Annotated in this window: 61 protein-coding genes (2 of these 61 only partly in view); 27 read left to right on the top strand and 34 right to left on the bottom strand. The window is 69.0% G+C overall.

The window, feature by feature from the left end:
- On the bottom strand, positions 1–185 hold the 5' portion of the coding sequence (locus M2317_RS14880) for a MerR family transcriptional regulator (protein WP_429461449.1). 220 nt of this gene lie to the left of the window's left edge; 185 of the gene's 405 nt are visible here — the first part of the coding sequence; the start codon lies at positions 183–185; its stop codon lies off the left edge, out of view.
- A gap of 52 nt (positions 186–237) precedes the next feature.
- On the opposite strand from M2317_RS14880, the gene M2317_RS14885 reads away from it, so the two are divergent.
- Positions 238–1,146, top strand: a complete 909-nt coding sequence (locus tag M2317_RS14885; RefSeq protein WP_429461451.1) for an NAD(P)/FAD-dependent oxidoreductase — start codon at positions 238–240, stop codon at positions 1,144–1,146.
- 31 nt (positions 1,147–1,177) lie between these two features.
- Here the strand turns inward: M2317_RS14885 and M2317_RS14890 are convergent, their stop codons facing one another.
- Genes M2317_RS14890 through M2317_RS14905 form a run of 4 tightly spaced genes read right to left on the bottom strand, consistent with a single transcriptional unit; the run spans position 1,178 to position 3,319 of the window.
- Positions 1,178–1,801: a histidine phosphatase family protein gene (locus M2317_RS14890; RefSeq protein WP_429461453.1), complete on the bottom strand. Its 624-nt coding sequence runs from the start codon at positions 1,799–1,801 to the stop codon at positions 1,178–1,180.
- Between the two features lie 3 nt (positions 1,802–1,804).
- On the bottom strand, positions 1,805–2,170 hold the full coding sequence (locus M2317_RS14895; RefSeq protein ID WP_429461455.1) for a DUF5684 domain-containing protein: 366 nt from the start codon (positions 2,168–2,170) through the stop codon (positions 1,805–1,807).
- 29 nt (positions 2,171–2,199) lie between these two features.
- The gene (locus M2317_RS14900) at positions 2,200–2,496 is read right to left on the bottom strand and encodes a transcriptional regulator (protein ID WP_429461457.1); all 297 of its coding nucleotides are present in this window, start codon (positions 2,494–2,496) and stop codon (positions 2,200–2,202) included.
- Positions 2,477–3,319, bottom strand: a complete 843-nt coding sequence (locus tag M2317_RS14905) for a hypothetical protein (RefSeq protein ID WP_429461459.1) — start codon at positions 3,317–3,319, stop codon at positions 2,477–2,479. Before M2317_RS14905 ends, M2317_RS14900 begins: the two co-directional genes overlap by 20 nt.
- A 110-nt stretch (positions 3,320–3,429) precedes the next feature.
- Here M2317_RS14905 and aspS point away from each other — a divergent pair, with 110 nt between their 5' ends.
- Complete coding sequence (gene aspS, locus M2317_RS14910) at positions 3,430–5,211, top strand: aspartate--tRNA ligase (protein ID WP_429461461.1); 1,782 nt, start codon at positions 3,430–3,432, stop codon at positions 5,209–5,211.
- A gap of 116 nt (positions 5,212–5,327) precedes the next feature.
- Here aspS and M2317_RS14915 read toward each other — a convergent pair whose 3' ends face one another.
- Positions 5,328–5,777 (bottom strand): hypothetical protein, encoded by a 450-nt coding sequence (locus M2317_RS14915; protein WP_429461463.1) that lies wholly within the window; start codon positions 5,775–5,777, stop codon positions 5,328–5,330.
- Positions 5,778–5,894: 117 nt separating this feature from the next.
- On the opposite strand from M2317_RS14915, the gene M2317_RS14920 reads away from it, so the two are divergent.
- From M2317_RS14920 to M2317_RS14930, 3 genes are all read left to right on the top strand, one after another.
- Positions 5,895–6,077: a YegP family protein gene (locus tag M2317_RS14920; RefSeq protein ID WP_429461464.1), complete on the top strand. Its 183-nt coding sequence runs from the start codon at positions 5,895–5,897 to the stop codon at positions 6,075–6,077.
- A gap of 169 nt (positions 6,078–6,246) precedes the next feature.
- A complete protein-coding gene (locus M2317_RS14925) occupies positions 6,247–8,262 on the top strand; it encodes an aldo/keto reductase (protein ID WP_429461465.1) in 2,016 nt (671 codons plus the stop codon).
- On the top strand, positions 8,241–9,266 hold the full coding sequence (locus M2317_RS14930; protein ID WP_429461467.1) for a LacI family DNA-binding transcriptional regulator: 1,026 nt from the start codon (positions 8,241–8,243) through the stop codon (positions 9,264–9,266). Before M2317_RS14925 ends, M2317_RS14930 begins: the two co-directional genes overlap by 22 nt.
- 13 nt (positions 9,267–9,279) lie before the next feature.
- Here the strand turns inward: M2317_RS14930 and M2317_RS14935 are convergent, their stop codons facing one another.
- The 9 genes from M2317_RS14935 to M2317_RS14975 all read right to left on the bottom strand — a co-directional run bounded on the left by M2317_RS14935 (position 9,280) and on the right by M2317_RS14975 (position 14,201).
- Entirely contained in the window at positions 9,280–10,035 is a 756-nt protein-coding gene (locus tag M2317_RS14935; RefSeq protein ID WP_429461469.1) for an amino acid ABC transporter ATP-binding protein, read from the bottom strand.
- Positions 10,032–10,823, bottom strand: coding sequence for an amino acid ABC transporter permease (locus tag M2317_RS14940; RefSeq protein ID WP_429461471.1), 792 nt, complete (start codon positions 10,821–10,823; stop codon positions 10,032–10,034). Before M2317_RS14940 ends, M2317_RS14935 begins: the two co-directional genes overlap by 4 nt.
- Before the next feature lie 31 nt (positions 10,824–10,854).
- Entirely contained in the window at positions 10,855–11,673 is an 819-nt protein-coding gene (locus tag M2317_RS14945; RefSeq protein ID WP_429461473.1) for a transporter substrate-binding domain-containing protein, read from the bottom strand.
- Positions 11,674–11,816: 143 nt separating this feature from the next.
- Entirely contained in the window at positions 11,817–12,119 is a 303-nt protein-coding gene (locus tag M2317_RS14950; RefSeq protein ID WP_429461475.1) for a Dabb family protein, read from the bottom strand.
- Positions 12,116–12,373 (bottom strand): glutaredoxin family protein, encoded by a 258-nt coding sequence (locus tag M2317_RS14955; protein ID WP_429461476.1) that lies wholly within the window; start codon positions 12,371–12,373, stop codon positions 12,116–12,118. The genes M2317_RS14950 and M2317_RS14955 overlap by 4 nt, the downstream gene beginning before the upstream one ends.
- Positions 12,370–12,672, bottom strand: coding sequence for a rhodanese-like domain-containing protein (locus tag M2317_RS14960; RefSeq protein ID WP_429461478.1), 303 nt, complete (start codon positions 12,670–12,672; stop codon positions 12,370–12,372). The genes M2317_RS14955 and M2317_RS14960 overlap by 4 nt, the downstream gene beginning before the upstream one ends.
- A 106-nt stretch (positions 12,673–12,778) precedes the next feature.
- Complete coding sequence (locus M2317_RS14965) at positions 12,779–12,877, bottom strand: 30S ribosomal protein bS22 (RefSeq protein WP_003792170.1); 99 nt, start codon at positions 12,875–12,877, stop codon at positions 12,779–12,781.
- A gap of 124 nt (positions 12,878–13,001) precedes the next feature.
- Positions 13,002–13,193: a helix-turn-helix domain-containing protein gene (locus M2317_RS14970; protein ID WP_429461479.1), complete on the bottom strand. Its 192-nt coding sequence runs from the start codon at positions 13,191–13,193 to the stop codon at positions 13,002–13,004.
- An 87-nt stretch (positions 13,194–13,280) separates the two neighbouring features.
- Complete coding sequence (locus tag M2317_RS14975) at positions 13,281–14,201, bottom strand: TetR/AcrR family transcriptional regulator (protein ID WP_429461481.1); 921 nt, start codon at positions 14,199–14,201, stop codon at positions 13,281–13,283.
- A gap of 104 nt (positions 14,202–14,305) precedes the next feature.
- On the opposite strand from M2317_RS14975, the gene M2317_RS14980 reads away from it, so the two are divergent.
- Both M2317_RS14980 and M2317_RS14985 read left to right on the top strand, forming a co-directional pair.
- Complete coding sequence (locus M2317_RS14980; protein ID WP_429461483.1) at positions 14,306–15,223, top strand: ATP-binding cassette domain-containing protein; 918 nt, start codon at positions 14,306–14,308, stop codon at positions 15,221–15,223.
- The gene (locus M2317_RS14985; RefSeq protein WP_429461485.1) at positions 15,220–16,035 is read left to right on the top strand and encodes an ABC transporter permease; all 816 of its coding nucleotides are present in this window, start codon (positions 15,220–15,222) and stop codon (positions 16,033–16,035) included. Before M2317_RS14980 ends, M2317_RS14985 begins: the two co-directional genes overlap by 4 nt.
- Positions 16,036–16,092: 57 nt before the next feature.
- Here M2317_RS14985 and M2317_RS14990 read toward each other — a convergent pair whose 3' ends face one another.
- Positions 16,093–16,500, bottom strand: coding sequence for an ArsR/SmtB family transcription factor (locus M2317_RS14990; protein ID WP_429461487.1), 408 nt, complete (start codon positions 16,498–16,500; stop codon positions 16,093–16,095).
- Positions 16,501–16,588: 88 nt separating this feature from the next.
- Between M2317_RS14990 and M2317_RS14995 the strand changes: the two genes are divergently transcribed.
- Together M2317_RS14995 and M2317_RS15000 are read left to right on the top strand one after the other, a co-directional pair.
- Entirely contained in the window at positions 16,589–18,019 is a 1,431-nt protein-coding gene (locus tag M2317_RS14995) for a TrkH family potassium uptake protein (RefSeq protein ID WP_429461489.1), read from the top strand.
- Positions 18,012–18,683, top strand: coding sequence for a potassium channel family protein (locus M2317_RS15000; protein ID WP_120227783.1), 672 nt, complete (start codon positions 18,012–18,014; stop codon positions 18,681–18,683). The genes M2317_RS14995 and M2317_RS15000 overlap by 8 nt, the downstream gene beginning before the upstream one ends.
- Positions 18,684–18,773: 90 nt before the next feature.
- On the opposite strand, the gene M2317_RS15005 is transcribed toward M2317_RS15000, so the two are convergent.
- Both M2317_RS15005 and proC read right to left on the bottom strand, forming a co-directional pair.
- Complete coding sequence (locus M2317_RS15005; protein ID WP_429461492.1) at positions 18,774–19,106, bottom strand: DUF1905 domain-containing protein; 333 nt, start codon at positions 19,104–19,106, stop codon at positions 18,774–18,776.
- The gene (proC, locus tag M2317_RS15010) at positions 19,063–19,902 is read right to left on the bottom strand and encodes a pyrroline-5-carboxylate reductase (RefSeq protein ID WP_429461493.1); all 840 of its coding nucleotides are present in this window, start codon (positions 19,900–19,902) and stop codon (positions 19,063–19,065) included. Before proC ends, M2317_RS15005 begins: the two co-directional genes overlap by 44 nt.
- Positions 19,903–19,980: 78 nt before the next feature.
- Between proC and M2317_RS15015 the strand changes: the two genes are divergently transcribed.
- Complete coding sequence (locus tag M2317_RS15015; protein ID WP_429461495.1) at positions 19,981–20,952, top strand: cation diffusion facilitator family transporter; 972 nt, start codon at positions 19,981–19,983, stop codon at positions 20,950–20,952.
- Between the two features lie 98 nt (positions 20,953–21,050).
- On the opposite strand, the gene tadA is transcribed toward M2317_RS15015, so the two are convergent.
- Positions 21,051–21,506, bottom strand: a complete 456-nt coding sequence (tadA, locus tag M2317_RS15020; protein ID WP_429461497.1) for a tRNA adenosine(34) deaminase TadA — start codon at positions 21,504–21,506, stop codon at positions 21,051–21,053.
- 44 nt (positions 21,507–21,550) lie between these two features.
- Between tadA and upp the strand changes: the two genes are divergently transcribed.
- Positions 21,551–22,183 carry a uracil phosphoribosyltransferase gene (gene upp, locus M2317_RS15025; RefSeq protein ID WP_429461499.1) on the top strand — a complete coding sequence of 211 codons (633 nt, stop codon included), beginning with the start codon at positions 21,551–21,553 and terminating at the stop codon, positions 22,181–22,183.
- A 42-nt stretch (positions 22,184–22,225) separates the two neighbouring features.
- Here the strand turns inward: upp and M2317_RS15030 are convergent, their stop codons facing one another.
- Positions 22,226–25,696 (bottom strand): TM0106 family RecB-like putative nuclease, encoded by a 3,471-nt coding sequence (locus tag M2317_RS15030; protein WP_429461501.1) that lies wholly within the window; start codon positions 25,694–25,696, stop codon positions 22,226–22,228.
- A gap of 43 nt (positions 25,697–25,739) precedes the next feature.
- A complete protein-coding gene (gene nadE, locus M2317_RS15035; RefSeq protein ID WP_429461502.1) occupies positions 25,740–26,570 on the bottom strand; it encodes an ammonia-dependent NAD(+) synthetase in 831 nt (276 codons plus the stop codon).
- A 121-nt stretch (positions 26,571–26,691) separates the two neighbouring features.
- Between nadE and M2317_RS15040 the strand changes: the two genes are divergently transcribed.
- Positions 26,692–27,642 carry an aldo/keto reductase gene (locus M2317_RS15040; RefSeq protein ID WP_429461504.1) on the top strand — a complete coding sequence of 317 codons (951 nt, stop codon included), beginning with the start codon at positions 26,692–26,694 and terminating at the stop codon, positions 27,640–27,642.
- A gap of 14 nt (positions 27,643–27,656) precedes the next feature.
- Here the strand turns inward: M2317_RS15040 and M2317_RS15045 are convergent, their stop codons facing one another.
- The 3 genes from M2317_RS15045 to M2317_RS15055 all read right to left on the bottom strand — a co-directional run bounded on the left by M2317_RS15045 (position 27,657) and on the right by M2317_RS15055 (position 32,280).
- Positions 27,657–30,683: an AAA family ATPase gene (locus M2317_RS15045; RefSeq protein WP_429461506.1), complete on the bottom strand. Its 3,027-nt coding sequence runs from the start codon at positions 30,681–30,683 to the stop codon at positions 27,657–27,659.
- Entirely contained in the window at positions 30,683–31,837 is a 1,155-nt protein-coding gene (locus M2317_RS15050; protein ID WP_429461508.1) for an exonuclease SbcCD subunit D, read from the bottom strand. The genes M2317_RS15045 and M2317_RS15050 overlap by 1 nt, the downstream gene beginning before the upstream one ends.
- 134 nt (positions 31,838–31,971) lie before the next feature.
- Positions 31,972–32,280: a GNAT family N-acetyltransferase gene (locus M2317_RS15055; protein WP_429461510.1), complete on the bottom strand. Its 309-nt coding sequence runs from the start codon at positions 32,278–32,280 to the stop codon at positions 31,972–31,974.
- A 326-nt stretch (positions 32,281–32,606) separates the two neighbouring features.
- Here M2317_RS15055 and M2317_RS15060 point away from each other — a divergent pair, with 326 nt between their 5' ends.
- The 3 genes from M2317_RS15060 to M2317_RS15070 are packed head-to-tail and all read left to right on the top strand — an operon-like array spanning position 32,607 to position 34,528.
- Positions 32,607–33,302, top strand: coding sequence for a winged helix-turn-helix domain-containing protein (locus M2317_RS15060; protein ID WP_429461512.1), 696 nt, complete (start codon positions 32,607–32,609; stop codon positions 33,300–33,302).
- A gap of 49 nt (positions 33,303–33,351) precedes the next feature.
- Positions 33,352–34,299, top strand: a complete 948-nt coding sequence (locus tag M2317_RS15065) for a DNA-3-methyladenine glycosylase family protein (protein WP_429461514.1) — start codon at positions 33,352–33,354, stop codon at positions 34,297–34,299.
- 16 nt (positions 34,300–34,315) lie between these two features.
- Positions 34,316–34,528 carry a hypothetical protein gene (locus tag M2317_RS15070; protein WP_429461516.1) on the top strand — a complete coding sequence of 71 codons (213 nt, stop codon included), beginning with the start codon at positions 34,316–34,318 and terminating at the stop codon, positions 34,526–34,528.
- A gap of 12 nt (positions 34,529–34,540) precedes the next feature.
- On the opposite strand, the gene M2317_RS15075 is transcribed toward M2317_RS15070, so the two are convergent.
- Genes M2317_RS15075 through M2317_RS15090 form a run of 4 tightly spaced genes read right to left on the bottom strand, consistent with a single transcriptional unit; the run spans position 34,541 to position 38,324 of the window.
- Complete coding sequence (locus M2317_RS15075; RefSeq protein ID WP_429461518.1) at positions 34,541–35,296, bottom strand: ABC transporter ATP-binding protein; 756 nt, start codon at positions 35,294–35,296, stop codon at positions 34,541–34,543.
- Entirely contained in the window at positions 35,293–36,285 is a 993-nt protein-coding gene (locus M2317_RS15080; protein WP_429461519.1) for an iron chelate uptake ABC transporter family permease subunit, read from the bottom strand. Before M2317_RS15080 ends, M2317_RS15075 begins: the two co-directional genes overlap by 4 nt.
- Positions 36,275–37,291, bottom strand: coding sequence for an ABC transporter permease (locus tag M2317_RS15085; RefSeq protein WP_429461521.1), 1,017 nt, complete (start codon positions 37,289–37,291; stop codon positions 36,275–36,277). The genes M2317_RS15080 and M2317_RS15085 overlap by 11 nt, the downstream gene beginning before the upstream one ends.
- Before the next feature lie 16 nt (positions 37,292–37,307).
- Positions 37,308–38,324, bottom strand: coding sequence for a siderophore ABC transporter substrate-binding protein (locus tag M2317_RS15090; protein WP_429461522.1), 1,017 nt, complete (start codon positions 38,322–38,324; stop codon positions 37,308–37,310).
- 84 nt (positions 38,325–38,408) lie between these two features.
- Here M2317_RS15090 and M2317_RS15095 point away from each other — a divergent pair, with 84 nt between their 5' ends.
- The 6 genes from M2317_RS15095 (at position 38,409) to M2317_RS15120 (ending at position 43,067) form a co-directional block, all read left to right on the top strand.
- On the top strand, positions 38,409–39,173 hold the full coding sequence (locus M2317_RS15095; RefSeq protein ID WP_429461524.1) for a siderophore-interacting protein: 765 nt from the start codon (positions 38,409–38,411) through the stop codon (positions 39,171–39,173).
- Between the two features lie 23 nt (positions 39,174–39,196).
- Positions 39,197–39,937 carry an SDR family oxidoreductase gene (locus tag M2317_RS15100; RefSeq protein WP_429461526.1) on the top strand — a complete coding sequence of 247 codons (741 nt, stop codon included), beginning with the start codon at positions 39,197–39,199 and terminating at the stop codon, positions 39,935–39,937.
- A gap of 4 nt (positions 39,938–39,941) precedes the next feature.
- The gene (locus tag M2317_RS15105) at positions 39,942–40,760 is read left to right on the top strand and encodes an acyl-CoA thioester hydrolase/BAAT C-terminal domain-containing protein (RefSeq protein WP_429461528.1); all 819 of its coding nucleotides are present in this window, start codon (positions 39,942–39,944) and stop codon (positions 40,758–40,760) included.
- 213 nt (positions 40,761–40,973) lie between these two features.
- Entirely contained in the window at positions 40,974–41,759 is a 786-nt protein-coding gene (gene erm, locus M2317_RS15110) for a 23S ribosomal RNA methyltransferase Erm (RefSeq protein ID WP_429461530.1), read from the top strand.
- A 4-nt stretch (positions 41,760–41,763) separates the two neighbouring features.
- Positions 41,764–42,762 carry an FUSC family protein gene (locus M2317_RS15115; RefSeq protein ID WP_429461532.1) on the top strand — a complete coding sequence of 333 codons (999 nt, stop codon included), beginning with the start codon at positions 41,764–41,766 and terminating at the stop codon, positions 42,760–42,762.
- A 38-nt stretch (positions 42,763–42,800) separates the two neighbouring features.
- The gene (locus M2317_RS15120; protein WP_429461533.1) at positions 42,801–43,067 is read left to right on the top strand and encodes a thioredoxin domain-containing protein; all 267 of its coding nucleotides are present in this window, start codon (positions 42,801–42,803) and stop codon (positions 43,065–43,067) included.
- Here M2317_RS15120 and M2317_RS15125 read toward each other — a convergent pair whose 3' ends face one another.
- Positions 43,068–43,997 (bottom strand): LysR family transcriptional regulator, encoded by a 930-nt coding sequence (locus tag M2317_RS15125; protein ID WP_429461535.1) that lies wholly within the window; start codon positions 43,995–43,997, stop codon positions 43,068–43,070.
- A gap of 71 nt (positions 43,998–44,068) precedes the next feature.
- Between M2317_RS15125 and M2317_RS15130 the strand changes: the two genes are divergently transcribed.
- The 3 genes from M2317_RS15130 (at position 44,069) to M2317_RS15140 (ending at position 47,141) form a co-directional block, all read left to right on the top strand.
- Positions 44,069–45,799 (top strand): L-aspartate oxidase, encoded by a 1,731-nt coding sequence (locus tag M2317_RS15130; RefSeq protein ID WP_429461537.1) that lies wholly within the window; start codon positions 44,069–44,071, stop codon positions 45,797–45,799.
- A gap of 80 nt (positions 45,800–45,879) precedes the next feature.
- Positions 45,880–46,311: a VOC family protein gene (locus M2317_RS15135; RefSeq protein WP_429461538.1), complete on the top strand. Its 432-nt coding sequence runs from the start codon at positions 45,880–45,882 to the stop codon at positions 46,309–46,311.
- A 146-nt stretch (positions 46,312–46,457) separates the two neighbouring features.
- Entirely contained in the window at positions 46,458–47,141 is a 684-nt protein-coding gene (locus M2317_RS15140; RefSeq protein ID WP_429461540.1) for an AroM family protein, read from the top strand.
- 26 nt (positions 47,142–47,167) lie between these two features.
- Here M2317_RS15140 and M2317_RS15145 read toward each other — a convergent pair whose 3' ends face one another.
- Entirely contained in the window at positions 47,168–47,938 is a 771-nt protein-coding gene (locus M2317_RS15145) for an IclR family transcriptional regulator (protein WP_429461542.1), read from the bottom strand.
- Positions 47,939–48,112: 174 nt separating this feature from the next.
- On the opposite strand from M2317_RS15145, the gene M2317_RS15150 reads away from it, so the two are divergent.
- Positions 48,113–49,753 (top strand): OPT/YSL family transporter, encoded by a 1,641-nt coding sequence (locus tag M2317_RS15150; protein WP_429461544.1) that lies wholly within the window; start codon positions 48,113–48,115, stop codon positions 49,751–49,753.
- A gap of 25 nt (positions 49,754–49,778) precedes the next feature.
- Positions 49,779–50,834 (top strand): DUF917 family protein, encoded by a 1,056-nt coding sequence (locus tag M2317_RS15155; RefSeq protein ID WP_429461546.1) that lies wholly within the window; start codon positions 49,779–49,781, stop codon positions 50,832–50,834.
- Positions 50,835–50,843: 9 nt separating this feature from the next.
- Here M2317_RS15155 and M2317_RS15160 read toward each other — a convergent pair whose 3' ends face one another.
- The 4 genes from M2317_RS15160 to M2317_RS15175 form a co-directional block, all read right to left on the bottom strand.
- Positions 50,844–51,227 carry a VOC family protein gene (locus tag M2317_RS15160; protein ID WP_429461548.1) on the bottom strand — a complete coding sequence of 128 codons (384 nt, stop codon included), beginning with the start codon at positions 51,225–51,227 and terminating at the stop codon, positions 50,844–50,846.
- A gap of 59 nt (positions 51,228–51,286) precedes the next feature.
- Complete coding sequence (gene thrC, locus M2317_RS15165) at positions 51,287–52,690, bottom strand: threonine synthase (protein WP_429461550.1); 1,404 nt, start codon at positions 52,688–52,690, stop codon at positions 51,287–51,289.
- A 71-nt stretch (positions 52,691–52,761) separates the two neighbouring features.
- Positions 52,762–53,256 carry a methylated-DNA--[protein]-cysteine S-methyltransferase gene (locus M2317_RS15170; RefSeq protein WP_429461552.1) on the bottom strand — a complete coding sequence of 165 codons (495 nt, stop codon included), beginning with the start codon at positions 53,254–53,256 and terminating at the stop codon, positions 52,762–52,764.
- Positions 53,257–53,290: 34 nt separating this feature from the next.
- Complete coding sequence (locus tag M2317_RS15175) at positions 53,291–54,130, bottom strand: helix-turn-helix transcriptional regulator (RefSeq protein WP_429461600.1); 840 nt, start codon at positions 54,128–54,130, stop codon at positions 53,291–53,293.
- Positions 54,131–54,220: 90 nt separating this feature from the next.
- Here M2317_RS15175 and M2317_RS15180 point away from each other — a divergent pair, with 90 nt between their 5' ends.
- Positions 54,221–54,514, top strand: the 5' end (the start) of a protein-coding gene (locus M2317_RS15180) for an SDR family oxidoreductase (protein ID WP_429461554.1). Its footprint extends 642 nt past the window's final position; the window shows 294 of its 936 coding nt (coding positions 1–294); it begins with the start codon at positions 54,221–54,223; the stop codon falls past the right edge of the window.

Genomic DNA, 54,514 nt, shown 5'->3' on the forward strand with positions numbered 1-54,514 from the left:
GCCTTGCTGCGCTGGATCACCGCGATCCGCACGATGTCGTCCTCGCCGTAACGACGACGGTCGGCATCATCCCGATCCGGCCGGAGGAGACCGACGCTCTCCCAGTGCCGGAGGACGTTCGTGGGCAGATCGAAGCGCTCCGCGACCTCGCCGACGGACCAGGGACGGGAAGGACTTGACTTCATGTTGACATGAAGTCACAGACTGATCCCGAACGCAAGATCGGGAGGAGAACTCATGTACGACGTGATCGTGATCGGTGCAGGCCCCGCGGGCCTGCAGACGGCTCTGACGCTGGGGCGGATGCATCGTTCGGTGCTGGTGCTGGACTCGGGCGAGTACCGCAACGGACCTGTGGCGCACATGCACAACGTCGTCGGGAACGACGGGACGCCGCCTGCGGAGTTCCGTGCGTCCGCCAGGGCGCAGTTGGCCGCCTACGGCGACGTCGAGATGAGGGATGCCGCGGCGACGCGGGTCACCGGCGAGCGCGACGACTTCACCGTGGAGCTCGCCGACGGCACGTCGGAGCGCGCACGCCGGATCGTCCTGGCGACCGGCGTCGCCGATGTGCTCCCCGCGGTCCCCGGGCTCGACGATCTGTGGGGCCGAGGCGCCTACAACTGCCCCTTCTGCGACGGGCACGAGTTCAGCGGTGCCCGCATCGGCATCCTCGGCGCGACCGAACGCAGCGCGCATCTGATCGGGATGCTGGGCCGGATCGCCGGTGAGATCGTCGTGTTCCCGCTCGACGGCACCACTGATCCCGATGTCGTGGCGCAGCTCACGCGGGCCGGAGCCACGGTGCACCGCGCCCCGGTCACGAGCGTCGGTGGAGCGGACGGCGACCTGACGGTACGCACCGCGGACGGCGATGCGGCGGTCGCCGGGCTGTTCGTGGCCGCCGGCTCGGTGCGTCAGCGAGCGCCGTTCGCCGAACAGCTCGGCCTCCGGATGCTGCCCTCTGGCGCGATCGAGGTCGACGATTTCGGCAGCACCTCACGGCCGGGCATCAGCGCAGCGGGGGACCTCGCGCACCGGGCCGCACTGCCCGGGATCATGGCGTCCGTCATCGCTGCGGCCGCGGCCGGGCAGCTGGCCGCCGTCGGGGTCGTCAGAGAGCTCATGGTCGCCCCCGCGCAGTGACGAGGAGCGTCGACTCGGCGTCCGCAGGTCCTCAGACCGCGCCCAGATCCACGCCGACCGCGGCCGGCTCCGCATAGCCGACCTCGCGCCAGACGTCTCCGACGCGCTCGAAGGACGTGACGCTGGAGAGCGAGCAGCGGCGTGTGCGCGGGTCGTGCCGGAGCGGCAGGCCCGCGACCGACAGGTGCGTGATCCAGATCGGCGCCTGGTGCGAGACGAACACGATGTCACCGGCATCCGCCTCGTGCCAGGCGTCGTCCATCGCCTGACGCATGCGCTCGGCGATCGAGGCGTACGCCTCGCCCCAGCTCGGCGTGGACGGGCGGCGCAGATGCCACCAATTGCGCGGATCGCGCAGTGCTTTGCGCATGCGCGTGCCCTCGAAGACGTTGGTGGGCTCGATGATCCGGTCGTCTATCTGCGCCGGGAGCCCGAGCAGATCGGTGAACGGCTCCGCGGACTCACGGGCGCGCTGCAGGGGCGAGCAGCGCAACTGGACGACCGCGTGATCGAGGCCGACGACGTACTCGGCGGCCGCCGCGGCCATGGCCCGGCCTGCGTCGCTCAGGCGGAAGTTCGGCAGTCGGCCGTAGAGCACGCGGTCGGGGTTGTGCACCTCGCCGTGTCGGACGAGGTGCAGACGTTCAGCCGGCACGGATCAGACCTTCCGGTACTCGGCCGACCCGAATCCGATGATGAGATGCCCGACGAACGGGAAGAGCCAGAGCAGGAAGAACGAGAAGGCCCCGCCCTTGCCGAAGTTCGCGCCCTCCTTGATCGCCACCACGATCGCGAACACGAAGTTGACGACGGGGATGAGGTAGAGCAGCGCGAGCCACCCGGACATGCCCGCGATCTTCACCAGGATGACCCAGTTGACGATCGGGATCAGCGCCAGGATGCCGGGATAGCCAGCCTTGGCGAACACCTTCCACATCGTCACCGCGTACAGCAGGTAGAGCACGATGCCCGTCAGCACCGAACCGGTCGAGAAGAGCTGCTCGGTGATCAGATTCGAGTCCATGGCCGCGAGTCTAGCGAGAGCCCCCGCGTTCACGTCTGCCCCGTGATCGCCCGCAGCGCCGTGATGTGACGCTCGAGCGCACGCCGACCTTTGACGGTCGAACGCACCCAGGTGCGGGGACGCGCGCCGACGTATCCCTTGGTGACCTTCACGTAGCCGAGCTTCTCGAGGTGGGAGATGCCCTTGCTCAGGGCCGAATCATCGGACTCGATCAGGTCGCGCAGACTCGCGAAATCCAGCTCGACGTCGCCGCCGAGAGCTGCCATGACCGAAAGGCGCACTGGTGTGAGCAGCGCCTCGTCGAGGTCATGCCGCGGATGCGCCACGGCTGCGTCCGGGGAGGATGGCGGAGACGATGAGGGATGCCGCGACGAGCGCCCCTGCGCCGGCGGCGATGCCGGGGGTGACGACGTGGGTCGCTGCGATCAGCAGAGCGAGCGCGAACATGATCGTCGATGCGATGCCGAACGCGATCCACTGCGGGAGGCGCCACTCGTAGCCGACGTTGAGGAATCCCCACGGCAGACTCCGCACGGACATTGCGATCAGGACGATGACCATCCCGAACAGCATCACGAGCCAGCCGAGCGCAGGCACGAACACGACCGCGCACGTCAGACCGAAGAAGACGCCGAGGAAAGCGGTCGTGAGCCGCACGGGCAGCGACAGCCACCTCGAACGGTCATCCGTCGGATCCGAAGCGGACGTTGCACTCGAGCGGAGCATGAGGCCGAGCGGCCGATGGCCGAACGCCGCGAAAGTGACCAGGGCGGCAGCGAGCGGGATCCACCAGGGCGGGGGACCTGCCATGAACGCCCAGGCGAGGGTGCCGACGATCATGATGGCGAAGACCACCGAGCCGATCAGGTCGAGCTGTGTCGGCCGAAGCCTTTCTTTGAAGCGTTCATTGGCGCCGCCGATGAGTGCGGACGAGATGATCAACGGCGCGAGGACCAATGTCATCGTCGTACCTTGGAAACCGCCTCTGCCACTCTCTGCAGCAGCCAGTCCGAGCAGCACCCCGACATACGCCGCCATGAACACCGCATACGCCAACTGCAGCATCGCGTGCGCGCGCGGCATCCGCTCTGCCCGTGACCGCAGGTCGGCGATGCGGTCGAGCGTCCCGGCTTCCTGGTCACTTTCCATTTGGAAAGTATCTGCCGGATGCCAAGCATCCGCAACCCCCTCCCGCCGGTGCTTCCCGCGCGCGCCCGTAGAATAGCCAGGTTCCCTTTTCCGAACTGGAGGAATCTTCCGTGCTTCGCACTCACACGACCGGCTCCCTGCGAGCCGAGCACATCGGTCAGACCGTCACCCTCACGGGTTGGGTCGATCGTCGTCGTGATCACGGAGGAGTCGCGTTCATCGATCTCCGCGATGCCTCGGGCATCGCCCAGGTGGTCATCCGCGACGAGGCGATCGCGCACCCGCTGCGCAGCGAATTCGTCCTGAAGGTCACCGGCACCGTGTCCGCGCGACCGGCGGGCAACGAGAACCCGAACCTGCCGACCGGCGAGATCGAGGTCATCGCCTCCGAGGTCGTCGTGCTCAACGAGTCCGCTCCCCTGCCGTTCCAGGTGTCCACGGGTCTCGAAGGCGGCGACCCGATCGGCGAGGACGTGCGGTTCAAGCACCGCTACCTCGACCTGCGACGTCCGTCGTCGGCATCCGCTCTGCGCCTGCGCTCCGATGTGAACAAGGCGATCCGCGACGTGCTGCACGCGCGCGACTTCCTCGAGGTCGAGACGCCGACGCTGACGAAGTCGACCCCGGAGGGCGCCCGCGACTTCGTCGTTCCCGCTCGCCTGCACCCGGGCAGCTGGTACGCGCTGCCGCAGTCGCCGCAGCTGTTCAAGCAGCTGCTCATGGTCGGCGGCGTCGAGAAGTACTACCAGATGGCCCGTTGCTACCGCGATGAGGACTTCCGCGCCGACCGTCAGCCCGAGTTCACGCAGCTCGACATCGAGATGGCCTTCGTCGACCAGGAAGACGTCATCGCCCTGATGGAGGAGCTCATCCCCGCGATGTGGGCGACCATCGGCGTCGAGGTGCAGACCCCGCTGCCGCGCATCACCTACGCCGACGCCATGGCGAAGTACGGCTCCGACAAGCCGGACCTGCGCTTCGGCCTGGAGCTCGTCGAGGCGACGGAGTACTTCTCGGAGACCCCGTTCCGCGTCTTCCAGTCCGACTACGTCGGTGCTGTCGTCATGCCCGGCGGTGCGTCGCAGCCGCGCAAGGTGCTGGACGCCTGGCAGGAGTGGGCGAAGCAGCGCGGCGCACGCGGCCTCGCCTACGTCCTGTTCAACGAGGACGGCACTCTCGGCGGCCCCGTCGCCAAGAACCTGTCCGAGACCGAGCAGGCCGGGCTCGCCGAGCTCGTCGGTGCGAAGCCGGGCGACTGCGCGTTCTTCGCCGCCGGCTCCGCGAAGGACTCCCGAGCGCTGCTGGGCGCCGCGCGCGTCGAGATCGGCCGCCGGCTCGGTCTGCTCGACCCCGACACGTTCGCCTTCACCTGGGTCGTCGACGCTCCGATGTTCGAGCCGGCAGCGGATGCCGTGGCATCCGGCGACGTCGCCGTCGGCGCCGGCGCCTGGACGGCCGTGCACCACGCGTTCACCGGCCCGAAGCCCGAGTTCGCGGACACTTTCGACACCGACCCCGGCTCGGCGCTCGCCTACGCGTACGACATCGTGTGCAACGGCTCGGAGCTCGGCGGTGGCTCGATCCGCATCCACCGCGAGGACGTGCAGAAGCGCGTGTTCGAAGTCATGGGCATCAGCGACGAAGTGGCCGACGAGCAGTTCGGCTTCCTGCTGGACGCCTTCAAGTTCGGCGCCCCGCCGCACGGCGGCATCGCGCTGGGCATGGACCGCGTGCTGCAGCACCTCACCAAGACCGAGTCGATCCGCGAGGTCATCGCGTTCCCGAAGACCGGCAACGGCTTCGACCCGCTGACCTCGGCTCCGGCTCCCATCACGGATCAGCAGCGTGCTGAGGCCGGCGTCGACTTCGTCCCGGAGGATGCCGAGGCCTGAGCCGCCCCCTCCCTGGAGACCGCCGCGGCGAGACCCCTCCTGTCTGCGAGACCCCGTCGTATCCACGTCGATACGACGGGGTCTCGCCATTCAGGAGAGGTCTCGCGGACGGGAAGTCACGCCTCGTCGGCGTCGGACAGGTCCTCCACAGACACGGGGGTGCGCCCGGCGAACAGTACGCCGATGCCGTACTCCTCCGCGATCGCGAGCGGGCTCTCCGCGAAGCGGATCATCCACGTGCCGTCCTGCCACACCACGACCTCGGGCTCATCGAACGGCGCCGGTTGCCGAGTGAGCAGCGCGCGCTGACCGGCAGGGAGATCCCACCGGTCCCCGCCGAGCTCTGTGACGAGGAACTGCTCTGCGACGGTCCGGAGCTCGTCGAAGTCCGCGATGGCACCGACCGCGGCATCCAGAGCCTGAGCGGACGGCTCGTCCGCCGGCTCGATCAGCAGAGTGATCTCGCCGCCGTCGAACGCGCCGCTCCAGCAGGCGATGTCCTCGGGTGCGTCCAGTCGGTCGAGGGCGATTCCATTCACGTCGATCGTCTGCGGCAGTTGCGTCATGCGCACAGTCAAGCAGGTTCTGTCCCGGGGTCGCGCTCTTCCGCTCAGCATCCCGCGCCCGCTACCGTGTGACGCGGGTGACCTCTCGGCGCCCATCACCCAGGGGAAGGATGCCTCGTGGCAGGCAGATTCGAGCTGTATCAGGACAAGGGCGGAGACTACCGGTTCCGCCTCAAGGCCGGCAACGGCGAGGTCATCGCGACCGGCCAGGGCTACGCATCGAAGGCGGGCGCACTGAACGGGATCGACTCGGTCCGGCGCAATGCGGCCGACGCCGAGGTCGTCGAGGTCGACGGCTGAGGCGGTGACCAGGGCCCCTGCCGCGGATGCCGCGGCAGGGGCCCTCTGCTGTGCCCGGCGCGAGCATCCCCCGTCTCGTGAGCGTTCACGGAGTTCTTGACTGCGGCCCGGCGCGAGACTATCGTGACAAGCCCGTGAACGTTCACGCATCCTGCTCGAAAGGACAATGGTGACCCCTCAGCTCGCAGTCGAAGACACCCGCACACGCACCGGCGGATGGGCCGTGCTCGGCCCGGGGGGCATCGCTCGACGATTCCTCGCCGGCCTCGCCTCCAGCGACGGCGAACTCGTCGCGGTCGGCAGTTCCGACAGTTCGCGCGCCCGTGCGTTCGCCGATGAGGCGCAGCAGCAGGGCGCCGTCGATGTGACGGCGGACGGCTACGCGCAGGCCCTCGCCGACCCGCGCGTCGACGCCGTGTACGTCTCCAGCGTGCACACCGGGCATCCCGCCCTCGTGCTCGAGGCGATCGCCGCAGGCAAGGCCGTGCTGTGCGAGAAGCCGCTGTCCGTGAACCACGGCACGACGATGGCGCTCGTCGATGCCGCACGCCAGGCCGGCGTCCCGCTCGTCGAGGCGTACATGTACCGCTTCCACCCGCAGACGCGCGCCGTGCTCGACCTCGTCCGCGAGGGCGCGATCGGACGGGTCACGCACATCGACGCATCCTTCGCCTTCCGGGTCGGCGAGCGAGCCGGAAGGCTGTTCGACCCGGCCGTCGCCGGCGGCGGAATCCTCGACGTCGGCGGCTACCCGACCACGATGGCCGCTGCGATCGTGGATGCCGCCGATGGCGTGCACGCGTCCGAGCCCGTCGAGCTGACGGCATCCGGAACCCTGGGCCCCACCGGCGTCGACGAGTGGACCGTCGCGAAGGCGACCTACCGCAGCGGCATCACGGCGACGCTCACCACGGGTGTCATGGCACCGGCCGAGAACACGGTGACGATCCTGGGCGAGCGCGGCAGCATCCGCATCGCGGAGCCGTGGGTGCCCGCGGGCGACACCACGATCGAGATCGCCGCGACCGACGGCGTCCGCACCATCACGATCGATGCGACGGACGCCTACGGTCTCGAGGCGGACGCCACCATCGCGGCCCTCCGTGAAGGCCGCGCGGATGCACCCGAGATGACGTCGGCCGAGACGCTGGCGACCGCGCGCACGCTCGACCGGTGGCGCGCCGCGATCGGACTGCAGTACGCCTTCGAGGCCGATGACGTCGACATCCCGCCGGTCCGCGCGGCATCCGGCGGGAGCACCGCGACGGTCATGCAGTACGGGGAGATCCCCGGCATCGACAAGCGCGTCTCGCGGCTCGTGATGGGCGTCGACAACCAGCCGAACCTCGCACATGCCTCGGCGGTCTTCGACGTCTACGCCGAGCAGGGCGGCAACGTCTTCGACACCGCCTACATCTACGGCGACGGCGACCTCGAGCGGCGCCTCGGACGCTGGATCGCGAACCGCGGCATCCGCGAGGAGGTCGTGGTCATCACCAAGGGCGGGCACACGCCGCACTGCGACCCGGAATCCGTGTCTCGTCAGCTGATCGAGAGCCTGGAACGACAGGGCACCGACTACGCCGACATCTATATGCTCCACCGCGACAACCCGGATGTCCCCGTCGGGGAGTTCGTCGATGTCCTCGACGAACATGCGCGCGCGGGGCGCATCCGCGTGTTCGGCGGTTCGAACTGGACTCCGGAGCGCATCGACGAGGCCAACGCCTACGCCGCGGCGAACGGCCGTCAGGGGTTCGGCGTCGTCAGCGACCACTTCGGACTCGCCGAAGCCTACGACGTGCCGTGGGCGGGGTGCGTTCACGTGACGGATGCCGCGTCCCGACGCTGGCTCGAGGAGCGGCAGCTCCCCCTCCTGCCCTGGTCGTCTCAGGCGCGCGGCTTCTTCGCCGGCCGCGCCCACCCGGACGATCTCAGCGATCCCGAGCTCGTGCGCTGCTATTACAGCGACGACAACTTCGAGCGTCTGCGCCGCGCAGAGCACCTCGGTGCCGAGCGCGGGGTACCGACGACGGCGATCGCGCTCGCCTACGTCCTGGCGCAGCCGTTCCCCACGTTCCCCCTCTTCGGACCCCGTACGATCGAGGAGACCCGCTCGTCGATGCGGGGACTCACCGTCGATCTCACGGCCGAAGAGGTGGCATGGCTGAACCTGGGCAGCTGACCGAGCGGGGCGATCCCGCTGAGGGATCGCCCCGCCGTCGGGCGACCATCCTCGACGTCGCCGCAGCCGCGGGCGTCTCGCGTCAGACGGTCACCCGCGCGATCAACGACATGCCGGGCATCAGCGCCGAGACCAAGCGCCGCGTCCTCGATGCCGCGAGCGCGCTCTCCTATCGACCGTCCCGCTTCGGCCGAGGGCTGGTCACCGGCGGCGATCGCCAGCTCGGTCTGGTCGTCAGCGATCTGCGCAATCCGTACTCGCCGGAGCTCGCCGCAGCGATGGTCCGTCGTGCGGCCGTCGACGGATGGAGCGTCTCGCTGGTCGACATCGGTCTGGCCGGGGCCGCCGACCGGATGCTGCACTCGCTGCATGCGCAGGTGGATGTCGTCGTCGGCTATCTCGGCGCGTGGGGTCCGGAGTGGGGGCTCCGGTTCGGCACGACGCCGCTCATCCTCCTCGACGCCGGCGACGAGTCGCCGCACCCCGGAGTGCTCCTGGACCCCGCCGCCGCGATCGACGACCTCGCGGCCCACCTCGCCGCGGTCGGCACGCGGCGTCCCGTCGTGCTGGACGCGTCGGAGCCCCACGCCGCAAGCGGTCGCGGGCTCGAGATGATCGCCGCGCTCGAACGCCGCGGCCTCGCGCCCGAACTCGTCCACGCCGCCGCCTCCACGCCGGAGCACGCCTCGGCCGTCGCCGCCCAGATCATCCGCCGAAGCGCACGTCCGGATGCGATCCTCGCGTTCAACGACCTCATGGCCTTCGGCGTGCTGTCGGCGTGCCGGCACGCCGGACTCGACGTCCCCGGCGACATCCGCGTGGCCGGCGTCGACGGCCTCTCGATCGGCACGCTCGTCGCGCCGACGCTCACGACGCTCGCCGTCGACCTCGACGAGGTCGCCCGCCACACGCTCGAACTGGCCGTCGCGCTCTCGGACGGGGATGCCGGCGTCGACGCGCATCGGGTCGTCAGTCACCGGCTGGTGCTGCGCGAGTCAGCCTGACGAGCGACCGCGGCTACAGCACCCGCGAGAGGAAGTCCTTCGTCCGCTGATGCTGCGGGTCGGTGAGCACCGCGCGCGGGTCGCCCTCCTCGACGATCACGCCGCCGTCCATGAAGATCAGGCGGGATCCGACCTCGCGCGCGAACCCCATCTCGTGGGTCACGACGAGCATCGTCATCCCCTCTTCGGCGAGCGTCCGCATGACCTGCAGCACCTCGCCGACGAGCTCGGGGTCGAGCGCGGACGTCGGCTCGTCGAAGAGCATCATGTCCGGGTTCATGCACAGCGCCCGCGCGATCGCCACGCGCTGCTGCTGGCCGCCGGACAGGTGCCCCGGATACGCATCGACCTTGTCGGCCAGCCCGACCCGGTCGAGCATCTCGCGGGCGACCTTCTCGGCATCCGCTTTGGCTCTCTTCAGCACCCGGCGCTGCGCGAGCGTCAGGTTTCCGAGCACGTCGAGGTGCGGGAACAGGTTGAAGCTCTGGAACACCATGCCGATGCGCGTGCGGACCCGGTCGATGTCGGTGCCCTCATCGAGGATGTCGATCCCCTCGATCAGGATCTTCCCGCCGGTGGGCTCCTCCAGGAGATTCACCGAGCGCAGCAGGGTGGACTTGCCCGAGCCGGATGGCCCGATCACGCAGACGACCTCACCGGCCGACACGATCAGATCGATGCCCTTGAGCACCTCGTTGTCGCCGAAGGTCTTCACCAGGCCGCGGGCCTCGATCGCCGGAGCGTGGATGTCGATCAGATCCGTGCTCATCGCTGCCTCGCCAGTCGTCGTTCGAGCCACGCGGCCAGGCGCGTCAGCGGGATGGTCACGATCAGGTAGAGCGCCGCGGCCACGACGAGCGCCGTGCCGTTCGCCGTCGCCGACGAACTGTCGCGCGCGAATGTGGTCAGCTCGCGCGACATGATCGTCGTACCGGCGATGTAGACCAGCGAGGTGTCCTTGAGCAGCAGCACGAATTCATTCGTGAGCGGCGGGATGATGATGCGGAACCCCTGCGGCAGCACGACCCAGAACATCGTCTTGGTCGGCGACATGCCCAGCGATCTGGATGCCTCGGTCTGCCCCTTCGGCACCGCCTGGATGCCGGCGCGGATGACCTCGGCCATGTACGCCGAGGCGACCATGATCAGACCGACCACGCCCTGCGCCGCCGGACCGCCCGGGACCTTGATCCCGAGTCCGATCGGCAGCATGAACGCGACGGCGAAGATCGTCAGCAGTGCGGGGAGCCCCCGGAACAGCTCGATCCACGCGGTCGCGAACCAGCGGAACGGCAGGATGCTGGAGAGCTTGAGGATCGCGAGCAGGATGCCGAGAATTGCGCCGCCGGCGAATCCGATCAGGGTGTACAGCAGCGTGTTGACCAGCGCCACCGTGACGATGTCCGGGAACAGGCCGGCCGCGACCTCGGGGTTGAGGAACTGCTTGCTGAAGCGCGGCCAGTCCGTCGCCAGGATCGCCCATCCGACGACGGCGACGAAGAGGGCGTACATCGCCAGACGATACAGGCGCTGCCTGGTCCTGCGTTTCATCGCCATCGTCGTACTCCGTCGTACCGGTGGAAGCGGATCACTCGGCGGCGAAGTAGGAGTCGTAGATCTCCTGGTAGGTGCCGTCGTCGCGCAGATCGGCGAGTGCACCGTTCACCGCTTCGAGCAGCTCGGTCTTCTCGTCCTTCGCGAAGGCGAAGCCGTAGGACTCCTCGGTGTCGTACTCCTCGACGATCGTGTACGTGTCATCGGCACGCACGTGTTCGACGTTCACCGGAAGGTCCTGCAGGATGGCATCGACCTGACCCGCCTGGATCGCCGGCCACAGCTCGCCGTCGGACGGCAGGCGCACGATCTCGGTGCCCTCCGGCGCATTGTCGGTCGTGTAGGCCTCGCCCGTCGTGCCCTGCTGGACGCCGACCGTCTTGCCGGCGAGATCGTCGATCGACTTGATGTCGGAATCGGCGGGCACCATCAGCGACTGCAGCGAGTCGTAGTACGGGTCGGAGAAGTCGATGTTCGCCTTGCGCTCATCGGTGATGGTCATGGCTGAGGCACCGATGTCGCACGTGCCCGCGAGCAGCGTCGTACCGGACTGCAGCGCGTCGAAGCCCGTGTCCTGCACCGCGATCTTCAGGTCGAGCTTCTCGGCGACCGCCGTCAGCAGGTCGATGTCGAAGCCCGTGAAGCCGCTGTCCGTGGTGTCGTCGAAGTCCTCGAACGGCGGGTAGGGAACATCCGAGCAGACGGTCAGCGTTCCCGCTTCGACGAGTCCGTAGTCCGCGCCGCCGTCCGGAGCCTGCGCTCCGGGGTCGGTCCCACCGGCGCAGCCGGCGAGGAAGAACACGGATGCGGCCGCGAGGGCGACTCCGGTGACGAGGGTGCGACGACGGGTCATGATCGCTCCAGAGTGATGGGGCGAGGACGCCCGCTGACGTGTGGGTGAACACATCTAAACACGTCGCGGAGCCGATGACCGTGGATATTCGCCGCTGCGAGGTTACGTTTCGGTTTCAGCAGGTGTGGTACTGGGTCCCGCGCTCAGATCTCGAAGTCGACGGCGACCCGCCCCGACACGACGGATCTGATGTACCCGGCGGCCTCCTCGTGCGCGGGGTGCACCTGATATGCCTCGAGCGCCGCGGCATCCGCGAAGTCCGAGACGAGGGTGACGTCCCAGTTCGCGTCGGGATACAGACTGTTCGCGCCCGCCGAGATCGAGAGCAGCTCGGGGACGACGCCTGCGAGGGCGTTCAGCCGCCGCGCGACCTCGGCGGCCTGGGCAGCGCGCTCCGCGGCATCCTCGCTGGCGAGCTTCCACGTGACGACGTGTCGGATGGTCATGCCTTCTCCAGTCTCTCGCGCAGCCGATCGGGCGACACCCGCCAGTGCGCATGCAGTTCGCCGTCGATCAGGAGCACCGGGATCTTCTCCCACCACAGCTCGTACAGTGCGGGGTCGTTCTGGATCGAGGCCTCGACGATCTCGACACGATCCGCCGCCTCGTCCGGGAGTTCGGCGATCACGGCATCCACGACCTCGTGGGCGACGTCGCAGAGGTGGCAGTCGGGCTTGCCGATGATGGTGAGCGTGGTCACGCTGACGGGATCGCGATCTCGCGCCCCTGCGCGACCCACTCCCCCGTGCCGCCGTCGACGTTGGTCACGTCGTAGCCGCGGGCCTCGAGGGCCTCGACGACGCGCGCCGAGCGACCGCCGATCTGGCAGATGACGTGGAACGCCTCGGCCGGCAGTTCCTCGAGGCGGTTGCCGATCTCGGACAGCGGGATGTTCACCGCTCCGGGGACGTGTCCGCGGGCGAATTCATCGCGCTCGCGGACGTCGATGAGCGGGGTGTCCGACCTCTCGGCGAGTTCGGCGACGGTGATCGACTTCATTGCTTCCTCAGGGACGGGGCGCTCTGGCCGGGCTCACGGGAGAGACACAAAGCGCCCCCTGTCGACTCGCTCGAGGAGCAGTCGGGGGCGCTCGTGTCTGGGCCGCTTACTTCTTGTTGCGGCGCTGGTGGCGAGTCTTGCGAAGCAGCTTGCGGTGCTTCTTCTTCGCCATGCGCTTGCGGCGCTTCTTGATGACAGAACCCACGGAAACCTCACTACGTCAGGGGCTGGATGTCGCACAATTCGGGACACCCGGGTACGGGCACGGAAAAATGCCTCGGATCAGTCTAGCAAACCGAACACGGTGCGCCGGTCACGCCTGCATCCGTTCAGCCGGCATCGGCGATCGGGCGCTGCATCGCATCGGCCACGGCCGACTCCGGCACGCGGTAGCTGCGGCCGAATCGGATCGCCGGCAGGTCGCCCGAGTGCACGAGCCGGTACACGGTCATCTTCGACACGCGCATGATCTCGGCGACTTCGGCGACCGTCAGGAAGCGAACGTCTGGAACTTCGGGCATCCCCTGTACCCCTTTCTGCTGAAGCACACTCTAGGGCGAACATGTCACGCGTGTAAACCCACGTGACTGCTGTGACCTGTGTGGCTGTCAGCTGCGCGCGAGGCGTTCACGCGCATCGCGCAGCGCCTGGCGCTCGTGCTTGCGCGCGTCGCGCAGCGCCTTCTCCGCATCCCGCACCGCCTTCTGCGCTTCGCGATACTTCTTGTCTCCGGCGAGCTCCGCCTTCTCGACCGCGAGCCACTCCTGGATCGATGCGTGCTCGTCGCCGCGATCGAGTGCGTCGATGTACATGCCGATGCCGTCGAGCAGGCGCTCGGTCGCGAATCGGAACGGATCCTGCTGATCGACGAACACCCCGGCGTCGATCGCCCGGCGCAGGTGCGGGTACTCGTCCACCGAGATCACGCGGTCGAACAGTGCGGATTCCCGAGCCGAGACCTCGTCCGCCGTGAGACCGGTGACGCGCGACTGCTCCGAGTACCCCGCGAGGACCACCCCGTACCAGCGCGCCTGACCGGTCATCGCGAGCGCGACAGCCAGCCGTTCGGACTCGGTCAGCGGGGTGTCGGCGAGCGACTCGAGGCCGGCATCGATCCACGCCGAGCTGTTGGGGGTGATCGGTGACCCGGTGATCGGGAGCGCCAGGATCCACGGGTGGCGCAGATAGATGAGCACCTGCGCTTCGAACAGTGCGCGGAGCCTGTTCCGCCAGCCCTCCTCCTCGCGATGCGCCTCCGGAGGCAGACCGGTCGCTTCCTCCTGCATCAGCAGCAGCAGGTCGTCCTTCGCACTGACGTACCGGTAGAGCGACATCGGCGTGAAGCCGAGCTTCGCCGCCACGGCCGCCATCGACACTGCGCCGATCCCGTCCGCATCAGCCAGTTCCACCGCGGCCTCGACGATCCGCTCCACACTCATCTCGCGTTTGGGCCCGCGCTGCGGGTTCGCCGCGACGCCCCAGGCCAGCGCGATCCCGCGAGGCAGCTCCGGAAGTTCCTCGTTGGTCATGCCGCCATCCTACTTCTGTTTATTTGCTAAACCGTGTGTTATGGTCATACACAGTTGTATCCGACGTACACAGTTTATGCGCTCCACAGAAAGGAATCACGCTCATGCCCACCCCAGCGATCGAGATCACGGGCCTGCACAAGCGCTTCGGCGATCACGTCGTCCTCGCCGGGATCGACCTGGCGGTCGCCCCCGGCGAGGTGTTCGCGCTGCTCGGCCCGAACGGCGCAGGCAAGACCACCGCCATCAACATCCTCACAACGCTCACGCGGCCCGATGCCGGCATCGTGTCCGTCGGCGGATTCGACGTCCGCACCGACCCGACCGCCGTCCAGCAGCGGATCAGTCTGACGGGCCAATCGGCCGCCGTCGACGACGCCCTCACCGCGACCGAGAACGTCGTGATGTTCGGCCGGCTCTCCGGCCTCGGCCGCGCGGCAGCGCGCCGTCGCTCCACCGAACTGCTCGAGCGCTTCGGACTGGCCGACGCCGCGTCCCGCGCGGTGCGCACCTACTCCGGTGGCATGCGGCGGCGTCTGGACCTCGCGCTGAGCTTCGTCATCACGCCGGAGATCCTGTTCCTCGACGAGCCGACCACCGGACTCGACACCCGCAGCCGGCGCGATCTGTGGGAGATCATCCGTGCGATGGCGGATGCCGGGACCACCGTGTTCCTGACCACGCAGTACCTCGAGGAGGCCGACCAGCTCGCCGACCGGATCGCCGTCCTGAACGACGGACGCATCGTGGCACTCGGCACCGCGGACCAGCTGAAGTCGCGGATCGGCGGTGACACCGTCGAAGTGCACGACGTGCACGGCGACCTGATCCGCGAGGTCGCGACCGATGGCACTCTGCCGGGCCTGCGCCGTGCGCTCGACCTGCTGGACGAGCAGGGAGCAGCGGGCACCGTGAGCCTGCGCCGCCCCACCCTGGACGACGTCTTCCTCACCCTGACCGCGACCGACCGCCCGACCTCCGAAGCGCTGGTGGGCGCCGAATCCATGAAGGAGTCCGCATGACCGGCCTGACCGTCGCACCGGCGGCCCCATCCGTCCCCGCTCTCCGTCCTCGGCTGCGCGGCGCGACCGCCGAGGCGATCTTCGTCGGGCGGAGCCTGCGGCATTCGCTGCGCGATGGCGAATCGCTGCTCATGGCGATCCTGCTGCCCGTGATGCTCATGCTGATGTTCACGTGGGTGTTCGGCGGCGCCATCGATCCGTCCGGCGCGTACGTCGACTACGTGGTGCCGGGCATCATCCTGACGTGCGCCGGGTTCGGCGCGTCGTCGACCGCGGTGTACGTCGCCAACGACATGCGCACCGGCATCATCGACAGGTTCCGCACCATGCCGCTGCGCGCGGGGGCGGTGCTCACCGGTCACGTGGTGGCGAGCCTGATCCGCAACCTCGTCGCGACGTCGATCGTCATCGGCGTCGGCGTGCTCGTGGGATTCCGACCGACCGCCGACTTCGGCGAGTGGGTCGCGACGGGCGCGCTCATCGCGCTGTACATTCTCGCGATCACGTACCTGTTCGCGGCGATCGGGCTGGCCGCGGGCTCGCCGGAGGGCGCGAACGGCTACGGCTTCGTCCTGCTGTTCCTGCCGTACCTTTCGAGCGCCTTCGTCCCTGTCGCCAGCATGCCCGAGTGGCTGCAGCCGATCGCCGAGTACCAGCCGATCACCCCGATCGTCGAGACGATCAGGGCCCTGTTGATGGGGACCCCTGTCGACAGCGAACCGCTGCAGGCGATCGTCTGGTGCGTCGCGATCCTCGTGGTCGCCGTCGTCTGGGGCGCGTGGCTGTTCCGCCGGAAGGCCGGACGGCGCTGACCGCGGCATCCGATCCGAACCCGTCCGGCGCTGCGCGCGTCTGGCGGGTTCGCCGCGTCAGCCTCCGAGCCGCTTGAGCGCGCTCTGGACGACGTGCTTGGCGGATGCCGCGGCACGGCCGACCGCTTCGGCCGCGTGCGCCGCACCGTCGGGGAGCGCGACGAGTTCCAGGTCGGTCCGATCGTCGAACGCGTCGACGAGGAACGGCATCAGCCAGTCGTCGATGACCTCGAGCGGCTCGATGGCCAGGCTGTAATAGCGACGCTGTCCGTCCTCGCGCACCGTGACCAGTTCCGCCTCGCGCAGCACCTTGAGGTGCTTCGACACCGTCGGCTGGCTGATGCCGAGCTCGCTGACGATCTGGGTCACGCTGGTGCCGGCATCCCCATCGGACGACCGCCGGAGCAGGAGCTGGAGGATGTCTCGCCTCGTGCCGTCCGCGATCACGTCGAAGATGTCGGTCATGTGATCAGGGTAGTCGTCCCACGGGCGGAGTACCATGACGAAGGCTCCTCAGCGGGGCGAGTCCAGCGATCGATGAGAAAGGGGAACGATGTCAGGCATCTCGTCTGCCGTCTCTCCCCGGCATGGCCTGCGGCGCGCGTTCCAGCTCGGAAAGCACCTGGTGACGTCGTCGCCGTCCCGGTTCGCGATCGTCATCTTCGCCGCCCTGGTGCTGGTGTTCACGGCACTGCTCTCGCTGCCCTTCGCGTCCGCATCTGGCACCATCACGCCACTCGCGGATGCGCTGTTCGTCGCGGTCTCCACGATCTGCGTGACAGGCCTGGCGACCGTCGACATGGCGACCCACTGGTCCGGGTTCGGCCACGTCGTCATCTTCATCGGCGTGAACATCGGCGGCATGGGCGTGCTGACGCTGGCGTCGCTGATGGGGATGGTGATCTCCAAGCGCCTGGGTCTGCGCGCCAAGCTGATCGCTGCCGGCGACACGAACCCGCTCCGGGCCCATGGCGGGCCGGTCAACGAGGGGCAGACCGTGCGGCTCGGCGAAGTCGGTCAGCTGCTGACCACCGTCGCGCTGTCGACGCTCGTCATCGAGGGCGTTGTCGCCGTGCTGCTGTATCCGGGGCTCGTGATGGCGGGCATCGATCCGCTCGTGGCGCTCTGGGAAGCACCGTATTTCGCGGCGATGTCCTTCACCAACACCGGATTCGCACCGAACGCGGGCGGGGTCGCGGTCTTCGCGGACGACTACTTCGTCCTGACCGTCCTCATGATGAGCGTCTTCCTCGGCAGCATCGGGTTCCCGGTGATCTACACGCTCGCCAAGCACCACTGGCACGTCAATCGCTGGTCGCTGCACACCAAACTGACGCTGATCACCACGATCATCCTGTTCTTCGCCGGCGCCGTCGTCTTCCTGATCCTGGAGTACGACAATCCGCAGACGTTCGGATCGATGGATGCCGCTGACACGACGTTCCAGGCGTTCTTCCTCTCCGCCATGACCCGCTCCGGCGGCTTCAACGTCATCGACATGGCCGACCTCAACGGGTCGTCGCTCGTGGCGGGATCCATGCTCATGTTCGTCGGCGGCGGCTCGGCATCCACCGCCGGCGGCATCAAGGTGACCACTCTCGCCGTGCTCGCGATCGCCGTCTGGTCGGAGGCCAAGGGACGCCAGTCGGTCGAGGTCTTCGGCCGCCGCATCCCCAGCGATGTGCAGCGCGTCGCGCTCTCGGTCGTCGCCTGGGGCGCGACGATCGTCGCCCTGTCGACGATCGTGATCGCGCAGATCACCAAGGCGGACATCAGTCACGTCCTCTTCGACGTCATCTCCGCCTTCGGCACGGTCGGGCTGTCGACCGGACTCACCGCGGAGCTGCCGGATTCCGCGTCCTACGTGATGGCGGCGACGATCTTCATGGGACGCGTTGGTACAGTGACACTCGCCGCGGCGGTCGCCGCGACGTCGCGAACGCAGCTCTACTCGCTGCCCGTGGAAAGGCCGATCGTTGGTTGACGTCATCCGGGGCGATGCCCCCGTCCTCGTGATCGGACTCGGCCGCTTCGGCGCGGCGTGCGCCGGCGAGCTGGATCGGCTCGACCGCGAGGTGCTCGCGATCGACGACAGCCTCGAACTCGTGCAGAAGTGGTCCGATCGCGTCACCCACACCGTCCAGGCGGACGCCCGCAACATCGACGCTCTGCGTCAGATCGGCGCGCAGGACTTCCAGGTCGCGGTGGTCGCGGTCGGCTCGCTCATCGAGGCATCCGTGCTCATCACGGCCAACCTCGTCGACCTGAAAGTCCCGCAGATCTGGGCCAAGGCCGTGTCGCAGTCGCACGGCAAGATCCTCGCGCGCGTCGGCGCCAACCACGTCATCTATCCCGAGCGCGAAGCCGGCGAGCGCGTCGCGCACCTCGTCAGCGGCCGGATGCTGGACTTCATCCGCTTCGACGACGACTTCGTGCTCGCGAAGATGTACCCGCCGAAGTTCATCCGGGGAGTCGGTCTCAACCAGTCCGGTGTGCGCACGAAGTACAACGTCACCGTCGTCGGCGTGAAGAGTCCAGGCAAGCCGTTCCGCTACGCCGAGGCGGACACCGTGGTCACGAATCACGACCTCATCATCGTGTCGGGGACGAACGTCGACATCGAACGGTTCGCCAGCCTCGACCGCTGAGCGGTTCCCACCCGCGAAACTTGCTCTGTGGGCTGAGACTTGGTCGCCCTGGCCAAGTCTCAGGCCGCAACCCACGTCTCGCGGTTCGCGTCAGGCATCGATGTCGAGCGTGATCTCGATCACGTCGTCGACGGCGATGGACTCGGAATCCTGCAGCGCCTTCTTGATCGGCACGATGTATCCGCCGTCCTTTGGCCAGAGCGAGGTCGACAGCGTCGTGGACCCGACCGTGACCCGCACCGGGATCATCCCCCAGCCGTAGGTGACGATCCCGGCGACGTCGTGGATCATCTCGCTTTCGGCCGCGGGCACCGTCACGAAGTGGAACGGCGCAGGACCTCGCCAGAACCAGACCGGCCCGGCGAAGCGCAGCTCCATGTCAGGCGCCTGCGGCGAGTTCGCGCGCGCGTGCGAGCGCGGCATCCGTGGCTTCCGCGAAGACGGCATCGAGGTGCGCGTCCTGCAGCACGGCGACGGCGCGCTCGGTCGTGCCCTTCGGACTCGTCACGCGGCGGCGCAACTCGGCGGGATCCTCGCCGGAGGCATCGAGAAGGGCCGTGGCACCGATGAACGTCTGCTCGGCCATGAGCCGCGCGTCCGCGTCGGTGAAGCCCTTGCCGATGGCGGCCTTGGTGAGTTCCTCGATCAGCAGGAAGACGTAGGCGGGGCCCGAACCGGAGATCGTCGAAAGGGCGTCGATCATGTCCTCGGGGACCTCGATCACGGCGCCGACGAGCTCGAACAGGCGGCGGACCACTGCGACGTCATCCGGGCGGGCGGACGGGCCGGATGCGAGACCGGTGACCGCCTTGCCGACGGTGGCCGGAGTGTTCGGCATCGAACGGATCACCCGCGCGTCCTCGCCGAGGTGCTCGGCGAACGTCGCGAGGGTCACCCCCGCGGCGAGGCTGACGACGATCACATCCGGGCGCAGCACTGGAGCGATCTCGCGGAGGAGGTCCGGCACCATCGCCGGCTTCACGCCGATGAGGATGACCCGTGCGGATGCCGCGGCATCCGTGTTCCCGTCCGGATGCTCATCCAGCGCGATCGCCGTGACGCCGGAGAGATCGGCGAGAGCCGCGGCCTTCTGCGCCGTGCGATTCGTCGCGACGATGCCGCCTTCGACAGGGATGCCGGAGGCGACGACCCCGTGCAGGATCGCACCGCCCATCGAACCCGCACCGAGGAACGCCAGGGAAGGAAGGGAGTCAGCCATATCGTCATCCTAAGGCGGGTCTCGGACGCCCAGCGCGGTCCTGCCACGTCGGCAGGACGCCGGAACTAGACTCGTGCCATGAGTGCATCCGGCGGCGGCAAGGCCATTCTCGCGGCGTTCCTGGCGAACATGGGCATCGCGCTGGCGAAGTTCATCGCGTGGGCGCTTTCCGGCTCGGCATCCATGCTCGCCGAGGCGATCCACTCGGTCGCCGACTCCGGAAATCAGCTGCTCCTCATGCTCGGTGGGCGCAAGGCGAAGCGGGTCGCGGACCGCGAGCATCCCTTCGGCTACGGCCGCGAGCGCTACGTCTACGCGTTCGTCGTCTCGATCATCCTGTTCTCGGTCGGCGGCGTGTTCGCGATCTACGAGGGCATCGACAAGCTCACGCATCCGCACGCTCTCGACGAGAACTGGTGGTGGCTGCCGATCGTCGTGCTGCTGGTCTCGATCGGGCTGGAGTCGTTCTCGCTGCGCACCGCCGTCCGCGAGAGCAACCACGTCCGCGCGAAGGGGCAGTCCTGGGTGTCGTTCGTTCGCCGGGCCAAGGCGCCGGAGCTCCCCGTCGTCCTGCTCGAGGATGTCGGCGCGCTGACCGGCCTCACCTTCGCCCTGCTCGGCGTCGGCCTGACCGTGATCACGGGCAACCCGCTGTTCGATGCGCTGGGCACGCTCATGATCGGAATCCTGCTCGTCGTGATCGCGATCGTCCTCGGCGTGGAGACCAAGAGCCTGCTGGTCGGCGAGGGCGCGAACCCCGGTGACCACGACCGCATCGTCGACGCGATCACCGCCGGCCCGGAGGTCGAGAAGCTCATCCACCTGAAGACGCTGTATCTCGGACCCGATGAGCTTCTCGTGGCCGCGAAGATCGCGATGTCGGGCGACACCACCGTGCGCGAGGCCGCCGACGACATCAACGACATCGAGAAGCGGATCCGCGATGCCGTCCCCGTCGCCCGCGCGATCTACATCGAGCCGGACATCTACCGCCCGTCCCTCGACCCCGAGCCGTCGACCGACGTCTTCGTGCTCAAGTCAGCGGACTGAACCGGCTGGCGTCTCGCCGCGACCACGGACCGTCCGTCGGACGCATCCCGTCAATCGCCCCCGACGGAGCGCACTTCTCCGACGCTGCGGCGCGCGGATCAGCGGCGCGCTTCGAAGAAGTCGCGCAGCAGCGCGATCGCGGCATCCTCCTGAAGCCCGCCGATCACCTCGGCACGGTAGGGCAGGCGCCGATCGCGCAGCACGTCGTACAGGGAACCCGCTGCCCCTGCTTTCTCGTCCCACGCGCCGAACACGACCCGCGCGACCCTGGCCTGCAGAATCGCCCCGGCGCACATCACGCACGGCTCCAGTGTGACGACCAGGGTGTGGCCCTCCAGATTCCAGGACGCGAGGGATGCCGCGGCAGCGCGCAGCGCGACGATCTCCGCGTGGCCGGTGGGATCGTGCGTCTCCTCGCGGGTGTTGCGTCCTTCGGCGATGACCCGGCCGGACGGGTCCAGCACGACCGCACCGACGGGCACGTCGCCGGTCGCCGCGGCATCCCGAGCGAGATCGAGCGCACGCCGCATCCCCTGTTCGTCGGATCCGGTCATACCTCGACCCTATTGCCGGCGGCTGCGGGCACTACCCTTGATCCATGCGTGTTCACGTCGCCGACCACCCTCTCATCACCCACAAGCTCTCGGTGCTGCGCGACGCGCGCACTCCCTCGCCGGTCTTCCGGCAGCTGACCGAAGAGCTCGTGACGCTGCTCGCCTACGAGGCGACCCGGAACGTGCGGGTCTCGCCCATCGAGATCACGACCCCTGTGGCGACGACCATGGGCGTCAAGATCTCCGAGCCGCGACCGATCGTCGTGCCGATCCTGCGCGCCGGGCTCGGGATGCTGGAGGGCATGGTCAAGCTGCTCCCCACGGCCGAGGTCGGGTTCCTCGGCATGGTCCGCGATGAGGAGACGTTCGAGCCGACGACGTACGCCGAACGACTGCCGGACGATCTCAGCGACCGCCAGTGCTTCGCGATCGACCCGATGCTCGCCACCGGCGGCTCGCTGGCTGTCGCGATCCAGTTCCTGTTCGACCGCGGCGCGAAGGACGTCACCGCGATCTGCCTGCTCGGCACTCCCGAAGGCGTCGCCGCTATCGAGAAGCTCGTCGGCGATCGTGACGTGACGCTCGTGCTGGGAGCTCTCGACGAGCGTCTCAACGAGAAGGGCTACATCGTCCCCGGCCTCGGCGACGCCGGAGACCGGCTGTACGGCACGGTCTGACGGTCCGGCACGACCTCGCCGCTGAGCGAGCAGCCGCCCGACTCAGGGAGCGCCGACCAGCCGCGCGAACGCGCTGAGACGCGCGACGCCCTCGACCGTCCACGGCAGATCGTCCAGGAGTGCAGGCGAGTGCACGAGATACGCGACGCTCTTCGCCCGGGAGATGGCGACGTTCAGCCGGTTCTGCAGCAGTAGGAACTCCGGTCCGCGTGGGGCATCCCGCCCGCTGGATGCCGCCAGCGATGTGATCGAGACGACGGCCTCCTTGCCCTGGAAGTTGTCGACGGTGCCCACCGGGATCCGGTCGTAGCCGGCATCAGTCAGAACCTCGTGGATCAGCTGCTTCTGCGCGTTGTAGGGCGCCACGACGATGATGTCGGCCTGATCGAGGGCACGCGGCGCCTCCCCCGTCATGCCGTCGGTGTAGCCGCGCCCGAGCAGGTTCTGCACGATGCGCAGTACTTCGGCGGCCTCCTCCGGCGACTGCGTCGCGTTGCCGCGATGACGAACCGGGGTCACGTGCACCCCCGGTTCGGCCCCGTCGACCAACCGGCTCTCCGTTCCCGGTGCCGACGCGAGCCGGCCCGCATAGGCCAGGCGCGAGACCGGCTCGGCGACGGCCGGGTGCATCCGCCACGAATTCGCCAGGAAGTAGCCGTGCGCGGGGTCGAGAACCTGCTGTCCCGCCATCACCCACCCCAGCGCCGAGGTGTCGACGGGCTCGGGGTGCGTCCCCTGGCTCACCTGCGGAAGCTGCTGCGGATCGCCCAGCAGAAGCAGGTTCTTCGCACCGGCCGCCACCGCGATCGTCGAGGCGAGCGAGAACTGCCCCGCCTCGTCGATCACGAGCAGGTCGAGACCGTCGCGCTCCACCCGCCGCGTGTTGCTGAAGTCCCATGCGGTGCCGCCGACGACGAAACCGTCGGGGTGCTCGCCGATGAAGGCGGCCATGCCGTCCTTGTTGATCACCGTGAACGGATGCTCCGCATCGGCATCCTTCGGCTTCTTCGCGACCCGGGCAGCAGGGACGCCGTCCTCGATCACGCGACCGAGCAGCGTCTCGACGATCGCGTGCGATTGCGCGACGACGCCGACCTTGAATCCGTGATCCCTCACGAGACGGGCGATCACCTGAGAGCCCGTGAACGTCTTGCCGGTGCCGGGTGGGCCCTGCACCGCGATGTAGCTGCGATCCAGGTCGAGGATGCCGCGCACGATCGCATCGATCGTGCTGTCGTCGGGAGCAGGCAGCGCCGCACCGGAGACCGTGCGCGGCACCGCCCTGCGCAGGATGTCGGTCGCTGCATCGCGCGGGAAATCGGGGGCCGCCAGATGCACCGCCTGCGCCCACTCCTCGATCGCCTTCTGCTGAGAGGCCGCATTCGGCGGCGACGCCGGCGTCAGCGCGAGCGGAAGATCGCTCCACGTCTCGCCCTGCACCGCGCGCTCGCGGACGACGTAGCCGTCGTCGAGCACCTCGACGATCTCGACCTCATGAGGGACATGGATCACCCGCGACAGCATGTCGGCCCCGAACGGCGCCGGCGTCTCGTACAGCGCGAAGGGGCGACCACCGATGCCGAGCGTGCTGCCCGGCGCCACCTCGCCGCGCAGCTCGACGAGTCGCGTCAGCGTGCGGTTGCCCTCTCCCACTGCCCAGTCCTCGATCTCGCGACTGCGTTCGATGTCGACGCGCAGCACGTCACGTGTCTGCTCCCACACCGACACCGGTTCGCGCAGCCGCTGGAAGTGTCCCTGCCAGAAGCTCTTCGCCTCACGCGGGTAGTAGTCGATGGCCGCAGCGGCCACGCGATGCACCTCGCCGTCTCCCCCGGCGTGCGCCGCTGCCTCGCCATCGGCGAGCAGCGCGAGCGACAGCGGCGAAGGCTCGTAGGCGCGGGCCTCGATGTCGTCCGGCGGGGCGGGGCGCACCCCTGCCTGCTTCGCGAGGCCGATCAGCCAATCGCGAAGGCGACGCGTGGACACGCAGTCATAGCGGTTGTAGTCCGCGAGGTCGGCCAGGATGTCATCCGCCTCGGCGTGCTGGCCGGCATCCAGCAGTTCGCGCGCCTGCACGTACTGGACGATCGAATCGTCGCCCTTCTGCACGTCGCTGGTGCGCACTTCGTCGCCCATGTAGAGAGGCTCGAGCTTCTTGATCGAGTAGGAGCGCGAACCCACACGCACCGACCGCAGCACGAGCGGATAGAGGTCGACGAACACGCCATCGCGCAGCAGGCGGTCGACGTCGGCTTCGCCGACGCCGTACCGGGCGGCCATCGCCGAGAGGTGCGAGGTCTCGTAGGGCGCGTAGTGATAGATGTGCATGTCGGGGTGGGCCTGGCGCCGCACCTTCACGAAGTCCAGGAAGTCGAGCAGTGCGCGCTTCTCATCGGCGAACGTGTGCGCCCACAGCGCCGAATACTGCTCGGCGTTGTCGATCCAGCCGAAGAGGTAGTCGATACCCCAGTCGGGCTTGCCGCCGGTGTCGGTCGGCTCGGTGTAGAGCGGGTCGCCCTCGAAATCGAAGAAGATGTCGCCGTGACTCGGCCGGGGCATCAGCCCGATCGCATGCGCGGACACGAGCTCGAACGGCGGGGCGGCATCGGCATCGGCCGGCACACCCGCCTGGAGCCGGGCCTGAGTCCGCAGCGCGGCGAAGGTATCGGCATTCATGCCGACCGGAGCATCCGCCGCGACCGCGAGGTCGTCGATCGTGAGGATGCCGGCAGCGCGCAGCTTCTGCCGCTGCACGGGGCGCATGCGGGCGACCATCAGCAGGTCGCGATGCGCGATCACCTGCTCGTCGCACGTGGCGCACCGCCCGCATGCGTTGATCTGCAGGTCCCCTCGATCGTCACCCCAGGCGAGCGGCGCACCGGACGCACCGTCGGCGATGCACCGATCGGCGATCAGGGCGCGCAGCCGGGCTCGCCGAACCCGGAACAGTGGAAGCAGATCGTCCACGGCATGCGTGCTGAGCGTCCCGTCGCCGAGGATGAGGTCGACCTCGTCCGACCGAAGGATACCGAGTCCGTCGAGCTGGTCGACGTATGCCGCGAGCTGCATGAGCGCGGTGACGCGGGCCGAACGGGCGAGCTTCGAGTCCTGCACCCGCCAGCGTCCAACGTCGTCGCGCAGCAGGAAATCGGCGAAGCCGACGAACTCGTCCGTCGAGAACGCGGCCTGGAAAAGGACCCTGGCGTCGGAGCGCAGCGCGTCGTTCGTCTCGGCGACGACGGCGGCGAGCGAGGCGGCCTCACGCGACGAGACCTTCGACACCTCGTGGACGCCGGCACCGAACCGGTCGCGGTACGCCTGCAGCACGTTCAGCTCATGCACGTCGCCCAGTTCGGCGGCGCGTCGCAGTGTCGCATCCTCGGGCTCGACGACCGCGGGGACCCGACCGAGCTTCGCGTCGATCGCGCGGCACCAGGCGAACTCGCACTCGGCGGCCAGCTTCAGGTCGCTGGCGCTCCATATGACGCGCTGCTCCTCGGTGTCGATCCTCATGCTTCGAGACTAGTTCCCGGGTCGGACACGACCCGGTCCTCGGTCAGCGAGCGTCGGTGCGCCACCAGGTGTCGGTCGGCGTCACCGGCAGGTGACGCTTGTGCTGGCTGGCGAGGTACTTGCCCTCGATGCGCGCGGCGGCCTCGGCATCCACGTCGCGCCCTTCCAGGTAGTCGTCGATCTGCTCGTACGTGATCCCCAGCTCGTCCTCGTCCGCTCGGCCGGGCTGGCCGTCCAGCAGATCGGCGGTCGGCACCTTGAGCCAGAGGCGATCGGGCGCGTCGAGGGCGCGAAGCAGGCTCTTTCCCTGGCGCTTGGTGAGACCCGAGAGCGGGAGGATGTCGGCGGCGCCATCGCCGAACTTCGTGAAGAACCCCGTCACGGCCTCCGCCGCATGATCGGTTCCGATGACCAGCATCCGGTCGTGCCCGGCCAGTGCGTATTGGGCGACCATGCGGATGCGGGCCTTGATGTTGCCGCGGTTGAAGTCCGAGATGTCGGCACCTGCGGCCTGCTCGATGTCGGTCTCGACGCCGTCGACGCCGTGCTGGATGTTGACCTCGACCACGCGGTCGGCCGCGATGAACTCCAGCGCCGCCGCCGCGTCATCCGCGTCGTGCTGGATCCGATACGGAAGCCGGACCGCGATGAACGACGCCTGCGCACCCGCCGCACGCGCCTTCTCGACGGCGAGCTGTGCCAGCCGGCCGGCGAGCGTCGAGTCCTGACCGCCCGAGATGCCCAGTACGAAACCGTGCGCCCCCGTGGTCACGAGATAGTCGACGAGGAACTGCACGCGACGGTCGATCTCCGTCTGCGGATCGATATCGGGCCGTACACCGAGATCCTCGGCGATCTGCTTCTGAAGTGTCACGGAATCCTCCACTCTGTCCGCCTCCAGTATCGCGTGCCCGCATTACGAGCAGGTGACATCGACGCGGAATACCTCGGGGCGTCGCCGCCTTGTCCTCAGCAGACGACGAAAGTGAGACCCCATGACCCTGATCGGCCGCAGCGACCTCGATGTGTTCCCCCTCGCCCTGGGCGGCAACGTGTTCGGCTGGACCGCCGACCGCGACGCCTCGTTCGCGATCCTCGACGCCTTCACGGAGGGCGGTGGCGACTTCATCGACACGGCCGACGGGTACAGCGCCTGGGTGCCGGGCAACTCCGGTGGCGAAAGCGAGACCATCATCGGCGAGTGGCTGGCGTCCCGCACGCCGCGCGACGTCGTCATCGCGACGAAGGTCAGCACGCACCCGGACTTCCGCGGACTGTCCGCGAAGAACGTCCGCGCCGCCGCCGAGGCGTCGCTGAAGCGGCTCGGCGTCGACACGATCGACCTCTACTACGCGCACTTCGATGACGAGTCCGTCCCGCTGGAGGAGACCGTCGCGGCCTTCGGACAGCTCGTGACCGACGGCCTCGTCCGCCACACGGCCGTCTCGAACTACTCCGCCGACCGCATCCGGTCGTGGATCTCGATCGCGCAGGATGCCGGGACGGCCCAGCCGGTCGCGGTTCAGCCGCACTACAACCTGGTGCATCGCAACGACGTCGAGGAGAGCATTCTGCCGGTCGCCGAGGAGTTCGGTCTCGGCCTGGTCCCCTATTACGCACTCGCGAGCGGCTTCCTCACGGGCAAGTACCGGTCGGAGGATACCTCGGCCGTCGCGTCCGCCCGTGCAGGCGGCGCGGCGAAGTACGCCACCGCGCACGGACTGCGCATCATCGATGAGTTGGAGCGCATCGGCACCGCGCACGGCGCATCGATCGCGTCCGTCGCGCTCGCCTGGCTGCGTTCACAGCCGACGGTCGTCGCTCCGATCGCCAGTGCATCGCGCGTCGAGCAGGTCGCGGATCTGCTCGCGAGCGCCCGCGTTCAGTTGAGCCCCGAAGAGATCGCGTCGTTGAGCGCGGTGTCCGCCTGGTCGTACGCGAACTGATCCGCGCGGAGAGGTCACCCCTGGGCGACGATCCGGCTGGGGCCGGACTCGGTCTGCTCGACGCGCAGCTGCGCCGGGATCTGCTCCTGCATGGCTTCGACATGACTGATCACCCCGACCGTGCGCCCGCCCGCGCGCAGTTCGTCGAGTGTGCGCATGGCGATGTCGAGCGTGTCCGCGTCGAGTGAACCGAATCCCTCGTCGATGAACAGCGTGTCCAGGGTGATCCCGCCCGCCCGCGCCGTCACGACTTCGGCGAGTCCGAGGGCGAGGGCGAGGGACGAGAGGAACGTCTCGCCACCGGACAGCGACTGCGGGGGGCGCGTCTGGCCCGTGAAGGCGTCGAACACGACGATCCCGAGGCCGGATGCCGCTCCGCGGGCGGCGAGGGCATCGGAATGGCGCAGCTGATAGCGGCCCGTCGACATGTCGGCGAGACGCCGGTTCGCGGCATCCACGATCTCCTCGAGCTCGGCGGCGAGGACGAAGGTCTCCAGGGTCATGCGGTGCGTGTTGTGGGCGCGCCCGGCGATGGCATCGGCCAGGCCCTTCAGCACGTCGTGCTCCTTCGCCTGATCCGCGCTGCGGGCGTGCTCGCCCGCAGCGCCGTCGATCAGAGCGCCGAGGCGTTCGGCGATCCCCTCGGCGCGCGACGCGACGTCGACCTGCTGCGTCCAGAACGCACGGGCGGTGGTCGCCGCTTCTTCGACCGGCGCCAGATCGATCGGTTCTTCGGGCAGCGTGCGCATCTCGAGCGGCAGGAGGATCGCCTTCTCCGTCTCGCGTTGGACTGCGTGCGCGGTGACCCGCGCCTCCAGCTCGCCGCGATCGGCACCGGAACGCAGCGCCGCCTCGACGTCGGCTGCCTCGTCGAACTCGGAGCGCTCGATCGCGGCGTCCCGATCGGCGCGCGTCTCCTCGGCGGCATCGGTGCGTCGCGCGACTTCGGCGAGCGCCTCCGCCAGGGCCCCCGCCGCCGTGATGCCGGCGCCGGTCGAGGCGATCCGCTCCGCGACCGAGGCGAAGTCGCCACGGGCTTCGGCGATGAGCACGTCGGCGTCGCGCTCGCGCTCCTCGAGCGCCGCGAGGGCTTCTCTGGCCGAGGCCAGCGCCTGTGCGGACTCGGCCCTGTCGCGTTCGAGCTGCTCGGCTCGTTCGTCGAGCTCGACGAGTCTCGCCTCCGTCTCGGTCAGCAGCGCTCCCGCAGCCACCGCTTCCTCGTACGCGGCGGTGGCCTCGGCCAGTTCCGTCTCGGCCTCCGCGAGAGTCCGCCCATCCGCGCGTGCCGTCGCCGTGGCCAGCTCGGCGCGCAGAGCCGTGAGGCGTTCCGAGGTCTCCCGCTCGGCGAGCGCAGCCGCATCGCGCTCCTGCTGCGCGGCGGCGACGTCGTCCTCGGACACCGGATCGATGTGGGCGGCAGGCGCAGGGTGCGCGGTGGAGCCGCACACCGCGCAGGCCTGTCCCGGCACCAATGCCGCCGCGATCTCGCCGGCCATCCCGTCCAGCCGCCGTTGTAAAAGCAGCGACAACCGCGTCTGCGCCTGAGTGAGCACCGCGTTGGCCGCGGAGACGTCGGCGTCTCCGCGCGCCGCAGCTGACATCAGACGCTCGGCCTCCCCGGCAGCCGCCCGACGCGCCGCTGCCCGATCGCGATCGCGCAGCAGGCCTTCGCTCCGATCGGCGGCTCGGCGGGCGGCATCCCGCGCGGCCGTCAGTTCGGTGCGCAGCACCGGCAACGAGGCGCGTTCTCCCTCGTCGGCTCGGATCCGAGCGGATGCCGCGTCGACACGTTCGCGCGCGCTCGCGAGCTCCGCCGAGCGGTCAGCCGCCCGGGCCTCATGGGCCGCAGCATGCTGCCAGCTGCCGCGCTCCTCGGTTCGTGCGGCGGCCCACTCCTCGAGCGCGGTCGCCGTGAGGTCGGACAGCGGAACCTCGAACGATTCCCACACCGCCCGTGCACTGGCCTGCGCGTCAACGGCGGCCTGCAGAGCACGCTGCGCCTTGACGGCCGCGGCGATCGCCGGCCGGAGCGTCTCCGCGCTGCGCGCACGCTCGAGCTCGACGCGCGCTGCGGCGATCCGGGGTTCGTCCTCGTCGAGGCGGCTCAGCGCGGAGCGCGCACGGTCGCGCTCGCGCTGCGCCGTCTGCTCTTCACGACGCAGCGAGAGCGCGGCGTCCGCCGCCGCGGAGCGTCGTTCGGCCTCGTCGCGATCCGCCTGCGCGCGCTCGGCGCGGTACTCGGCGCGCGCCAGACCGCGACGCAGTTCGTCCAGTCGCTCATCCGTCGAGCCGGAGGATCCGGAGGCGCCGACGGCACCGTCATCGCCCGGCTCGTCGTCCTCGGCATCCGATGCGCTCCCCTGGAGCCCCGCGGCCGCGACGACGGACTCGGCCTCGTCCAGGCGCGTCGTGACCGCCATCAGACGCGCGCTCAACTGCTCGTCCGATGCGCGCCGCCGCTCCTCGAACCTGGCCTGGATGTCTTCGAAGCGCTCGGTGCCGAACAGCCGGCGCAGCAGCGCCTGCCGCTCCTTGCTGTCGGCCAGCAGGAAACGGGCGAAGCGATTCTGCGCGAGCAGGATCACCTGCAGGAACTGCGACTGGCTCAGTTGCAGGATGTCGTCCAGTTCGTTCGCCACGTCGACCGCGCGCGCCGCGCGTCCGACCCACGCGTCGCCGCTGCGCTCCTCGAGGGCGACCGCAGAAGGCTGTTTCGTCATCCCGCCGCCGCGCTTGGCCGGCCGCAGATACTCCGGCGACCGCGTGACGCGGAAACGCCCGGCTGTGGTGCTGAACTCGACGACGACCTCACTGGGATCGTCCGGCCCGCAGTGGTCGCTGCGCAGCCGCTTCTCGCCGCCGTCGTAGCGCGGCACGGACCCGTACAGGCCGAAGCACACCGCGTCGAGGATGCTGGACTTGCCCGCACCGGTCCGCCCTGCGATGAGGAAGATGCCGTCCGCTGCGAAGGCGTCGAAATCGACCACCTGTCGTTCCCGGAACGGGCCGAACCCCTCGACTTCGAGGCGATGCAGTCGCACTAGACCAGGGCCTCTGCGGCCACCCGCTCGTCGAGCACGTCACGGATCAGTTCCCGCTCGCGCTCGGTCGCCCCGCGTCCGTCACGGACGTGCGCGAGGAACGCCTCGATGCGATCGGTGTCGGTGACCGCAGTGCGCAGGCGAGCCGAGTACGACCGCTCGACCCGCTCGACGACGTCAGCCGGCTCGTGCTGGACCATCGCGCAGAACGGGAAGCGCTCCTTCAGCCGACGCATCGGCTCGGCCTGCGGGAGCGCGTCGGTGTAGACCGCGCAGACCCAGTCCTCGGCGTGCGCGGCGACGTTGTCGGCCGAAAGGATCTCGTCGAGCGTGCCGGTGAGCGTGACCAGCCGTCGCGGCACGGGAAGCTCGAGCCACTCCACGGCGGCGAGACCGTCCGCGTCGAGGTCGACGAGCCACGACCCGCGCGGCTTGCTCTGCTCGCCGAAGCTGTAGTGCAGCGGAGCGCCGGCATAGCGGACGCGATCGGTCAGCTGCTGTCGCCCGTGGATGTGGCCGAGGGCGACGTAGTCCGGTCCGTCGAACACCGAGAGGGGGACGACGTCGAGTCCGCCCTGGCGGACCTCGCGCTCGAGCCCAGCCGTCGCATCGACGCCGGCGGCGAAGCAGTGCGCGACGGCGACCGAGCGTCCGGGGTGCGCTGCCATGCCCCCGCGTACCAGTCCCATGGCGTGCGCCATCGTCTGCGCCTGGGTGCGGAGCACGGCATCCGGCCAGTGCTGCCGGACGATCGCCGGTTCGAGGTACGGGATGCCGTAGAAGTGCACCGGGCCCTCTGCATCCCTGATCGTGATGGGCTCGCCGACCGCGACCGGGTCGGTGAGGACGTGGATGCCGTCACGCAGCAGCCGAGCCTGGAACCCCAGGCGCGCGGCGGAGTCGTGGTTGCCGCTCGTGACGACGACCTTCGCGCCCGCCTCGTTCAGCGCCACGAGCGTGTCGCCGAGCAGTGTGTATGCGGGGCCCGCCGGCGTCGCCGAGTCGAAGACGTCACCGGCGACGATCACGACGTCGACCTCGTGCTCGCGCACCTGAGCGACCAGCGCCGCGAGCACGTCTGCCAGCGCGTCCAGGGTGGAGTTGCCATGGAACGTGCGGCCGATGTGCCAGTCGGAGGTGTGCAGGATGCGCATACTCACACGGTACGGAGGGCCTCCGACATCGCCCGAGAGGCGTGCCGCGTTGTGCTCGAGCACCCGGCACGAGAGGACGCACGCCGGCCACGTTCGCGTAACAATGCGTCACACGCGGAGAAATCTGCTAGGCGTCATCGACGGCGCAGGAGCGCCTGCTGCTCCGGGTGCGCCTCGAACCAGTCCGCCACGTACCAGCAGACGGCGTCGACGCGGCGATCACCGCGCGCCGCGATGTCCGAAACCGCGCCGGCGACGACGCGCGCCGCATGCCCCTGACCGCGGAAACTCGGGATCGTGAAGGCCCTCGTCAGCGCGATCGTCGTGCCGTCGTCACGGTAGTCGAGCACGCTCACCAGCTGTCCGTCATGCAGCAGCGTGTAACGCGATGCGTCCGTCTCATCGGTGAGGACGAAGCCGTCTGCGAGGGTCGAATCGATCACGTCTCCACGTTACGCCCGGCTTCGGACAGGGGCTCCGTTTTGACACGGGGCGTCACGATCAGACATAATCCCCCCATGACCACCAACGCACGCCCTTTGTCCGCCCAGGAGGCGAACGGGACTGCCGGGATGATGATGCCCGGCCGCGTTGGCATGTGTTGCCGAATGTGCAGCTGATACGTCAGCACACCCCGCCCGGCTCGGCCTTCGCGATCTGCGACGCCTGAGCTCCCGAGCACCCACCTGCGTGCTCGTCACCGGCCCTGAAGGTCATTCTCGCAACGCATCCGAGCCCATCGGCTCACCCTCCCAAGGACGTCATCATCATGTCGAACATCGCTACCCTCGAGCGCCCCTCCGCCCCTGTCACGCGTCTGCATCCCGTCGCGGATGCCCCCGTCGTCGCAGCGGACCTGCCCGCCACCCGATCACCGCGCGGCTTCGCCCTCTACGTCGGCCTCGACGAGATCAAGGCTGCTGAGGCCGGCGTCAGCCTGCCCCTGCTCGTCGACGCCCTGCGTCGCACCCTGGCCGAACTCGCACCCGGCGCCGAGACCCACGCCACAGTCGCTCTCGCCCCGCACGGCGCCGGCGGCCGCGACCTCGACGTCGTCCGCCTCGCGCTGCAGGAGCCGGGTGCGATCGCCCGCACCAAGGCCGCAGAGGAAGAGCTGGCGGAAGAGGAAGAGGGCGTCGTCGTCGACATCTCCCGCAAGCGCGTCCTGATCGACGGCGAATCCGCCGCGTTCACCTACAAGGAGTTCGAGCTCCTGCAGTATCTCGTGCTCCGCGAGGGACGCACGATCGAGCGCACCGAACTCGTCGGCGCGCTCTGGCAGTCGCCGGATGACGAGACTCCGGGCGAGCGCACGATCGACGTCCACGTGCGCCGCCTGCGCGCCAAGCTCGGGCGCTACGAGGACATCGTGCGCACCGTTCGAGGCGTCGGCTACCGCTTCGATCGTCACGCCGATGTCGTGATCCGCTACGGCCACGGCACGCCCTCGCCCGACCGCTTCTGACCCGCACCTCGTCGCGGGCGATGTCGGCCCCGCGGCGTAGGGTGTTCGCATGACGTTGACAGCGGATGCCGGCGCGCACCGCGCCTCGCCGCTGACGACCGTCTATCGTCCCGCTCATCCACTGGATCTCCGGCGCACGGTCGGCGTGCTCATGCGAGGTCCGAAGGACCCGACCATGCTGGTCGACGGCACCACGCTCTGGCGCGCCAGCCGCACCCCGCAGGGCGTCGCGACGCTCGCGCTGCGCTCCGTCGCAGGCGAGATCCACGCGAGCGCGTGGGGCGCCGGCGCCCCGTGGGCCCTCGAGCAGCTGCCCGCCCTGTGCGGCGCGCATGACGACGCGACCGGGTTCGACCTGTCGCGGCATCCCGAGCTGGCCGAGATCGCCCGCCGCACGGCCGGAACCCGCCTCACCCGCACCGATCTCGTCTTCGACGCCCTGGCGAGCGCCGTGATCGAGCAGAAGGTCACCTCGTTCCAGGCGTTCGGGGCGTGGCGCGTTCTGGTCGCCCGCTTCGGCGAGCGCGCGCCAGGGCCCACCCCTCGACCGATGTCCGCGCCGCCGCCGATCGACGGCTGGCGCGGCATCCCCTCCTGGGCGTGGCACCGCGCCGGTGTCGAACCGCCTCAGGCGCGTTCCATCGTGTCGGCAGCGACCCGCGGTCGACGGATCACTGATGCGGTCATGGCCGCCCCGACCGGTCCGGAGCGCGACCGCATCCTCACGAGCCTCCCCGGCATCGGCGCCTGGACGTCCTCCGAGACGCGCATCAGAGCACTCGGCGATCCCGATGCCGTGAGCGTCGGCGACTACCACCTCGCGCATCAGGTCGGCTTCGCGCTGACCGGATCGCGCGTCGACGACGACAGGATGCTCGAACTCCTCGCGCCGTGGGCCGGGCACCGCCAGCGTGTCATCCGTCTGATCCTCGCCGGTGGTCCGCGCGAACCGCGCCGCGGCCCTCGGCTCGCACCGCAGGACCACCGCGGTCACTGAGGGCTAGGCTGACGGCATGGCAGCGACGAAGAAGCAGCGGTGGACCTGGCTCGGCGGCACGACCGTGCTGCTCGTGCTCGGCGTGGTGATCGGGCTGATCCTGCAGAACGTGTGGCTCGGCATCCTGCTGGCGGCCATCGTCTCGATCGGCTGGCTCATGCTCGTCGAGTCCCGCAAGGGCGACAACAATACCGGGGTCAACGACGAGTCGCACGGCATCGAGGTCTGAGCGGGTCGCTCCTCAGAACGTCAGCGCGACCGGCCGTCCGTCGATCATCCGCACCTCCACCGGATGGTCGTAGATCTCGCGGAGCACATCCGCGCGCACGATGTCGTCCGGCGCGGCATCCGCGATGATCCGGCCGCCGCGCATCGCGACGATCCGGTCCGCGTGGTGCCCTGCGACGTTGATGTCGTGCAGCACGACGATCACCTTCTTGCCCAGCTCATCCGCCATGCGGCGGATGAGCTGCATGATCTCGGCGGCGTGACGCAGATCGAGATTGTTCAGAGGCTCGTCCAGCAGCACGTAGCGGGTGTCCTGAGCGAGGACCATCGCGATGAACGCCCGCTGCCGCTGCCCGCCGGACAGTTCGTCGAGGAAGCGATCGCGGTACGGATCCAGGTCGAGATACGCGATCGCCCGGTCGATATGGGCACGGTCATCGATGGTGAAGCGCCCCTTCGAATGCGGGAAGCGACCGAACTCGACCAGGTCGTGCACGGTGAGGCGCGCGGCGATGTGGTTGTCCTGCCTGAGCACGGCGAGGACCTTCGCCAATTCGCTCGACGACGCCGTTCTGACGTCTTCGCCGTCGACGGCGATCCGCCCCTCATCGGCGGCGATGAGTCGGCCGACGAGACCGAACAGCGTGGACTTGCCCGCCCCGTTCGGTCCGATCAGCGCGGTCACACCCTCGCCGCCGAACTCGATCGAGACGTCGTCGAGCACGACCGCCTTCCCATAGCGTTTCGTGACGTTCTCGAGCGCGATCATCGCGCCCCCTTTCTGAGGACGAGGAAGAGGAAGAAGAGCCCGCCGGCGAACTCGATGATCATGGAGATGCTTCCCCCGAACCCGAAGATCTGCTCGAGGACGACCTGTCCTCCCAGCAGGCACAGCATCCCGATCAGGGCCGCCGTCGGCAGCGTCCAGGCGTGCCGGAACGACCCGGCCCACGAGTAGGCGAGGTTCGCGACGATGAGCCCGAAGAACAGGATGGGTCCCACCAGGGCGGTGGATGCCGCGATCATCACCGAGATCAGGGTGAACAGCAGCATGACGAGACGCCGATGATCGATGCCGAGCCCGATCGCCGCCGGCTCGCCGAGGGTGAGGACGTCCAGCTTGCGCACCAGCGGGACGATCCCGATGCAGGATGCCACGACAAGCACGGCCGTGAACAGCAGGAGCGTCGGGTCTGGGCGGGTGAGCGAGGCGAACATCGCGTCGGTGAGCACCTGGAAGTCGAGGGGGTCCAGCATCCGCTGCATCCACTCCGAGAAGCTGCGGAAGAACGTGCCGAGCACGATGCCGACGAGCAGCATGAGGTGGATCGATCGCCGTTTGCCGCCGAACATCCAGGTGAACAGGAACACGCTGAACGCGACCATGACGACGACCTGCACGACCCACAGGAGCAGTTCGTTCGCCCGCAGGAAGGATGCCGAGCCGAAGAAGAACACGATGGTCGTCGCGATCAGCACGTAGAACGCGTCGAATCCCATGATCGAGGGCGTCAGGATGCGGTTCTGCGTGATCGTGTGGAAGACGACCGTCGAGACGCCGACCGCCACCGCGACGACGAGCATCGCGAGGACCGTCAGAGAGCGGATGCGCAAAGCGAACGCCAGCGAACCCGGTACGTCGGTGAAGAGGTAGACCGCGATGAGCGCGATCACCGCAAGGCCCAGCGCGCTCAGGCGCACCCACGGGCGCCTGTGCAGCGCCTGCGGCAGGGTCATGGTGCGGGTGTCAGTGAGCACGACTCCCCTTCCGCAGCAGCAGCCAGAGGAACAGCACGGCGCCGACCATGCCGACGATCACGGACAGCGGGATCTCGTACGGGAAGCGCACGACGCGCGCGAGGATGTCGCAGCCGAGCACGAAGACGGCGCCGAGGCCTGCGACCCACGGGATCGAGCGGCGCACGTTGTCGCCGATGATGAGGCTGACGATGTTCGGCACCACCAGACCGAGGAACGGGATCATGCCCGCGGTCACGAGCACCGCAGCCGTGATCAGCGCGATGATCACCATCCCGATGGCGACGACGCGACGATAGTTCAGCCCCAGGTTGGTGGCGAACTCCTCACCGAGCCCGATGACGCTGAAGCGGTCCGCGGCGATCCATGCGACCACGACCATCGCGGCGGCGAGCCAGAGCATCTCGTAGCGCCCCTGCATGACGGTCGCGAAGCTCCCCTGCGCCCATTGCCCGAGCGACTGCAGCAGGTCGAGACGGTACGCGAAGAACGTCGTGACAGCACCCACGACCCCGCCGAGCATGATGCCGACCAGCGGGACGAGCACGAGCTGGCGCACGGGAACCGCGCGCACGATCCGCAGGAACACCCAGGTGCCGGCGAGGCCGAAGGCGGCGGCGACGCCCATCTTGCCGACCACGGCGAGCCCTGGCCAGAACACGGTCGTCACCAGCATCCCGAACGTGGCGAACTCGCTGACGCCGGTCGTGGACGGTTCGACGAAGCGGTTGCGGACCAGCATCTGCATGATGAGACCCGCGATGCCGAGCGAGGCACCGACGAGGATCACGGCGATGGTGCGGGGAATCCGGCTGACCAGCAGCAGAAAGGCGGCCGTGCTGTCCTGGCCACCGGTGAACAGGGCGACCGGGGACACGTCTGAGGCGCCGATGAACAGGCTCGCGATGGCGAGCAGGACGAAGAGGATGCCGATGAGCACCCCCACCCAGCCACGCCGTGGGCGTGCCGGGGCGGGGGCGCTCGTCGGGGATTCGGTGAGCGTCACGCGTGCGAGGAGGTGGTCACTCCGCGATCTGCATCACGTCGTCGATGAGCAGCTGCGTGGTCTCGATGCCGCCGTAGACGATGTACCACGCCACCGGGTCGAGGTAGACGATCGCGTCGTTCTTCGATGCGGTGGTCTGCTTCACGATGTCGTTGTCGAGCACCTGTGCGGCGGCTCCGGCCTCGGCCTCCCCGGTGGCGACGTCGCGGTCGACGATCCAGAGGGTGTCGGGGTCGTGCTCGAGCAGGAACTCGAACGAGATCGGCTCGCCGTGCGTTGCCGATGCGACGTCCTCGACGACAGGCTCGACGCCGAAGACGTCGTAGAGCAGACCCCCGCGCACGTTCGCGCTGCCGCCCTCCGCATCGGACGGCGCCATCGCGCTCAGCTCGCCGCCCGAGACGATCACGGCGAGGCCGTTGCCCGCTTCCTCGGTCGCGGCCTTCGCCTCGTCGATTCCCGTCTCGAGCTCGGCGAGAGCTTCGGTCGCCTCGTCCTCGGCGCCGAGGACCTCACCCAGGAACATCACGTTGCGCTCGAGGGTCTCGAGGTAGGAGCCGGCGATGCCGAGGTCGATGGTCGGCGCGATCTGGCTCAGGTCCTCGTACAGGCCGGACGACCGCCCGCCGATGACGATGAGGTCGGGCTGCTGCGCCTCGATCTCGATCAGGTCGGCCTCGAACAGGGTGCCGGCGTTGAACGCGTCATCGGCGAGGCTGTCCTGCAGATACTCGGGCACGGAGTCCAGCGGCGCACCGGCGACCTCGCCGCCCAGCGCGCCGATCGTGTCGACGGTGGCCATCTCGAACGCGACGATCCTCTTCGGATCCTTGGGCACCTCGACGGTCTCGGTCTCGTACACCGGCTCCTCGTCCTCGCCTGCCGTGTTGCGCTCCCACGAGTACGTCACGGTGCTCGCTTCGGAGGATTCCTCCTCGGCGGCCGGTGCGGATTCCGCGGTGGAGCAGCCGGCGAGCGCGAGGGCGGAGATGAGGACGAAGGATGCTGCGGCGAGCGGCCGGCGCGAGGACATGGTTCTCCCTGGAGACGATGGACGAAGGATCGAGCAAAGGTAAGGTAAGCCTCACCTGCTCAGATGTAGGCTAACCTAACTTTCATGACCACGTCGACTTCGCCCTTCACCATCGAGCGCCGGATGAACGAGCTGCGCTTCCGGACCGTGTCGCTCGTGGCACGCGAGGAACTGGCCCCGGATTATGTGCGTGTGCGTCTCGAGGGCACCGATCTCGAGGGCTTCGACTCCCCCGGCGCCGACGACCACATGCGCCTGTTCTTCCCCACCGAGATCCCCGACACGATCGAGGAGCTGCGCGCCGCGCCGAGCCGCGAGTACACGCCCCTGTTCTGGGGAGACGGCTGGCTCGAAGTCGAGTTCGCCGTGCACGGGGACCAGGGCGTCGCTGCTCCGTGGGCCGCGACGGCGCCGATGGGCGCGCGGATCGGTGTCGGAGGCCCTCGTGGTTCCGCGGTCCTGACCGGCACCCCTGGCAGCTGGATGCTGGTGGGCGACGAGACGGCGATCCCCGCGATCCGACGCTTCGCGGCTCAGATCGGCGATGCGCCGGCGCGCATCGTGATCGAAGTGCGCGGCAGCGAGGACGAGATCACGATCGACGCCCCGGTGGCCGTCGAATGGCTGCACCGCGGTGACGCCCCCGCCGGGTCGGCGCTCATCGCCTTCCTGGATTCGCTGCAGGCGTCGGATGCCGTCGGCGAGCACCCGTTCGTGTTCATCGCCGCCGAGCAGGCGATCGTGAAGCCCGGGCGTGCGCTGCTCGAGCGCTGGGGCGTCGACACCGCACAGGCCGTCGTCAAGGGCTACTGGAAGCGCGGCGAGGCCGAATACCACGCGCCGCACTGACTTCGAGGTGACAGGATGGGCGCATGAGGATCGCTGTCGCCGGAGGCACAGGAGTCGTCGGACGCCACGTGGTCGAGGCCGCTCGGGATGCCGGTCATGAAGCCGTCGTCCTGACCCGATCCACCGGCGTCGACCTTGTCACCGGTCGAGGACTGGACGCCGCACTCGACGGCGTCGACGCGGTGATCGACACCGCGAACATCACGACGCTGAAGGCCACCGAGGCCGTGGAGTTCTTCACCGCGGCGACCGGCAACCTTGTGACAGCGGCCGCGGAGGCCGGCGTCGGTCACGTCGTGCTGCTGTCGATCGTCGGCATCCATCGCATGCCGGTCGACTACTACGCGGGCAAGCTCGCGCAGGAGAAGATCGTCGAGACCTCGACCGTGCCGTGGACGATCCTGCGGGCGACGCAGTTCCACGAGTTCGCCGGCCAGATGTACGACCGCGCGAGAATCGGCCCGCTGCATCTCGCGCTGCGCGCCCGCACCCAGCCGGTCGCCGCGCGGGATGTCGCGGAACGACTCATCGCCCTGGCCGCCGGACCAGTGCAGGGGCGCGCCCGCGATCTCGCCGGCCCGCGGGAGGAGGCGCTCGACGAGATGGTCGTCGCGTACGCCCGCGCGAACGGGCATCACGGGTGGATCCCCCGGGTGAGCATGCCGACCGCGCAGATGAAGGGCATGCGCGCCGGACTCGCGCTCCCAGGGCCGGATGCCGACCTCACCACGCAGACGTTCGCCGACTGGCTCGCGCAGCGCTGACGTCATGGCACTCGTCGACGAAGCGGACCGGCACGTCGCGATCCCGGTGACTCCGACCGGCGCTGGCGTCCTCGTTCTCGCCGGGTCCAGCGGGCGCATCGAATCCGACCGCGCCGAGCTGTTCGCGCGGCACGGCGTCCGTGCGCATGCGATCCGCTGGTTCGGCGGCGCGGGCCAGCGCCGTGTACCGCGGGAGGTGCCTCTGGAGCTGTTCCTCGACGAGGTCGCGCTCCTGCGCGAGTCCTGCGACCGGGTGGCAGTCCTCGGCACCTCGTTCGGCGCGGAGGCGGCGCTGCTGACCGGGACGCGCACGCCGGTGGATGCCGTGATCGCGATCGCCCCGACGAGCGTGGTGTGGCCCGGCATCCTGGACGGGTCATGGTCCTCGCACTGGACCGCGGCGGGCGTTCCGCTGCCCTGGGTGCCGTTCGCCGACGATTGGATTGCGACCACCGACCCGCCGGAGTTCCGCGACCTGTACCGGACGAGCGTCGATCGGCATCCCGCCGAGGCGCAGGCCGCAGCGATCCCGGTCGAACGCATCACGGGGGACGTGCTCCTCGTGGTCGGCGAGGACGACCGGGTGTGGCCGAGCGCGCGCTTCGCCGATGAGATCGTCGCGCGACGGGCGGCGGCGGGTCTGCCGACCGCGGTGGTGCGGCATCCGCTGGCGGGTCATCGCGTTCCGTTCCCCGGCGAGGCAGCTCCGTCCGGCGGGACTCGCATGGCGCGCGGCGGTTCGCGCGAGGCGGATGACGAGCTGGGGGCCGCCGCATGGGATGCCGTCGCCGGCCTGGTCCTCGGGACGACACGCCCGGACTGATACACTCGCCGGCATGGGTTCGATAATCTCCGGCGCGACGTTCGACGCGCGCTGCTTCACCTTCCGCGACCGCCGCGCCTGACGGCGCGCTGACGGTCGCACACCCCTCACGCCTCCGCGCGTCGTTCCCGGATGTCCTGCACCCGGAAGCGCGTTCGCCGTGCCTTCGCACGCCCGCTCACGGGTGCTCCCTTCCTGCGATCGGAGCGCACCATGCGACCTCATGCCCCCACCGGCGGCCGACACGAACTCGGTCAGAACTTCCTCACCCACCGTCCGACCCTGAAGCGCATCGCCGACCTCGTCGCCGAGACGGACGGGCCCATCCTCGAGATCGGCGCCGGCGACGGCGCCCTCACCGAGCACCTCATCCGGCTCGGCCGCGATGTCCGCGCGATCGACATCGATGCCCGATGCGTGGCCCGGCTCAGGACTCGCCTGCCCGCGGCATCCGTCGACGTCGCCGATGCCCTGCGCGAACCACTGGACCGACCGGTCGTCGTGGGCAACATCCCCTTCCACCTGACGACCCCGATCCTGCGGCGGATGCTGCGCCACGACGGCTGGCAGCATGCGGTGCTGCTCACCCAATGGGAGGTCGCGCGCAAGCGCGCCGGCGTGGGCGGAGCGACCATGATGACGGCCCAGGCCGGGCCGTGGTTCACGTTCGCGTTGCACGATCGCGTGCCTGCGACGCGATTCCAGCCCATGCCCGCCGTCGACGGCGGGCTCCTCACGGTGTCGCGGCGGCGCAGGCCGTTGATCCCGACCCGAGATCGACGGCGATACGACGCGTTCGTCGCCACGGTCTTCCGGGCCCGAGGCAACGGGATGCTGCAGATCCTGCGCCGCACAGGGCACCCGCCGTCCCGCGCGTTGCCCGCCCTGAGCGACGCCGGAATCGCCAGGAGCGCGCTTCCGCGGGACATCCGCCCGGAGCAGTGGGCGACGCTGTGGACCCGGCTCGTCGCGCCCGAGGCGCACGGAGCGAGACAATAGGCGGGTGAGTCTGTTCGCTTTCGGCCCGTCGCGAGGGCCGCGGTGGCCGATCGGGCTGCAGGCCGCGATCGGCCTCGCTGGTCCGATCGCCGTCATGACGCTGATCGGCCAGCCGTCCCTCGGGTACATCGCCGCCTCCGGCGCGTTCACGGTGCTGTTCGCGGGCTCGTCTCCCGTGACCGAACGCGCCAAGGTCCTGCCGTTCGTCGCCAGCGGGCTGATCGTGAGCGCCGCCCTCGGACTGCTCGCGGCGCCGACCGTCTGGCTGGTGCTGGCCGGCGTCGCATGCGTCGCGATCGGCAGCGCGGCGCTGTCATTCGGGTTCCGGCTCGGTCCGCCGGGTCCGCTGTTCTTCGTCCTCGTTTTCGGCCTGTCGGCGCATGTCGTCACGAGTGCCCCCATCGCCGCTCCGGTCTATCTCGCCGCGTTCACGGCGGGATGCGTGTTCTCGTACCTCGTCGCGATCGCCCCGCTGCTGCTGCCCAGGCCCCGGTCGGTCGCAGCTCGACCGCTGAGGGAAGTCCTGCCCGGACCCGCGCTCGACGCCGACGGGAAGATGCTCCTGCTGCGGGTCGTGATCGTGTCCGTGATCGGAGTGCTCCTCGCCCTCGCGGTGGACCCCGAGCGCAGCTACTGGGTGGTCGGCGGAGCGGTCGCCGTCATCGGCGTCGCGGCCGACCGCACGGCGGCGCTGCAGCGGGGGCTCCACCGGATGCTGGGCACGATCGTCGGCGCCGGCCTGTACGCATTGCTGGCGCTGCTCCACCCGGCAGGGCTCTGGCTGGCGCTGCTACTGGGCACCCTGCAGTTCGTCATCGAACTCGTGGTGGTGCGGCACTATGCGCTCGCGCTCGTGTTCATCACGCCGCTCGTGCTGCTGCTGACGGGAGCGGCGACCGGCGAGATCGGCGACATGTCCGTCGCTCTCGAGCGGATCGTCGACACGGTCGTCGGGGCGGCGCTGGGCGCGGCATCCGGGTTCCTGCACCCCCGCCGGACCTGAACGGGAACACCCCGGAGCCCTTCGCGGTTGCCTCGAACATGGAGATCACGCTCGTCACCTCCGCCTTCTGCGGTGCCTGCTCGCGCACGCGAGCCGTGATCGCCGACGCCGCGCGCTTCCTGCCGGATGCGACGGTCACCGAGATCGACGTCGCCGCGGATCCGGATGCCGCTGAGGCCCTGGACATCCGCTTCACCCCGACCGTGATCGTCCACGATGCGGCCGGCGTGCAGACGTTCCGCGCCGAGGGCGTGCCGACCGTGCCGCAGATGCTGGCCGCGGCGGCGACTGCGCTCTCGGCCTGATCAGCGCACGACCCGCAGGGTCTCCGGAGAGGCGTCGGCCAGGCCTGTTGCCGTGGCGACGATGACCTCGCGCATCGCGGCGGCGGCACGGGTGGGATTCACGTCGGACCGGTGCGCGATGCTGATCGTGCGGGTCAGCTGCGGGTCGACCAGCCGCACGGACCGCAGACTCGGTCGGTCGAGCGCCACCGTGGCCGGAACGACGGCGACGCCGAGTCCGCGCTCGACGAAGCGCAGCACGGCATCCATCTCCGCCCCTTCGATGACCGTCGTCGGTTCGAGACCGGCGCCGCCGAACGCGGCATCCGTCGTCGCGCGCAGGTCGTAGCTGTCCGAGAAAGCGATCAGGGGCAGCGTCGCGAGCTGTTCGAGGTCGAGCGCGGAATCGGCGATCGGCGTCGTCGTCACCGCCGAGACCACCACGAGCTCCTCCGTGAGCAGCGGTGTGCGCACGAGGGTCGGCTCCCCGGTCGGCATCCCCTCGGACGACGTGATGAGCGCCATATCGAGCTCCCCGGCGGTGAGGCGCTCGATGAGCAGCCTCGACCCGGCCTCGGTGAGCTGGAGACCGATGCCCGGGTGCGCCCGGTGAAACGCGCTCATGGCCTCCGCGACGAGGCTGACGCACAGCGTCGGCGTCGCTCCCAGGCGCACCCGGCCCCGCTGCAGACCGGCGAGCTCACCCATCTCCACACGGATCGCGTCGGCATCCGCCAGAATCCGGCGTGCGCGCGGCAGCAGGGTCTCACCGGCGGCGGTCAGCGTGATGTTGCCTCTGGCCCGATGGAACAGTACTCCGCCCATCTCGTTCTCGAGCGTGGCGATCTGGCGGCTCAGCGACGGCTGGGCGACGTGCAGCGTCTCGGCCGCACGCGTGAAGTGCCCGATCTCGGCGATGGCGACGAAGCCGCGCAACTGCTCCAGGTTCATGTCATCAGGCTATCGTGACCATGAGAACTATTCATTGGAGTTATCGACGGTGTGTTCCTACCGTGGAAGACATGAGCACCCGCGAACGCCAGATCTCCACCACCGTCCTCGTCATCGGCACCGGCGGTTCCGGCCTGCGCGCTGCGATCGAGGTCGCCGAGCAGGGCGTCGACGTCCTCGCCGTCGGCAAGCGTCATCGCAACGACGCGCACACCTCGCTCGCCGCCGGCGGCATCAACGCGGCCCTCGCGACGATGGATGCCGAGGACAGCTGGCAGCAGCATGCGGCCGACACCATCACCGAGAGCTACCTGCTGGCCAATCCGCACACGGTCGAGGTCGTCACGCGCGGCGCCGAGCGCGGCATCCGGGATCTGGAGCGCTGGGGCATGGACTTCGCCCGCGAGGACGACGGACGCATCTCGCAGCGTTTCTTCGGCGCGCACACGTTCCGGCGCACGGCCTTCGCCGGCGATTACACCGGACTCGAGATCCAGCGCACGCTGGTTCGCAGGGCCGAGCAGCTGGACGTCCCGATCCTGGACGGCGTGTACATCACGCGCATCCTCGTGAAGGACAACGTGGTCTTCGGCGCCTACGGCTTCGACCAGGCCGACGGGACGCGGTACCTGATCCACGCGGACGCCGTGATCCTGGCCGCGGGCGGGCACAACCGCATCTGGCGGCGGACGTCGTCGCGCCGCGACGAGAACACCGGCGACTCGTTCCGCCTGGCCGTCGAGGCCGGCGCACGACTGCGCGATCCCGAACTCGTGCAGTTCCACCCCTCCGGCATCATCGAGCCGGAGAACGCCGCAGGAACGCTCATCTCCGAGGCTGCGCGCGGAGAGGGCGGGATCCTCACCAACGCCCTCGGTGAGCGTTTCATGGCGAAATACGATCCGCAGCGGTTGGAGCTGTCCACCCGCGACCGCGTCGCGCTGGCCGCCTACACCGAGATCCAGGAGGGACGCGGCACGCCGAACGGCGGCGTGTGGCTGGACGTCTCCCACCTGCCCCGCGAGACGATCATGACGCGGCTTCCCCGGGTCTACCAGACGATGCTCGAGCTCCAGATGCTCGACATCACCACCGATCCGATCGAGATCGCGCCGACCGCGCACTACTCGATGGGCGGGGTCTGGGTCCGCCCCGAGGATCACAGCACCGACGTCGGCGGACTGTACGCGATCGGCGAGGCATCCAGTGGCCTGCATGGCGCGAACCGGCTCGGCGGCAACTCGCTGATCGAGCTGCTCGTCTACGGCCGGCTGGTCGGCCAGGCGGCGATCGCGCACGCGACCGGCCTGGATGCGCAACGCCGGTCAGCGGATGCCGTGGCGCAGGCTCGTGCGGAGATCGACGACCTGCTCGCCGCCGACGGACGCGAGAACGTGCGAGCGCTGCAGCGGGCGATCCGCAACACGATGACCGAGCACGCCGGTGTGGTGCGTTCGGAGGAGGGCCTGCGCGCAGGCCTCGCCGAGCTCGACATGATCGAGGGGCGCATGGCGGACATCGGCATCCATCCCGATATCGCCGGGTTCCAGGACCTCGCGCACGCCTTCGATCTGAAGGCGTCCGCACTCGCCGCCCGCGCCACGATGGAGGCCGCTCGAGAGCGTCGCGAGACCCGCGGATGCCACAACCGCAGCGACTTCCCCGACACCGATCCGACGCTGCAGGTGAACCTCGTCTGGTCGCCGGCGACGGGTGTCATCCGTGAGGAGATTCCCGAGGTTCCCGCCGAGATCGCGGCGCTCATGCGCGACGTCGACACGGTGGGCAAGCTCGTGGAGTGATCCGGCGACGGACAGCATTGAGTATCGGCGGCACGCGACGCACACTGGTTGCATCCACGCATTCATACGAAGGAGCGATCATGCCGAACCTCAACCCTTACCTGTCCTTCCGCGACTCTGCCCGTGAGGCGATGGAGTTCTACCAAGGCGTCCTCGGCGGCGACCTCGCCGTGAGCACCTTCGGCGAAATGCCCGACAGCGGGGCGGCATCGGGAGAGGAGAACCTCGTGATGCACGCGCAGTTGAACGCTCGGGGCGGGCTCGTGCTCATGGCGTCGGACACGCCCGCCGGCATGGAGTACGAGACGCCGCAGGGCATCTCGGTTTCACTCAGCGGCGGCTCAGTGGACGCCGACTACCTGCACCGCGCATGGGACGGCCTCGTCGCCAGCGGGACTGCCACGATCCCGCTGAGCGCAGCCCCATGGGGCGGCGAGTTCGGCATGCTCGTCGACCGCTTCGGCATCTCGTGGATGGTCGCGATCGAGGACTCGTTCGCGACGCCCGAGTGATCCGATCAGCGGCGCGTCACGTCAGGCGGACAGGACGGAGAGGATGTCGCCCGCGGGGTCAAGGTCGTGGATTGACCAGGTGCTTGACAGCAGGCCGGACAGGGAGTTCTATATTTTTGAATAGTTTCTAAAATTTAGGACCTCCGATGTCGACATCCACACCAGCGCTGACATTCGTGACGATCGGCCAGGCGCCACGGCACGATCTGGCTGCGGCACTCCTGGAACGCCTGCCACCCGACATCGAGGTCTCGCATCGCGGAGTCCTCGACGGGCTGACCGCCGACGAGGTCGAGGAACGGTACGGCGCTCGCCCCGATGACGATCCGCTCGTGACGAAGCTCGCGGACGGTACGGTCGTGTCGTTGGCGTCGTCGGCCGTGGATCGCGGCCTCCAGGACGTCGTCGACGCCGCCGAGGCTGACGGCGCCGAGACCATCGTGATCCTGTGCACCGGAGAGTTCCCCGATCTGCGGACGTCGCGCGCATGGCTCGTCGAGCCGGATGCCGTTGTCACCGCGGCTTCCACTGGACTGCTGAGCAGCCGCCGCGTCGGCATCCTCGTACCGATGCCGGATCAGGTCGCCGCCGCCGGGCGCAAATGGAATTCGCTGAACGCGCCGCGGTTTGCAGCCGCCTCGCCCTACGGGGCGGACTCCGCTGTCGCCGACGCGGCGCAAGTACTCGTCGACGCCGGCGCTCAGGCACTGATCCTGGATTGCATGGGCTACGCGCCGCACCACCGCGACGCGATCCGTGCGGCCGGCATCGCCGTGCCCGTTCTCGTCTCCGGCAGCATCGTGGGGGCCGCGCTCGGCGCAGCGATCTGACGCGCGACGGGCCGCATGCCGCAGGCTCAGCCTGCGTCGAACTCCAGCCAGTACGGGTCGCCGATCCGCTCTCCGACCCGTTGCGCGGCACGGCGAACGGCGAATCCGAGCTGTTCGGCCTGAGCGCGGTCGAAGTCGCGTGCGGGGAATGCGACACCGATGCCGTAGGGGCGGAAATCCCCCGGGTCGACGACTGCCGAGGAGACGCCGGCGACGTTCGGCACGATCTCGCCGGACGAGAGCGCCCAGCCGTCGGCACGCGCGGCGGCCAGCGCCTTCAACAGCTGCTCGGTGTCGCGCGGCGCCGAGCCGACAGCCTCATCGAACCGGCCGGCGACCAGCGTGGTGGCGGCCTCGTCATCGAGGCGCGACAGCAGCGCTCGCCCCATCGAGGTGGAGTAGGCCGGCGCGCGCGTCCCCTCCGGCGTGTATGCCTGAAGCGGATTGTTCGGACTGGTGCGCATCTGGATGACCAGCGTCTGATCACCGTCGAGGATGTTGACATAGCCGGTGCACCCGGTCTCGTGCACGAGGTCAGCGAGGACATCCCCGAGCAGAGACACGACGCTGCCCGCTGGGCGTCCGCGATACGCCGCACCCATGACGAGCTCGCCGGGACCGTAGGCGAGCGTGACGGCGTCGCGTTGCAGGAATCCGTGATCGGCCATCAGAGCGAGCGTCCGCGACACAGAGCTCTTGGGCTGGCCGAGCTCGGCAGCGACCTCCGTCACCGTGAGATCCCGCTGCGTGCGCGCCAGCAGTCGCAGCACGTCACGTGCGTTGGCCAGAGTGCTCATCCCCCGCCCTTCCGTCTCCCCGATCCTAGATGACCGGATTCGCGCCCTCGCGCCGCCTCTTGACAAACGTCACTCGGAGAGTCATGATTCCACTTACTGGTACTTGGTTCAAGATTATAGAACCCTTCATCTTTGCGCCATCAGCCCACCCGATCCCCGGCCCCAGGAGCAGTCATGACCGAACATGCAGGCGCACCGATGCGCCAGTTGGCCTCCTCCCCGCGTCATCCGCGAGCGCTCGCCCCGGCGAACCTCATCCTCACCATCCTGCTGAGCGTGCTCGGCGCGCTCGTCGGCGTGCAAGTGCTCGCGACCCTCGGCATCACGCCCAGCACATCACTGATCGGCGCCCTGGTGGCGATGGCGCTGGCGCGGATCCCCCTGACGATGCTGCGCGGGTTCCGATCCGTGCACGCCCAGAACCTCGCACAGACGAGCATCAGCTCGGCGACGTTCGGCGCCGCCAACAGCCTGTTCCTGCCGATCGGCATTCCGTTCCTGTTCGGGCTGCCCGAGATGATCGTGCCGATGCTCATCGGCGTCGCGTTCGCGATGCTGCTGGATGCCTGGCTGCTGTACAAGATGTTCGACACGTCGATCTTCCCGGCGAAGCTGCCCTGGCCGTTGGGCATCGCGGCTGCCGAGGCGATCAAAGCCGGCGACAAGGGCGGCCGTCAGGCCTGGTATCTGCTGGGCGGCGTCGGCGTGGGCGTGGCCGGCGCGATCTTCTCGCTGCCGATGTCGGCACTGGGCGTGGCGCTGATCGGAGGGCTCGCCGCCATGATCGCTTTCGGTGTCGGACTTCTCACGGGCGGATTCGCGATGCCCCTGTTCGGCCTGAACCTCGCCGAGATGTATCTGCCTCAGGGCATGATGATCGGCGCGGGCATCGTCGCGTTGATCCAGGTCGCCGTGATCATCGTCAGATCGCGCCGCCGGAGCGCCGCGGTCGCTGCAGCACCGCAGGCGAAGCTCACCGAAACGGCGGCGATCGCGATCGCGGACCGTCGGCTGGGTCGCGCCTTCGGCCTGGGCGGCGTCGGCTACGTCGTCATCGCCTCGGGGCTCGCGCTCGGCACCGGCCTGTTCCTGCATATGAGCATCCCGTCGTTGATCGGCTTCGTGCTGTTCGCCGCCGCTGCGGCGTTCGTCCACGAGCTCATCGTCGGCATCGCCGCCGGGCATTCCGGATGGTTCCCCGCGTTCGCCGTCGCACTGATCACCCTGCTCGCGGGCATCATGATCGGCTTCCCGCCTGAGGCGCTCGTCGTGCTGGCCGGCTTCACGGCCGCGACCGGACCGGCCTTCGCCGACATGGGATACGACTTCAAGGCCGGTTGGATCCTCCGTGGTGAAGGCGCAGACCCGGAGTTCGAACTGGACGGCCGACGCCAGCAGCTCATCGCGGGCATGATCGGCTTCGGAGTCGCCATCGTCGTCGTCGCGGTCGCCTACCCGATCTTCTTCGCCAACGGGCTCACCGCACCGATCAACGCGGCGTACGTCGCGGCCATCAACGCAGGAATCGACGGCGACACCGCCATCAACCTGCTGCTGTGGGCGATTCCCGGGGCGCTCCTCCAATTCCTCGGCGGGCCGAAGCGGCAGGTCGGCGTGCTGCTGGCGACCGGACTGCTCATCTCGAGCCCGCTCGCCGGCATCCTCGTCGCCATCGGAGTGACGCTGCGCATCGTGCTCAAGCGCTTCGCGCCGAGATCCGTCAACGACGCGATCGAGGTGTCGGCCGGCGGCATCATCGCCGGAGACGCGCTCTACTCCTTCTTCTCCGGCGCCTTCAAGGCAATCCGGTTCTGATCACGACTCGCATTCAGGAGACGACATGAAGACACGTTTGACCGCGGATGACCTGGAAGCAGCCGTTCTCGGCGGCGCGATCCTCGGCGGAGGCGGCGGCGGATTCGTCGAACGCGGACGCGCGACCGCACAGCTCGCTCTGCAAGCAGGGGCGCCTGAGCTCTGGTCCATCGACGAGTTCGACCACGATGACCTCGTCGCGACCGTCGCGCTGGTCGGCGCTCCGGCCGCGCCCAATCCGCTCGTGCAGCCGGTGCATTCGCTGCGGGCGCTCGAGCTGCTGCGACAGCAGCTCGACGGACGACGCCTGGCCGCCATCCACACGAACGAGAACGGCGCCGAGACGACGATCAACGGCTGGCTGCACGCCGCGATGACCGGGCTTCCCGTCATCGATCTGGCCTGCAACGGCCGGGCGCATCCGACGAGCGTGATGGGCGCGATGGGGCTGCAGCTCCTGCCTCAGTACCTTTCTGTCCAGGCATGGGCGGGCGGTCATCCCGAGACGTACGTCGAGGGCACGGCCATGGGACGCCTGGATGCGACCAGCGGCGTCGTTCGGCGCGCGTCTGTCGAAGCAGGAGGGTGGGTCTCTGTCGTCCGCAACCCGGTCGAGATCGGGTACGCGGCCGAGCATGGTGCCGCGGGCGCGATCAGCTTCGCCATCGATCTCGGTCGACGCTTCCTGACCGGTGGCATCGACGCCGTGGCCGCAGCGCTGGGCGGCGCGATCGTGGCGAACGGGACCGTCGTCGCCTTCGACTGCGAGCAGCGCGAGGGACTCGACGTCGGTCGCGTCGTGCTCGATGACGCCGACGCCACCGAACTGCGATTCGTGAACGAGTACATGACCGCCGACCTCGGCGGGAGTCGGGTCGGGACGTTCCCCGACCTGATCGCGACGTTCGACGGGTCCGGCGCCCCGCTGCCGTCCGCGAAGGTGACCGTGGGCGAGCAGGTGAGCGTAGTGGTCGCCCCGGCATCCGGTCTTCCGCTCGCCGCGACGATGTGGATGCCGGAGCTCTACGCGCCGCTCGAGGATCTCCTGGGGTTCGAGTTCGCGCCGCTCTTCGCGCGCTGACCGCGCTCGTCAGGCGGACAGGACGGAGAGGATGTTGCCCGCGGGGTCCGCGAACCAGGCGATGTCCGGCCCCTGACCTGCGGCCTTGCCGCGCGCGATGCCCTTTTCGTCCTGCGACATGCCGTCGTAGCGCTGCATCGTGACGCCCTTCGCGATGAGCTCGTCGACGACCGCGTCGATGTCCTCCACGGGGAAGTTCAGGATAGTGAACGTCGCCGGCTGGTGGTCGTCCTTCGGGTAGATCAGCACGGCACCGCCCTTCGGCAGCTGCACGGAGAGCATGCCGCCGCCGGCCTCCTCTACGACGAGGCCGAGCACGTCTTCATAGAAGGCGCGTGAGGCCGGCAGGTCGTTGGACGACATGCCGCTGAACGCGTCGGAATTCTCGAACATGGCTGCTCCTTCAGTGGGTTGAGGCCCACCTTTCCACCGGGCGACGCCCGGGGCAAGGGTCAGCGCAGCGCGTGCTTCTCGATGAACGCGCGCAGGGCCTGCTCGTCATCGGCGAGTTCGGTCACGTGCTGCGGTGCCTCGAGCATCGCCTGGAGCTCGGGCGAGTACTCGAGCTGCACGCCGATGGCCTCGAGGATCGTCTCGGCGAACTTCTGCGGCTTGGCGGTTTCGAGCACGAGCATCGGGACGCCGGATTCGACGTTCTCGCGCGCCACCTTCACTCCGTCGGCTGTATGCGGGTCGATGATGTCACCCGATGCCTCGTAGACGGCCTTGATGGTCGCGAGGCGATCCGCGTGGGTGGAGGTTCCGCTGACGATGCCGAACTCCTCCTCGAAGCGCGGCTGCTCTCCGGTGAAGTCGAAGAAGCCCTGCTGGTCCAGTTCGCGCCAGGCGCCGACGACACGGGAGGCGTCGCGGTCGACCAGTTCGAAGATGAACCGCTCGAGGTTGGACGCCTTCGAGATGTCCATCGACGGGCTCGAGGTCGCGAGTGTCTGAGCGGCACTGCGGGGACGGTAGACACCGGTGCGGAAGAACTCGTCGAGCACGTTGTTCTCGTTGGCCGCGAGGACGAGACGACGGATGGGCAGCCCCATCTGCTTCGCGTAGAAGCCGGACAGGATGTTGCCGAAGTTCCCGGACGGCACCGTGAAGCTGAGCTCGGTCCAGCCGCCGGCATCCGTCGCGCGCAGCCATGCCCAGAAGTAGTACACGACCTGCGCCGTGATGCGTGCGAGGTTGATCGAGTTGACGGCGCCGAGATGCTGGGCGCGCTTGAAGTCGAGGTCCCCGGCGAGCGCCTTGACGAGGTTCTGGCAGTCGTCGAAGACGCCGTCCACAGCGATGTTGTGCACGTTGGCGTCGTCGAGGGAGAACATCTGCGCACGCTGGAACGCGCTCATGCGCCCCTGCGGCGACAGCATGAAGACCGAGATGCGCTCCTTGCCGCGGAGGGCGTGCTCGGCGGCGGAGCCGGTGTCGCCCGAAGTGGCGCCCAGAATGTTGAGGACCGAGCCCTTGCGCTCCAGTGCGTACTCGACGACCTGGCCCAGGAACTGCATCGCCATGTCCTTGAACGCCAGCGTCGGGCCTTCGGAGAGACCGACGAGCGTGATGTCGTCGTCGATCGACCGCAAGGGCACGACGGCTCCCGGGAAGTCGGCGTACGCGGCATCCGTCATGCGAGCGAGTTCCTCGCGCGGGATGTCTGTCGCGAACAGACCGAGCACCTCGGTGGCGAGCTGCGGGTACGTCAGCGCCCGCCAGCGCTCCAGCGTCTCGCCGTCGACCGTGGGCATGACCTCGGGGACAGCCAGACCGCCGTCGGGCGCAAGGCCTTCGAGCAGCGTCTCGCAGTACGGCAGCGGCTGCATGCCGCCTCGGGTGGAGATGTACTGCACTTCGGCTCCTCGGTCTGGATTCGGCACGGGCTTCCATTCTCGCAGGTGCACCGGGCCGGATGACGCATGCATCAGAACAGGCTCGTCGGCAGCGCCCCTTCGTGCTCGAGCAGCCAGCGCTTGGTCGCGAGTCCCTGCCCTCGATCGCCACCGGAATAGCCGCCGAGGCCGTCGCCTGCGACCACACGATGGCACGGCACGATGATCGGGACCGGGTTCGCCCCCATGATCGCGCCGATCCCCCGAGCGGGGACCTCGGTGCCGCTGCGAGCGGCGAGTCCACCGTAGGTGACGGTCTCACCCGAGGCCACGGTGTCGTGCAGAGTCATGAGCACGGCACGAGTGGTGTCGGTCTGCCGGCCGAGATCGACGGGCAGGTCGAAGCGCGTCAGGGAACCCGCGAAGTACGCGGCGAGTTGCGCGAGTGCGTCGTCGAGGAGCGGGTCCTGCTCGGCATCCGCTCCGTTCGGGGCTGTGGAACGCCACGAGACCCGGGTGATCGCCGTGCCGTCGCTGACGACGCCGATCACTCCGACCGGAGTCCGCAGGGTGGCGAAGGCGAGCATGACGCGAGCGTAGCGCGGAGTGCCGACGTCGTCGTCAGCGCACCACGCGCGCGCTCAGCACCGACAGCAGCTTCAGCTTCTCGTGGCTCTCGGAACCGGGAACTGCGGTGTAGACGAGCAGCGAATGCGCCGTGGCGGGATCGATCAGGGTCTGGCAGGACAGTTCGAGCGCGCCGAGCTCCGGATGGACGAAGTGCTTCGTCTCGCGCGGCCGCAGGCCCACCTCCTGGCGTTCCCAGAGCTCGCGGAACTCGGCGCTGCGCTCCTGCAGGAGATCGACGTAGTACCCAGCCCTGGACTCCCTGCCGCGTATCGAGAGCACGCCGCGGAGCCCCGACACCCAGAGGCGGGAGAGGAACTCGTGGTCCTCCTGCGCATACAGCTCGCGCACGGTCGGATCCACGAACCAGCGGAATCCGATGCTGCGCTCCGGTCCGGCTCGGCTCATGGTGTCGCCGGTGAGGGCTGCGCCCAGTGCGTTCTGGCGCAGGGTCTCGCCGAGTTCGGTGACGATCTCGGCCGGGGTGTCCTCGAGGCGGTCGAAGATGCGGAGCATGCCCGGCGTGATGTGGTCGCTGGCCGCGCCCCGGGCCGGGGGGCGGTGCCCGGCGAGACGGAACAGGTGGTCGCGTTCGTCGATCGAGAGGTGGAGCCCCTGCGCGATCGCGGCGATCATCTGCTCCGATGGCACCGGGCCCGTTCCGCGTTCCAGGCGCGCGAAGTAGTCGGCCGACATATGGCAGAGCGCCGCGACCTCCTCGCGTCGGAGCCCTTCGGTGCGGCGACGGGAACCGCGCGGCAGCCCGATGTCCTCCGGCTGGAGCACGCTGCGCCGGTGGCGGAGGAAGTCCGCCAGCCCGTCTCGGTCGATCATCATGCGTTCGATCCTGACATCTCCCCGGAGTCGCCAGCCACTGATCGTCGAGTCCTGGATAGATCCTGCCGCTGCTCCGAGAGTGGAGACATGGACATCGACATCAGCATCCCGGATCAGCACGGACGCCTCGCGCTCGTGACCGGCGGCAGCGACGGCATCGGACTGAAGATCGCGACGCGGCTGGCGCGAGCCGGCGCCGAGCTGGTCCTCCCCGTCCGCAACATGCGCAAAGGAGAGGCGGCTGCCGACAGCATCCGCTCGCAGATTCCGGATGCCGAGATCACCCTGGCTTCGCTGGATCTGTCGTCGCTGGCATCCGTCGCCGCGCTCGGCGAGGAGCTGAACAGCAGCGGACGGCCGATCCACGTGATGATCAACAAC

The sequence above is a fragment of the Microbacterium sp. ZKA21 genome, assembly GCF_050434165.1.
Taxonomy (GTDB): Bacteria; Actinomycetota; Actinomycetes; order Actinomycetales; family Microbacteriaceae; genus Microbacterium.

What these genes read in the sequence shown, in the direction of transcription:
- M2317_RS15100 (WP_429461526.1), top strand. Translation starts at nt 39,197, where the DNA reads ATGAGGATCGCTGTCGCCGGAGGCACAGGAGTCGTCGGACGCCACGTG.
- M2317_RS14885 (WP_429461451.1), top strand. Translation starts at nt 238, where the DNA reads ATGTACGACGTGATCGTGATCGGTGCAGGCCCCGCGGGCCTGCAGACG.
- erm (WP_429461530.1), top strand. Translation starts at nt 40,974, where the DNA reads ATGCGACCTCATGCCCCCACCGGCGGCCGACACGAACTCGGTCAGAAC.
- M2317_RS15135 (WP_429461538.1), top strand. Translation starts at nt 45,880, where the DNA reads ATGCCGAACCTCAACCCTTACCTGTCCTTCCGCGACTCTGCCCGTGAG.
- M2317_RS14980 (WP_429461483.1), top strand. Translation starts at nt 14,306, where the DNA reads ATGCCCACCCCAGCGATCGAGATCACGGGCCTGCACAAGCGCTTCGGC.
- tadA (WP_429461497.1), bottom strand. Translation starts at nt 21,506, where the DNA reads ATGACCGGATCCGACGAACAGGGGATGCGGCGTGCGCTCGATCTCGCT.
- proC (WP_429461493.1), bottom strand. Translation starts at nt 19,902, where the DNA reads ATGGCTGACTCCCTTCCTTCCCTGGCGTTCCTCGGTGCGGGTTCGATG.
- M2317_RS15030 (WP_429461501.1), bottom strand. Translation starts at nt 25,696, where the DNA reads ATGAGGATCGACACCGAGGAGCAGCGCGTCATATGGAGCGCCAGCGAC.
- M2317_RS15130 (WP_429461537.1), top strand. Translation starts at nt 44,069, where the DNA reads ATGAGCACCCGCGAACGCCAGATCTCCACCACCGTCCTCGTCATCGGC.
- M2317_RS15060 (WP_429461512.1), top strand. Translation starts at nt 32,607, where the DNA reads ATGTCGAACATCGCTACCCTCGAGCGCCCCTCCGCCCCTGTCACGCGT.
- M2317_RS15070 (WP_429461516.1), top strand. Translation starts at nt 34,316, where the DNA reads ATGGCAGCGACGAAGAAGCAGCGGTGGACCTGGCTCGGCGGCACGACC.
- M2317_RS15145 (WP_429461542.1), bottom strand. Translation starts at nt 47,938, where the DNA reads ATGAGCACTCTGGCCAACGCACGTGACGTGCTGCGACTGCTGGCGCGC.
- M2317_RS15005 (WP_429461492.1), bottom strand. Translation starts at nt 19,106, where the DNA reads ATGCCGCGCTCGCACGCGCGCGCGAACTCGCCGCAGGCGCCTGACATG.
- M2317_RS14985 (WP_429461485.1), top strand. Translation starts at nt 15,220, where the DNA reads ATGACCGGCCTGACCGTCGCACCGGCGGCCCCATCCGTCCCCGCTCTC.
- M2317_RS15160 (WP_429461548.1), bottom strand. Translation starts at nt 51,227, where the DNA reads ATGTTCGAGAATTCCGACGCGTTCAGCGGCATGTCGTCCAACGACCTG.
- M2317_RS14995 (WP_429461489.1), top strand. Translation starts at nt 16,589, where the DNA reads ATGTCAGGCATCTCGTCTGCCGTCTCTCCCCGGCATGGCCTGCGGCGC.
- M2317_RS15040 (WP_429461504.1), top strand. Translation starts at nt 26,692, where the DNA reads ATGACCCTGATCGGCCGCAGCGACCTCGATGTGTTCCCCCTCGCCCTG.
- M2317_RS14930 (WP_429461467.1), top strand. Translation starts at nt 8,241, where the DNA reads ATGGCTGAACCTGGGCAGCTGACCGAGCGGGGCGATCCCGCTGAGGGA.
- M2317_RS14950 (WP_429461475.1), bottom strand. Translation starts at nt 12,119, where the DNA reads ATGACCATCCGACACGTCGTCACGTGGAAGCTCGCCAGCGAGGATGCC.
- M2317_RS15150 (WP_429461544.1), top strand. Translation starts at nt 48,113, where the DNA reads ATGACCGAACATGCAGGCGCACCGATGCGCCAGTTGGCCTCCTCCCCG.
- M2317_RS15015 (WP_429461495.1), top strand. Translation starts at nt 19,981, where the DNA reads ATGAGTGCATCCGGCGGCGGCAAGGCCATTCTCGCGGCGTTCCTGGCG.
- M2317_RS15140 (WP_429461540.1), top strand. Translation starts at nt 46,458, where the DNA reads ATGTCGACATCCACACCAGCGCTGACATTCGTGACGATCGGCCAGGCG.
- M2317_RS15050 (WP_429461508.1), bottom strand. Translation starts at nt 31,837, where the DNA reads ATGCGCATCCTGCACACCTCCGACTGGCACATCGGCCGCACGTTCCAT.
- M2317_RS14940 (WP_429461471.1), bottom strand. Translation starts at nt 10,823, where the DNA reads ATGGCGATGAAACGCAGGACCAGGCAGCGCCTGTATCGTCTGGCGATG.
- M2317_RS14970 (WP_429461479.1), bottom strand. Translation starts at nt 13,193, where the DNA reads ATGCCCGAAGTTCCAGACGTTCGCTTCCTGACGGTCGCCGAAGTCGCC.
- M2317_RS14960 (WP_429461478.1), bottom strand. Translation starts at nt 12,672, where the DNA reads ATGAAGTCGATCACCGTCGCCGAACTCGCCGAGAGGTCGGACACCCCG.
- upp (WP_429461499.1), top strand. Translation starts at nt 21,551, where the DNA reads ATGCGTGTTCACGTCGCCGACCACCCTCTCATCACCCACAAGCTCTCG.
- M2317_RS14945 (WP_429461473.1), bottom strand. Translation starts at nt 11,673, where the DNA reads ATGACCCGTCGTCGCACCCTCGTCACCGGAGTCGCCCTCGCGGCCGCA.
- M2317_RS15065 (WP_429461514.1), top strand. Translation starts at nt 33,352, where the DNA reads ATGACGTTGACAGCGGATGCCGGCGCGCACCGCGCCTCGCCGCTGACG.
- M2317_RS14915 (WP_429461463.1), bottom strand. Translation starts at nt 5,777, where the DNA reads ATGACGCAACTGCCGCAGACGATCGACGTGAATGGAATCGCCCTCGAC.
- M2317_RS15125 (WP_429461535.1), bottom strand. Translation starts at nt 43,997, where the DNA reads ATGAACCTGGAGCAGTTGCGCGGCTTCGTCGCCATCGCCGAGATCGGG.
- M2317_RS14990 (WP_429461487.1), bottom strand. Translation starts at nt 16,500, where the DNA reads ATGACCGACATCTTCGACGTGATCGCGGACGGCACGAGGCGAGACATC.
- M2317_RS15155 (WP_429461546.1), top strand. Translation starts at nt 49,779, where the DNA reads ATGAAGACACGTTTGACCGCGGATGACCTGGAAGCAGCCGTTCTCGGC.
- M2317_RS14895 (WP_429461455.1), bottom strand. Translation starts at nt 2,170, where the DNA reads ATGGACTCGAATCTGATCACCGAGCAGCTCTTCTCGACCGGTTCGGTG.
- M2317_RS15175 (WP_429461600.1), bottom strand. Translation starts at nt 54,130, where the DNA reads ATGATCGACCGAGACGGGCTGGCGGACTTCCTCCGCCACCGGCGCAGC.
- M2317_RS14975 (WP_429461481.1), bottom strand. Translation starts at nt 14,201, where the DNA reads ATGACCAACGAGGAACTTCCGGAGCTGCCTCGCGGGATCGCGCTGGCC.
- M2317_RS15095 (WP_429461524.1), top strand. Translation starts at nt 38,409, where the DNA reads ATGACCACGTCGACTTCGCCCTTCACCATCGAGCGCCGGATGAACGAG.
- M2317_RS15090 (WP_429461522.1), bottom strand. Translation starts at nt 38,324, where the DNA reads ATGTCCTCGCGCCGGCCGCTCGCCGCAGCATCCTTCGTCCTCATCTCC.
- M2317_RS15105 (WP_429461528.1), top strand. Translation starts at nt 39,942, where the DNA reads ATGGCACTCGTCGACGAAGCGGACCGGCACGTCGCGATCCCGGTGACT.
- M2317_RS14935 (WP_429461469.1), bottom strand. Translation starts at nt 10,035, where the DNA reads ATGAGCACGGATCTGATCGACATCCACGCTCCGGCGATCGAGGCCCGC.
- M2317_RS15120 (WP_429461533.1), top strand. Translation starts at nt 42,801, where the DNA reads ATGGAGATCACGCTCGTCACCTCCGCCTTCTGCGGTGCCTGCTCGCGC.
- M2317_RS15170 (WP_429461552.1), bottom strand. Translation starts at nt 53,256, where the DNA reads ATGCTCGCCTTCGCCACCCTGCGGACTCCGGTCGGAGTGATCGGCGTC.
- M2317_RS14905 (WP_429461459.1), bottom strand. Translation starts at nt 3,319, where the DNA reads ATGGAAAGTGACCAGGAAGCCGGGACGCTCGACCGCATCGCCGACCTG.
- M2317_RS15075 (WP_429461518.1), bottom strand. Translation starts at nt 35,296, where the DNA reads ATGATCGCGCTCGAGAACGTCACGAAACGCTATGGGAAGGCGGTCGTG.